We start from the raw sequence: 55,933 nt of genomic DNA, 5'->3' as shown, positions 1-55,933 counted from the left end.
CGGCGCCTCGCGGCCGCCCAGCTGGCCGGCCTCAAGACCATGCACATCCACGTCAACGACGCGCTGTCCGCGTCCGCCGCCGACATCCTCGAATCGGCCCTGATCGCCAACGTCCACCGCGTCGACGTCGCGCCCATGGACCAGGCCCGCGCCCTCCAGGAACTCGTCGACGTCCACGGCTCCCAGGCCCAGGTCGCCAAGCGGCTCGGCAAGACGGCGGCCTGGGTCTCCCAGCGGCTGGCCCTCCTCAACCTGACACCCACCCTCCAGGAGAAGGTCGACACGGGCGAGCTCAAGGTGGAGCCGGCCCGCCGTATCGGCCGACTGCCCCAAGAGGCACAGGCGGCAGCGGCCGAGGAGACCCTCAACGCCGTCAATCCCCCTCGCCAACGCACGCCCGCCAATGCCGTTAACGCCGTCAGTACCGTTAACGCCGTTAACGCCCCGCCCGCCACACCCGCCCCCAAGACCCCCTCCACCCCACTCTCCTCATCCATCACATCAACGCCCACCCCTCCCCCGCACCCCTCCCCCGCGCCCCGCATCACCATCTCCACGCACTCCCCGGAAACCATCGCGGACGCCCTCACCGCCCACCTCACCCCCGACGACCTCAAGGCCGTCACCGAGCTCCTGCTCTCCCGCATCTGAGGCGGGACCCCGATGGGGCGTTAACGCCGTTAACGCCCCACGTGCGTTTCATGTGCGTTTGGAGGTGCGCTTCACATAGCCTTGCCGCGGAGAGACCCATCCGGACGCGGACGCGACCCAGACCGAGAGACCCGACGAGAGCCATGAGCAACGACCCGGAACAGACGACGCTCTTCGCAGCGGTCGACGCCCTGCTCGAAGAGGCAGCCGCGCAGGACTTCCTGCCGCACCCCGACGAGCGAAAGCGCCTGCGCGAAGCCGCCGGACTGAGCCAGGACCAGATCGCCAAGGCCCTCTCCGTCCGCCGCGAAACGGTCACCTCCTGGGAAACCGGCCGCACCGCCCCGCGCCCGCCCAAGCGCGCGGCCTACGCCCGCCTCCTCCAAGGCCTCTCCACCCTCCACACCCCCACCCCTGCGCACCCCCCGACTCCGGAGGCCGCACCCGGCCTCCCGGCCGAGCCGAGCCAGGAGCTCGCCCCCCGAGACGGCGCCGACGGCATTAACGCCGTTAACACCCCGCCCTCCCCCGCCCCTACCGTTAACGCCGTTAATACCCCTCCCCCCGCTCCCCCCGCGCCCACCGTTAACGCCGTTAATACCGCTCCCCCCACCCGCAAAGCGGCCCCCCTCCCTCCCCGCACCACACCCCCCGCCCCCCACCACATCCCCCTCGCCGTCCTCACCGGCACCCCCCGGGCCCACGCCGCCGGCGGCCTCCTCCTCGACCTCCCCCCCAAGGCCGCCACCGACCTGCCCACCCTCATCGCCTGGGCCCTCTCCCCCGACGCCGATCTCCGCTCCCCCCGCCTCCACCGCAACGGCAAGGACGGCGACCCCCTCCTCGTCCTCACCGCCGCCGCCACCGAGGCACTCGGCCTCCCCCTCACCCTCGAAGACCGCCGCGGCCTGCGCCTCCCCGACAACCACCCCACCCTCAAGCTCCTCGCGAAGCACAAGTGGCAGCTCACCCGCCGCGGCTTCGGCCCCTGGCCCCGCGTCTACCGCCCCGCCACGCCCACCACCGGCCGCCAGTGCGTCCAGCTCGCGGTCCTCCCCTGGGGCGCCCTGGACCCCCGCGCCTGGGGCGAGGACACCGCCGACCTCCCCGCCGCCGAACTCGCCGACCTGCTCACCACCTACGCCACCCGCGTCCTCACCCCCCGCGGCTCCACGGCGGTCACCGGCCTCGAACTCATGACGGCCCTGCGGCCGCCCACCCGCGCCGCCCGCAACCCCGTCACCCAGGCGTGGGAGTCCGCCCCCGTCGCCGGCTCCCTCACCCGCCCCGTCGACCCGGCGCCCCCCGAGGCCCCCGACGAACACCCCGTCGTCGCCGCCCTCTACCCCCGCGCCCACCAGCGCACCCCGGACCAGGTCCTGGACGAAGAGGCGTACGACTGGATCCGCGATCCCCAGCTCCTCACCGACGACGAGTGCACCCTCACCCACGCCGTCGGCATCGACGTGAACATGGCCTTCGCCGCGGCCGCGAACCGCCTCACCGTCGGCCTCGGCCCCGCGACCCACACCACCTCGCCCCGCTTCGACCCCAAGACCCCCGGCTGCTGGCTGGCGGACCTCTCCGCCCTCCCCCAGGACCCCCGCCTCCCCAGCCCCTTCACCCCCCACGGCCGGCCTCCGACCGGCCCGGCCTGGTACGCGACCCCGACCCTCGCCTACGCCCAGGAACTCGGCCACGCCGTCCACCCCACCGAGGCCTGGCTCCGCCCCGACAGCGGCCCCTACCTCGACGCCTGGTACACCCGCCTCCGCGACGCCTACATGGCCACCATGGCCGACCTCGGCATCACCCCGGCCCTCACCGAGGCCGAGTTCCTCAAGGCGATGGCGGAGATGGCCACGACGCCCCACCACCCCACCCTCAAGCCGGTCCTGTCAGCCATCAAGTCCACCGTCAAGGGCGGTATCGGCAAACTCCGCGAACGCCCCCAGGGCGCCGGCTACCGCCACGGCGAACCCTGGCCGGCCCTCGAACGCCCCACCTGGCGCCCCGACATCCGCGCCGCCGTCATCTCCACGGCCCGCGTCAACATGCACCGCAAGATGCACAAGCTCGCCACCGCCGCCGGCCAGTACCCCATCGCGGTCCTCTCCGACTGCGCGCTGTACCTTTCCCCCGGCCCCAGCCCCCTCGACTTCCTCCCCCGCACCCCCGAGGGCAAGCCCCTCCCCGGCGGCTTCCGTCTCGGCGTCAGCCCGGGCATGGTCAAGCACGAGGGCACCCAGTCCCTCCTCTGGGCCGTGGAGATGCTCGACTCACAGCTCAACCCCGCACGCCACATCAAGGGCCACGACGCCGCGGCCGACGGAGAGTAAGCGAGAGTAAGAACCCATGCCCCCCTCCGACATCGACGACAGCCTCATCCGCGCCGACGAGCAGAACTTCACCCGCCCCGTCCCCCGGTCCGCGGGCGCCCAGATGCGCTTCCTCGTCAAGCAGCTCAAGTCGACGCGGGAGACGGCCCGCCTGCTCGGCATCTCCCAGCGCACGGTCGAGCGCTACGTGAAGAACCAGATCCGAACACCGAAACCGGACCTGGCGACCCGTCTGGAGACGGAGGTACGCCGCCGCTGGCAGCCGCTGGTACGCAGGCGCGCCCGCGACCGGGCCGCCCGCACCACCGGCCTCGTCATCGAGACCCGCGCCCGCTTCGGCTTCACCGCGGCCCCCGGCACCACCGACGACGGCCGCATGCGGCGCATCACCCAGCACCTGCCGCCGGAGTACGCGAGCCGCCTCTTCACCGCCCAGGAGGCCGGCGCCACCGAAGCCCAGCTCCGCCAGATCACCGCCGAAGCCCTGCAGGAGATCTACTTCAAGGACAACGGTGCCCGCGCCACCGGCCTCCTGGTCGAGTTCACCGACATCGACTACGTCGACCTGGCCTTCTGAGGGACGACCCGCCGGGGGACCGGCTGAGGGACCGAAGGGACTGCCAGGGACCGAAGGGACTGAAATTCGCCATCAAAGTACGGCGCGTTTCAGCCACCCCACGCGCGCGGCCATCCGGTCGGTCAGGCCACGGTGGGGGCGGAGAGCCCTCGCTGCGAGCGTTCGGTCTTCCTGCCGACCTGCCTGGGCTGGATGGTCCGCGGGTCGACGGCCTCACCCGGCGCGCCTTCCCGGTACAGGCCCTCGGGCTGGGCGTCCCGGTCGTGCGGCAGGAGGTAGAAGACACGCCGCTTCTGCAGCCCGCTGTCGGGGTCCGCTTCCGCCGTGTCGCCGAGCTCGGTGAACCCGATCATCCGCCCGTCACGGTGGTAGCGCGGCTTCCCGCGCCGGCGCGGAGTCTTGTCCAGGGCCTGCCGTACGTAGTCGAGTTCTTCGGGATCCTCCAGCCACACCACTTTGACCTCGTGGGCGAGATCGCTTGCTGTCAGTAGCGAGCTCATGGCCTGGACCCTTCCTCGTGCACGTCGGCCCCGCGGGGCCCCTGGTTTCTCCGCGCCGCGAGCGACGCCGATGCCGGTATGCGACGGAGCCCCGTGGGCTCCCGCCGGCTGGTGGATCCGTTCATCATCCTTGTCCATCGTAGGTGTGCCCGCCCCGGGACTGCAGCACGCATCGACCAGTCACGCCGTAGTTGCCCTGTTCGCGTCACGTGGGACCTACTCTTCATCGGCCAGAAGGGCCAGCCCCGGATAAAACTTCTGCCCGTTCGAACGGAGCATCTCATTGGGCGAGGCCACGCCCACCTCGGCGCGGATGCGCGTGGCGAACGCGCGCGTCGTGGCGGGCCTCAGACCCTCCCCATCAAGGCACCAGGCACTGTAGGCGCGGTAGAGGGCTCCCTGTTCGACCTTGAGGTCGCGTGGATCGGGCAGTTCCGCGCCGGTCGTGCAGCATTCCGCGAGGAAGCGCCCGATGTGGTCCTCGGTCGTCGCGTAGGCCTGGGTGGCGGTGCGTACGACGCTGGGCCCCGTCAGGGGTGGTTTGTCGGCGAGGTAGGCCTTGGCTCCCTGGATCATCCAGTGCAGGATGCCCGGACCCTCCTCCTGTACGAGCGCCTCCGCCAGGTTGTCGATCTTCCGGTGGTCGGGGACGACCTTCTCGAAGGGGATGAGGCGGATCCGGCGCCAGAACGCGTGCCCACCGGTGCCCACTTCCGGGCGGTGGTTGCCCAGGAGCCACAGCTTGTGGGTCGGCTCGAAGCTGAAGAAGTCCTGCCGCATCCGCCGTGCCTTGAGCCGGTCGCCGCCCGTGAGGAGCTTGACGCGGGCCTCGTCGAACTTGTCGTGCGGCTTGAGCTCACTGCAGACGAACAGGCGCCGCCCGTGCAGTTCGGTCAGCTCGGTGGAGTGCTCGTTGAACTTGCCGCGCTCCATCAGGAACCCGGGCGGTGCCACGTCCGCGTAGTCACCGAGGATCTTGATCACGACGTCGAGCAGGGCGGACTTGCCGTTCGCGCCCACGCCGTAGAGGAAGGGCAGGACCTGGCCGCCCACATCACCGGTGATGGAGTAGCCGAGCAGGAGATGAAGAAAATTGATCATCTCCTTGCCTTTGTCGTCATCCCCGAATGTCTGCTTGAGGAAGGTGTGGAACCGCGGGGTGGGCATGGCCTCGGGCGCCAGGTGCGTGGCACGGGAATGCAGGTCGCGCGTCGGATTGGGCTTGTGCAGGTCGCCGGTACGCAGATCCACCACACCGGCGGGGGTGCAGAGCGCGTACTTGTCGCCGTCCAGCGTGTCCGGGTCCAACGCCAGTTCGGGCGACGCCTTCGCTTGCGTCAGCATGGCCTTGACGCCCGAGGTGGACATGGTGCGCTTGCGGTGCTGGGCCAGCTCCCGGTCGGTGAACACCCCGCGCGGATCGTGGGCGGGCAGATCCTCCGCCATGTCACCGGCGGCCCAGATCGCCGCCTTCTCCCCGCCGGTGCGCTTCCACCGGTACTCGTCCCAGACGTACCAGCCCAGACCCTCCACGTGCCGGAACCGGTCGTGGTGCAGGTGCGCGAACAGCTTCGCGTTGCCGCGATCGGTCAGGTTGTTCAACAACCCGGCCTGGATGAAGTCCGCGGCCCCGATGGCCGTGGGCGTTCCGCTCTGCTGGGCGGGCAGGCGTCGGCCCTGCGTCGTGGTGTCCGTCGTGAACGCGGCGAGCTGTTCCGCCGCCGCCTGGGCATTGAACCCCGTGCTTCCGGCGCTGCTCATGGGCGCTCCTTGGGGTGGATCGGCCGATCACTGCCGGCGCGCAACCCTGTGTCGACGATGAGGACGTTTCGGCGTGGCTGGTGGGGTCGCGCCTGGTTCGCGGCGTCGAGGAGCAGTTCCCGGGCCTCTGCCCCGGTGAGGTGGCCGGAGGCTGCCAGACCTCCGGCGGTGAAGGCGGCTCGGTTGAGTTTCTCGCTGAACGCCGTTCCCGCGGGACTGGCGCCGCAGGCACGGACTTCGTCCAGGAGCGAGGCCAGGACCCGCCGGCCGGCCTGCCGGGGGCCCTGGGGGCCCCGGGAGTCCCGGGTCTTCGGTCGCGGCATGGTGGGCTCCGCAGGGGCGGGCTGCTCAACTCTGTGGCCGGTGCGTACGAGTTCGGCGGTGAGCCACATCGGCAGGACCGCCGGCAGCCGGGCCCCGCCCAGCGCCTCGTAGACACCTGCGGCCGTGCGCGTCGTCGGCGCCACGATGTAGCCGCCGACGGCGCGGACGTCGACCTGCCAGGCGAGCGCGACCTTGGAGCTCGAACCACTGGAGCACCGCAGGCTCGGCCCGTCCTGGGGCGTGCGGTACCAGATGTGCATGCCCCCGGAGGGCGTGCGGACGCGCAGGGTCGACTCGTCCTCGCAGGGGTTGGGCACACCCCTGTACGCCGCCAGGAGCGCCAACGTGTCGAAGCCGCTGCTGAGTCCGGTCAGGTCGACGCGCTCGTCGATGGGGATCCCGGGCAGCAGCTTCTGCCGGTCCGGCAGCGGTACGGCGTGGGCGTCGACGTCGATGACCACCAGTCCGGCAGGTCCACAGGCGACACCGATCCCGAAGTCGGGGTTGGCCCCCCACCACTGGCGCACCGTTTCGGGGTCGGTGGTCGCCGCGTGGAAACCGTGGCACCAGCGCCCCCGGGCGTGGCACGGGCAGGCGTGGGGAGGGTGCTGCCCTTCCCGGCATTCGGAACAGTTCGGAGCGGGCGTCTTGGTCCCTGGCGCGAGGGGGTGGACAGGGTAGCCGCGCAGCGCCATCCACGTGGCCACGTCCAGTGCGGTCCCGCCATTCACCTCGTGTGGCGGGCTTTCGTAACGCACGGGCACTGGCTCTTCCTTGACGCGGTGTGAGGGGCGGCTGCTCCCAGCCCCTTGCTGCTCCCTTGAGTGGCCTTCCACCTGCAGCTCAGGGACCAGAGGGACTGAAGATTCACTATTGCGGAGGTTACCTCAGAGGTTGCGGCGGCTCAGGTTCAAATAGCCGCTGTATCGCCAGTTCAGTCCCTTCGGTCCCTCACTACGTGAAGGTATGGCCCGGTTCATCCAGGTAGGTTCCTCTTCTTCAACCGGCTGAGACCCGGGCGTGTCGCACTTTCTGGCCGAGAACTGACCATTGGTCCTCCCGCCCTTGAGGCGGGCTCGACCGGGACCCTGGTCCGACCCTGTCCCAGTCCGGTCCCTCACCCCCCGCCCCGGCGGCCGCCGCGGTCCGACGCACCTCAGGGTCTGAAAGCACCCCGACTCCGGTTCAGTCCCTCCCTGTTCAGTCCCTGGAAGAAACCGCAGGTCAGAAGGGCGAGAAGCGACTGACAGGGACTAAAGGGACTGAGAATCAGCTCTTCCACTTCTCACGTGTGCGTGTGTATGCGCGGGCGTAAGGACAGGTACCTAGATGCTTATGCGGCTCATAACTAGAGATTTGAGTCCCTTCGGTCCCTGTCCACCGGGGGGAGGGCCCCTGACCTGCAGGTTTATGCAGTGACTGAACGGACAGGGACCGAAGCCAGTCCACCGGCGTTCAGTACCTTGTCCTGGGGGGAGCGGGTACCGAGGGAGGGGGCCACCCCACCGGCCCCGGCCCCTCCACCCCCGAGCACCCCGGCCACCCCGGCTTTCGGTCCCTGAGCCCCTGCAACGCCCCCCGGGGCCCCAGACCCTGCCCCGGACCGGCCGGGAGCCCCACACCCCCGCCGAAGCCCCGAGGGGGAGCAGGTGACGGCCGCCCTCGATGCCACGCCCGGTCGTCGGCCGCCCCGGACACCATGCGACGATCAGACGCCCTCCGGCGGTCGCGGTGTCCCCGCCTGGCTGTTGGTTGCGTTCACCCCTGCACAAGGAGCTCCACCGCATGTCCATACCACCGCAGCCCCCGCCGCACCCCGAGCCGTACGGACAGCCGGGACCATACGGGCAGCCGGGGCAACCCGGGCCGTACGGCGGCCCGCAGGGCTGGTACGCGCCGCCGCTGCCGCAGCAGCAGACCAACGTGCTGGCCGTCGTCGCGTTCGTCATGTCGATCGTCTGCGCGCTGCCGCTGGTCCCGCTGATCCTGGGCATCGTCGCCCTCTCCCAGATCCGCACCCGCGGGGAGAAGGGCAAGGGCTTCGCCATCGCGGCGATCGTCATCCACGCACTGACCATCGCGTTCTACGCGATCTTCCTCACCCTGGGATTCTCCGGAGCACTGGACGACAGCCCCGCGCCCAAGCGCGACACGGGTGGCCAGGTCACCGGCTCGGGCTCCAGCAAGGTCAACGACCTCCGCATGGGGGACTGCTTCACCACGAACGGCGACCTGGCGCAGTACAAGGACAAGACCGAGGGCCAGGCCGCCTTCTCGGTGCGCGTCGTGCCCTGCAGCCAGCCGCACGAGGGGGAGGCGTACGCCGTCTTCACCCTGGAGAACGGCCCGTACCCGGGCAAGGAGAAGGTCGCCACGCTGGCCGAGGAGAAGTGCGGCGGTACGGACCTCACCGATTACGTGGGCAAGGACGCCAAGGTCTCGGACAAGCTCGAAGTGTTCTACTACTTCCCGCAGTCCACCACCTGGATCCTCGGCGACCGCAAGGTCACCTGCTTCGTGGGCGACACCAGCGGCACCAGCACCGGCTCGGTCCGCACCACCGGCTCCTGACCCCCCGGCCACCCCCGCCGACGCCCCGACGGCGCGACCGGCCCGGACAGCCGCAGGCGGGGGAGTGGCGCCTGCGTCGCGTCGGCCAGCTCCGGAACCAGTTCCGGGAGCCGGCGCTCTCCCCCTCCTTGACCGTGGCGTTGAAGCCGGAGCCGGTGCTGATGAGGGTCCACAGCGCGGTGATGCTGGTGCCGCGCGAGGACCGGGCACCCCGTGCCGGGCGGTGTCGCAGTCGTGCGAGGACCGGGAGGACCCTGTCAGCCCGCTGGCGCGGGCAGAGGTAGGCCAGGCGGCGTGACCTGTGACAGGTGATCTTGACCGTTTGCCCTGTGCGTTTGACCAGGCGAACAGCTCCGCAGCGGGGCTGGCTATTCTCAGCCTCCATGACCGATGACGCTGACGCGCGCAAGCGCCCTTTCCTCGTTCTGCACGACTACGGCATGGGCGGTTCGTGGTGGTGGGTCCAAGCGCGTTCCGAGCGGGAGGTCCTCGAAACGTTCGCCTGGGTTGAGGTGGTCACCGACCCGGACACTGTGGCTCGGTTCCAGGATGAGGGCCTGGAGGAAGTCGACATCGACGGTCCTCGAATGCCTCCAGGACTGGATGGTCTGCGCGCCGAGCGAGACGCCCAGCGTGAGTGCGAAGGCTTCGGTGTGCTTGCGGAGAGGGACGTCGTGTTCCTGCGGCGTCGCTGGGACGAGGAGAACGATGAAGCAGTCGTATATCTGATGGAAGTGGGGTCCGATGGGCGTCGGATTCGCCAAGTGGAACTCGCCGAGGACGGAACCGCCGTGCGAAGTGGCCCTGACGACTGGCCGTTCAACCCACCGATCGTGGACCTCTTTGACCCTGCGCTCTTGAGACAAGAGATCAGCCGGAGAGAGTTCGAGGAGCACTGGGCGACGGCTCGCCAGGCAGATGCCGGGTCGTAGGGGCAGAACCGGTCGGCTCACCCGGTTCATCGGCGCCGTCCGCGATACGCCACGCCCCGAACGTGGCCTCGACTGGTGAGCTGGCGTCTTCGGGTGTGTCCTCTCCATCCCACGTCAAGAGTCACACCACGTCAGGCCTTGGACTGGCCGTTGACGCGGTACTCCTCGGAAGGCATCGAGTCCCATTCAGTATTCGCGCCGTCGCGCGTCACCATGAACAACGGAGGCGATCGGAGGACCTGCCCGACCAGTTGCCCGCGCATCACGACCCCGGAATCATCCGGCGCTGCGTAGCCCTCGGGTGTGTAGCAAAAGTGCACGTCCATTGCCTCGGCATGCGCGATTGCTTCGCTTTCCAGCTCCGACAGGTCTCTCCCGACCAGCGCAAGACCGTCGTACGCGATCTGAGGTCCGTGCACGGCGTCGGCAGCTATGCAGAACAGCCCCACAGCTCGGCTCACATAGGCCGTGACGGCAGGCGATGAAGGAGCCACCCCGCGACGGTGGACTTCGACCTTCCAAGTCGGCGTGAGGATCGCGTGGTCCCGTGCACAATCGCTGACCTTCGTCTGGCCGAGCATCTCAGCAGCCTCGACTACTTCGGCGACGGTCATACCGAACCGGAGCGGTCCGACGCCGACAGCCGGCGAATAGCACCACTCGTCCCGTTCGGCGACTGCGGTCTTGAACCTCACAGCCGCTCCGTGAGAGACACCTGAGACTTGCCGCCGCCCATCATGCCAATCGCCGACCAGCACACTGCCGGGTGCCGGCGGGCTCGCGCAGATCACTCAGCGCGAGCCCCCTCTGGGCTCGGCCGCGAGTATGCGACACCTGAACATGCGAGCTCACCAGTCTCGCCCCCGACGTCCCCCGCACCCGTACCCAGGGACACCGACCGTCTGACCCACTGCGCCCGGGCCCGCCGCGACCCCTCGTCTAATTCCCGGCTCCACACCGGGGGACCACCGCCACGCCACTCGCTCAGCCGCGCGTCGCCGGTCAGCCCCCGCGAGTCTCCTTTCAGCGCGTACAGCCAAGCCAGGCGCACGCCGTGACTGCGAACTCACCCCTGTCGCCAGTGGACGCGCCGACGGGGCTCGACGGCGACCCGTTCACGACGGACCGTTTCCCTCCACACAGCCCTGGTCCTGCCTGCCGCGCGCACGTCGTTGCCACCCCAGGACGGCATCATGGGCCAGGATGCAGGTATGGGTGATATCTCCCCGCTGGTGCAGCACCTCGGACTGGAGCCGCACGCCGAGGGCGGCTGGTTCCGGCAGACCTGGCAGACCGGACCGCAAGCCGTCCCTGACAAGCGCCGCGGGCTCCGCCCCTACGCGACCGGCATCTACTACCTCCTCCACCCCGGCGAAACCTCCCGCTGGCACCGCGTACGTTCGGACGAACTGTGGCTCTGGCACCGGGGCGGCCCCCTCACCCTGTACCTCGGCGGCACCGCAACAACGCCCGACGAGAGGCCCACCGCCGCAATGCTGGGGCCAGACATCGAAAACGGACAGCAGCCGCAACTCCTCGTGCCGGCCGAGGTCTGGCAGACGGCAACACCAGCCGGCCACGAACCGGCCCTGGTGTCCTGCGTCGTCGCTCCCGGCTTCCACCCCCACGACTTGGACACCCTGTGATCCGCTTACACCCTTCCCCGAACGCCGTACGCGCCCAGGTGCCCTGACAGCCTCATACGACCGAGAGGCGGGCCGGGGCGGGCGTGCGACGGTGGCCGATCTATCAGCGCCAAATCGCGGGCGGTTGCCGGGGCACATCCGGGCGCTCGCGGTCCCGTTCCCCTCTACAAGGTCATGGGGAGGAATGGCAGGACGGCACGGCCCTGTTCTCCGTCATGAGGGTGCCGGAGTTCGAGCTCCCCGGCTGGTCGCACTCCGCCTACGAGAACGACATCCTGGTGGTTCTCACCGGTTTCGCCCTGACTATGATCGCCTGCGACCTGATCTTCCTCTGGAGAGCTCTCGACCGTCTCATCGGCCGGGTCCGCAGCCGGCGAGACCGGACTGCCGAGCCGGCCGCCGCGGCTGAGGAAACCAGGGACAAAGGGGCTGTCCATGAAGCGGAACTGGTCTGATGGGGGTGGAGGCGCGTGCTGACGGCCACCTGCCTGCTGGGCGGCCCGGGAATCACCGACCGGACCACCCACGGCCATGACCCGGACCGCTTCGTCCAACTGGGCTCCCTCAGCAAGGTGATGACGGGAACCGTCATGATGCGGCTGAGGGACCAGGGGGTGATCGACCTCGATGCCCCTCTGCAGGACTACCTCGCCGAAGTACCCCGAGGCACCGGGATCACCCTGCGGCACCTCGCCGAGCACACCTCGGGGCTGCCACGCCTTCCACCCGGCGACACCGGCCCTGCCGACGACCCGTACGCCGGTTTCAGTGATGTCGCACTCAACGAGCTGCTGCACGACCTGGACGGGGTGGCGGTGGAGCCGCCGGGCACCGAAACCTACTCCAACCTCGGGTACGCCGTGCTCGGACGGGCACTGACCGAGGTATCGGGCCGTACGTATCAGCAGCTGGTGGACGAGTGCGTTCTGGAGCCCCTCGGGCTGGAGGCGGGCGCCGTCACGGCGCACCCCCCGGCCGACCGGCGACTGGTGGCACGCACCCTCTTCGGCCGCCCCCGCGCCCCGTGGACCCTGACCGGGCCGATCCTGCCCGCCGGCGGCCTGTGGTCCACCCCGCGGACCGTGGCTTCCGTCGTGGTACGCCTCCTGGTCGAGCACAGACTGGGGCCGCCGGCCCCCACCTGGCGCAGCGGGGGGAACTCCTCGCTGCTGTGGCACAACGGAGCCACGCGCGGGGCGTCCGCCATCGCCGTGGCACACGACGACGGACGCTGGCTCCTTCTCCATCGCCTGAGCGGCAACGGTGCGCGTACCGACCGCATGGCCATCAAGGAGTTCGAGGCGTCGGCCCCTTCCAGGACATGACGCTTCTCCTACCGCCCGCTCGGGTCTCGCCGACGGTCAAGGCCCGCAGCGCTCGGTAATCCTCTTCGTCGAGTGGGACGAGGCGATGCCGGTAGGCGCTCGCCTCCCCCTTTGCCGCCGCCTCGTCCCCTCGTCGCGCTCGCCGATCGGCTCGGGGTTGCTGTTCCCGGTGAACCACCAGCCGGTGTGCTTCGCATTCTTCAGGACGCCTACCTAGCACCTATCGAAGAGGAGAACACCTCCTGATCGGCCTGCTACAGACCGCCGCCCCCAACATGCTGCGGCCCACTGGCGACGCGGGGTCAGTGCTCGGCCGTGTCTGTGCCGGTGCCCAGGGGGCGCCGGCCTCGGGAGCGGTGCGCGGCCACGGGTGTCGTGCCCGGCGCCTCGGCGAGCTCGGCGGCGAGGCGCCGGGGCGGCCGACGGCCGGTTGTGCTAGGAGAGTTACGGGGCGCGGGGCGGTGCCCAGGGTGCGGCTTCGGTCATTTGCCTAGTCCGCCCTTGGCCCCGCACTGCGCCAGCTGCCCGACGGCACCGGCTGGCAGCTCCCCTTCCACCTCCAGGACACCGTCGACGCCGCGAGCCTCGTCCACGGCGACCACTGGAAGCAGTGGCTCACCACCGACTGAACTCGTGATCTACGGCCTGCGCATCAGGACCTCCCCGTCGACCACGCCCAGGCCAGTGCTCCCAGCGCCCGGCACGCTCTACCACTCACTGCGAACCGACCACTTCGTTCAGCAGACCGGACCCCGGGGCTGCACCACTACGGACGGCCAGTTCCTCGCGAGCGTCCGAAGACTGCCCCCGCTGCCTACGAGGCGGAGATCAGGGACTGGCTGGTGACCAGTTCCCGGTACGGGGCGCACTCGTCCATGAGGGCGCCGTGTGTCCCCGCATCCACCGCTGTTCCGGCGGCGAGCATGATGACGTGGTCGGCGTTCTGCACGGTCGAGAGCCGATGGGTCACGACCAGGACGGCCCGGGTCGCGGCCATGTCGTCCACGACCTGGCGGAAGCGCTCCTCGTTGATGCTGTCCATCTGGGAAGTGGGCTCGTCCATCAGGACGATCTCGGCGTCGGTGAGCAGGACGCGGGCAAGGGCCAAGCGCTGTCGCTGCCCGCCGGAGAGGTCGTTTTCCCGGCCCAGTACGGTGTCCAGGCCGTCCGGCAGGGCTTCGATGTCCTCTCGCAGTCCCACGGCGGCCAAGGCCTCGGCCAGTTCGGAGTCGGAGGCCGGACGACCGCACCCGAGCTGCAGGTTGTCGCGGACCGAGCCCTCCAGCAGGGTGAACTGCTGGTCCACGTACGCGATGCGGCGGCGCAGGTCGTCGAGGGGCCAGTCCCCGACGGGATGTCCGAGGACGGATATCCGGCCCCCGTCCGCGTGCACGAAGCGGTCGATGAGGTTGAGGGCTGTCGTCTTTCCCGCTCCGGAGGGCCCCACGAAGGCCGTCAGGCCGGTACGCGGCGCGCTGAATCCGAGGCCGGCGAGGGTGGTCGTACCGGTGTAGGAGAACGACACCGAGTCGAAGACGACTGCCGGTGCCCCTGGTACCGGCTCGGGGCGGGGCGTTCCGGGGGACCTGTCGTCCGATTCCTGTGGCAGGGAGAGCAACTCCTCGAAGCGCACCCGGGCGGCGAGCCCCGCCTGCAGGCGGCCGATACCGGTGGCGACCACTGTGACCGGCCCGACCAGTTGCAGGAGGTAGAGCAGGAACGCCGCGAAGTCCGGGGCGGACAGCTTGCCGTCGGCCATTCGGGCGCCACCGCCGATGATCACCGAGACCAGGGCGATCTGCTGTCCCAGCCCCATGACGGGAGAAATGAATGACTGGAGCCGGGCTCCGGCCAGGGAGGTCGAGGTGAGCTGCCGGGCGTCCTCGCCCAACCGGTCGGCCGCCCCGCGCTCGAAGCGGTAGGCCTTGATGGTGGTGAGCGCGGACAGGTAGGTGGTGAAGCGCTGGGCGAGTTCGCCCATGGCGCCCTGCTGTTCGACGACGTTGCGCTTGACGCGCACCAGGACGAACCCGATGGCGATGCCGGCGACGGCGAAAGACGCGATGCTGATGAGCACCAGCGCCCAGTCCAGGAACGCCATGACCGCCAAGGTGGCGACGACCGTCAGGACGGCGAGCGGCAGCTGTACGACTCCCACGTCTATGACGGCCCGCAGCAGGATGGCGTCCGAAGTGATCCGGGCCACGAGGTTGCCGATGCCCTGGACACGGAGGGTGGCCATGGGCAGCCGCAGCGCGTGCGCCATGACACGGCGGCGCAGTCGCAGGATCATGTGCTCGCCGACCCTGGCCAGGAGGTAGCCCGAGACCGCCAGCGTCACCGCTGCGGCGAGCGCCGCACCCGCCATCATCAGAATGGGGCGCACGATGGGTTCGTCCTTGGCGAACGCGTCGATGACCTCCTTGACGATCAGTGGCACGGCCAGGGTGCCGGCCGTCGAGACCAGGGCCAGCAGCAACGCCACGGCGAGCATGCCCCGGCCCGAGGCGAGGATGTCGGCACCGATGCGAACGTTTGCCCGAGGCCGGCTCGTGGACAGCGGCACCTCAGCGCTCCGCCGCGAGCGTGACCAGAGCGACCGCCTCGCCGAGGCCGAGACTCGGAACGGCCTGGCGAAGCTTCTTGATGGTGCGGGCACTGGTGTCGCCGGCGGGGACGCCGGCTTCGTCGAGGTACTGGCGTGCCCAGCGGACCTTGATGTCGGTGTCGCTGTGTCGGTACTCGTCTAGCAGGGACAGGGCGCGGCGCAGCCCGGGGGCTTCGGACGCGTCCGCGGTCGAGGCGGCCTGCTCGATGGCAGCCCGTACGGGGTCGAGGTCGTGGAGGACGACGAGGTTGATGCCGTGGGTTTTCACAGGAGGCTCCTTCGGGAGGTGGGTGACAAGGACAACGGGGCGGGGGGTGGGGTGACGTGCGGGCCGGCCGGCGCCGGCTCAGACACCACCGTCGAGTGCGGCCAGCCCGTCGGTGTCGATGTAGCGGATCGCGGTCCGCGCGTAGAGTTCCAGCTCGGGGTGCCAGCCCACGTACGAGGCGAAGTCATGGGCGTGGGTGAGCATGCGCAAAGTCGCCGCCCGGCCCGCGACGACCGGGTCGACGGGGACGCCGTAGCCGGCGAGCAGTGCCTTGGGCAGCTCGGAGAGGATCGGTCGTGGTACGACGCGATGGACGGCGGTCATCCGCAGTTCCAGCAATTCGCCGAGCATCCATCCGAGATCGAACCCGGACGGACCGAGGGCCAGTTCCTCCCCGGTGAGCAGGGCCCCGGCGGTCGGAGGCGAGGCGCCCCCGTCGGTGAGTCCCTCCTCGTCCGCGGAGGGCCGGGCCGGCTCCGCTGGGAGCACGAGGGAACCGGTGCTCGGCGCACCGTGCAGGAGCGTCGCGTCCGGACCGGGTAGGGCGAGGTCGCGGCACCAGTCGCGGACCGCGGCCCAGCGTGTCGGGCCGACGCCGTCACGCAGCAGGCGGTGCATCCGGGCGGCGGCGCGGGGGCCGTGCCCGCCGTCCATCCAGGCGGCCAAGCGGGCCGGTCCGACAGGGCCTCCGGTGGCACTACCGGGCGGTGCCGGATAGGAGTGCAGCAGCCTGAGCACCTTGCCGACGGACCGGAAGGCCTCGGCCAAGCGCACGCTGTCGGCCTGTGAGGGCTCCGACCACAGCACCTTCGCTGCCGTGGTCGAGCCCGGGACCGCGTAGCGCAGTACGTCCCCGGACACGGTCGGCAGGCTGAGGGTGAGGAGGCCCGGGCGGGCCAGGGACGCCAAATGGCTCCGGGCCGCAGCGGAGGGCGCGGTGAGGGGCGTCGGCCGGTCCAGGCCGGCGCCGCGCGTCCACAGAAACGTGCCGTCGCCGATCCGGTGAATCGTCGTGCGCTGGAATCCGGTCGCGAACATGTCCACGAGGACGGGCTCTGTCACGGGTTCGGCTCCGTCCGCTCGCTCCGCGGCGTGCCTTCCGTGGCGACCGCGCTGTCCGTGGCCCCGCCCGCGGCGGCGGCCCGCAGCCGCTCCGCGGCCAACAGAACCTCGGGAAGCGGCGCGGCGGTCGCCGCATCGGGCTTGCCGGTGGTGATGCTCACCCCGGGATGGGGCGGGACGACGTGGACGTTGGCCCGCCGTTCGAGGGCCGCCATGTGGCACTCCCATGCGGCTGAGGTCAAGGCTCCGGGCGGCAGGGCCGGAGCCAGCACGATGGGGGCGCGCGTGCACTGCAGCGCGAGCAGTACCGGGGTGTCCGCCACTCCGAGCGCCAGGCGGCTGGTGAAGTGGAACGTGGCGGGATGCACGATGACGGTGTCGGCCCACTCGGCCATCTCGACGTGGGCTGCGGACTCCTCGGGTTCCTCAGTCCAGGAGTCGAGCTGCGGAGTATGCCCGGCGAACACCGAGAGCGCTGTCGGCGTGACGAACTTGGTCGCGGACCGGGTGATGACCGTGCGTACGGCCAGTTCGGGGTAGGCGGCGCGGAGCCAGTGCACCCACATGGGCATGAACATCACCCCGAGGGAGCCCGTACCCACGTAGAGCAGCCTGCGGGCGGTGAACGGCGGTGCCGCGGTGGGGTTCTCATGCATGGCGGCCGTCCACCGCGGCGAGGATCTGCTGCATGTCCGTCATGGCCGCCCCCATGCCGAGTGCGGTGTAGACGCCGCAGACATTGAGGATGACCTCGCCCACACCCGCCGCCCGGTACCGGTCGAGGCCGTCCGCGATCTCTGCGGGGGTACCGGAGACAAACGTGCGGGAGGAGACGAGGAGCGCCGCGCCGCCCTTGGTGTCCGCCGGGTCGGCCGGGACGCCGGCTTGGCGCAGCATGTCGGTGTAGTGCGGGCTGCCCAGGTGGGCGTAGGCCGCGGAGTGGGCTATGGCCTCGATGTCGCGGCCCGGGCGTTGCACCGCCACGTGGACGACGGTCGCCACACGGGGAACGGGGCGCTCGGCCTGCGCCGCCCCCTGTTCCAGCGCGGGAACGAGTGCCTCCTCGATGAACCGTGGTGGAGTCAGCCAGGTGATGGCGACATCGGCGACCCGGCCCGCCGCGCGGGCCATGGCTGGGCGCAGGACTCCGAGCCCCAGCTCGACCGGGGGCGCGTTCATGACCGGCAGCGCTCCGTGCGTGCTGTGTTCCAGCCCGTCGGTGTCGGCCCCGCCCCGGCTCTCGATCAGTTCCCGCATCGTGGTGACGTACTGGCTGCTGACGGTGACGGGCTTCGGCATGGGGGCGGGACGGACCATGCGCTGGAACGCCTCCCCGCCCGGGCCGATGCCCGCCACGAACGGCAGCCCGGACAGTTGGGCGACGGAGCGGGCCTGCACCGCCGCGTCGTACGGATGACGTAGACCCGCCAGGGCGACCGAGGTACCGAAGGGGATGCGGATCCCCGCTCCCGCGAGCGCGGCGAAGACGTGGTGCGTTTCGACGCCGAGGGACTGTCCCAGCCACAGACGTCCCGAGCCGCGCCGCTGGAGCAGTTGGGCGAAGGGGAGGACCTGTGCGACCTGAGTGGGCTGGACGGGGAAGACGATGCTCGTGGTGTGCGGGGAGATCACAGGAACGTCTCCGTCTCGAAGGGGGTGGGGGAGTCTCCGAGGACGACGCCGTGGAAGTCGTCGGGATCGAAGAAGCGGCCGGCCGCGGCGGCGACATCGTTCTCGGTCACCGAGGTGAAGTCGTCCAGGATGCGGCTGATGCGTTCGGGCTCCTGCCCGGTGGCCAGGGCGAGCATCAGGCTGCTCGCCCAGCCCTGTTGGGAGGAGGCCGCCAGAGCGGTCATCCCGGTGACGTACCGCCGGGCCGCCTCGATCTCGGCCGAGGTCGGCGGTTCCGTGCGCATACGCCGCAGTTGCGCCCGCAGGTGGTCGAGGGTCCTGCGGCCGTGCTCCGTGGCGGTGTCGGCCTCCACCGCCACGACCAGCTGGTCGAGGTGGTCTCGGAAGACCGACTCGCACCGGTAGGCCAGCCCGTGCCGTTCACGGACCTCCGCGACCAGGCGCGAGGAGAAGTACCCGCCGAAGACGATGTTGGCTAGCGTCAAGGCCGCGAAGCCGGGGTCGGTGCGGGCGAGTCCCGGGCGGACCAGGCGGATCTGGGTCTGCGTCGCCCCCGGTCGGGGCACCCGGGCGATGGTGCGGGCACGCGGCTGCGGCAGCAGAGGGCCTTCCGTCGTCTCCCACGTCGTGCCGGCCGCTTCCCACTCCGCGAAGGCTCGGGTCACCTGCTCTACGGCCAGATCGGGATCGAGATCGCCCACCAGGATCAGCGCCGCCCGGTCAGGCCGTACGCACTGGTGGTGGGCCAGGCGTACCTGTTCGTGGCCGACCGCAGCGAGGTCCGCCTCGCGCGGCACGTCCTGCATCTGCGGCAGCGGCCCGTAGAGGTGTTCCACCAGCGCTTCGGAGGCGATGAGTTGGGGCTGTGCACGCGTGGCGGCGAGTTGCCCCCGGGCGCGCACCATGACCGCGCGGACCACGTCGTCGGTGAAACGGGGGCGTACCAGGGACCGGGCCAGGACATCCAGTTGCAGAGGAAGGAGCGAGCTGGGGCCGGAGCCGGCGACGCCGAGCCAGCGCGCGGAGCGAGTAGCGGACAGGAGGCTTCCGGATGCGGCCAGGTCGTCATCGGCCGGTCCCTGCTCCCCGGCCGCGGTGTGCCCCAGCAGTGATGCGGCCAGCACTTCCTGGACGGCCGCATCGGCGAACGACTCCACGTGGAGCGGGATCGCCAGTCGCAGCTCCGTCATGGGGGTGGAGGCGTGGCGGGCGGCGATGACGCGCAGCCCGCTCTCCAGGCGTACGTCGGCCAGAGGGGGCAGGCCGACCGGGACGGGGGGACCAATTGGGGGGAGCACGCTGCTGCGGTTCACCGGTAAACTCCCGTGGGCGTGATGAGGGACAGCACGGCGCGCCTGCCTCTCGCGAGGTGCGCCGCGGCGGAGCGGACGTCTTCGGCGCTGACGGCCGCGAGTCGTGGGGCCAGGGTGTCGACGAGTTCCGGGGCCCCGAAGAGCAACTCGTAGGTGCCGAGCGCGCGGGTCCGTACGACAAGGTTGTCGAACCCTCGCCACGTTCCGGCGGAGGCCAGTGCCCTACCCTCCTCGAGCTCCAGCCCGGTGGGGCCGTTCGCTGCCAGCTCGGCGATCTCGGTGTCGAGGACGTCGAGGACCGCGTCGACGGGTGTGGTGCGCGGGTGCATGGCCAGCACCACCAGGGTCTCGGGGGACCGGGCGCGCAGCGGGCCGAACAGTCCGCAGCTGCTGCTGACATCCGTCAAGAGCTCGCTCCGGTGAGCCATGTGTCGTTTCAGGCGGGCGGAGTCCCGTCCGGTGAGCATCTGGGTCAGCACCATGTGACTCAGGTACTGGGGCAGCGAAGTCGCCGGATCGGGCAGGCGGTAGCCGAGAGCGGTGGCGGCGAGTACGGCATGCGGGTCACGGTGTTCGCCCCGCAGCTCCCCGGCCGGCTCGGGCTCGTCGAGGAACGGAGGCGCGGGGCGGGGGCGGGCCGGGATGCCGCCGAAGTGACGGTCCGCGAGGTCCAGGGCGTGCCGCGGATCGACGTTCCCGCAGATGGTCAGGACCGCATTGGCCGGGGTGTAGTACGTCTCGTAGAATGCCTGGCACTCCTCCAGCGAGGCGGCCTCCAGGTCCCCGAACGAGCCGTAGCCGTTGTGGGCGTTGCGGAACTCCCTGTAGAGGACCCCGGGCAGCACGGTCCAGGGGAATCCGCCGTAGGGCTTGTCCGTGACCGACTGCCGGATCTCCTCCTTGACCACGGCGATCTGGGTGCGCAGCGTCTCCTCGGTGATGCGCAGGGCCCTCATCCGGTCGGCTTCCAGAAACAGCAGCCGGTCCAGCGCCGATGCGGGCAGCACCTGGTAGAAATCGGTGTAGTCCTGGTGGGTGGAGCCGTTGGCAGTCCCGCCCGAGGCTTGGACGTGGCGGAAATGATCGGCTGGCCCGACGTGCTCGCTGCCCTGGAACATCACGTGCTCGAAGAGGTGCGCGAATCCGCTCCGGCCCGGAAGTTCGGACCGGAATCCGACGTCGTAGTGGACGGCGACGCCTACGGACGGCATGCCGGGCAACGGCTGCACCACGAGGCGCAGGCCGTTGGACAGTGTTGAGCGGATCACTGGGGCGCGGGACATGTCGGCACTCTAGGAATGCGCGACGGGGGCAAAGTAATGTCGTCCGGCGCATTACTTTGCCCAGGGGAAGAACGCGTGGCCGACTGCCGTGCTGCAGGCGAATTGCCGTACGGACATGGCGCCCGCACGGGAAAAGTTACTCTGATACTTTGCCCTTGCCGAGATCCGTGGGAAGTGCCTACCGTGCCGCCGCGTGACAAGAATCCAAGGAGCTCCCAACAAGGAATCCGCGCCGACCCGGTCCCGGTACGCCCCTGCAGATCTCGCCGGAGTCCCGGAGGTCGCGGCGTTGCTCGGCGCGCTCGGCCTGGGTGCGTTCGACCCTGACGACGTGACATCCCGGGTGGGCCGCAACGACAACTGGGCCGGTACGACGACGACGGGCGCACGCGTCTTCGTCAAGCGGCTGAGGGGCCCAGAGCCGGCCGAGGCCCGCAGCCGGTACGACCGCATCCTCGCCTTCGAGGCCTTGGCGGCCCGCCACCCGGGATCAGCCCTTATCGGTCCGTCCCTGCTCGGCTCCGACGCCGACGCGATGCTCGTCGTCTTCGAACTCTTGGAGGACGCCCGTTCAGGGTCTGAGCTCAACGCCGACGACGCGTTCGACGAGGAGTTGAGCCACCAGGCCGGGCGGCTCACGGGCGAGTTGCACGCCCTGCCCGCGGACGCGGGCCTGCTGGACACTACGCCCCACCCGATGCCCCCGCTACATCCGCACAACGCCGTGTCCCTGAGGGGCCTGGTCTCCTCGACGTTCGGCGAACTGGAGACCTGGAGACTGATCCAGTCCGACCGGAAGGTCGTCGACGCCCTGCACCGGTTGCGCGCAGCCGAGGCCGCGGTGCAGGACCGCAGGCCGATCCACGGAGACCTGAGGCTCGACCAGTTCCTTCTGACTCCGCAAAAGCTGCTTCTGACGGACTGGGAGGAGTTCCGTCTCGGGGACCCCGCCCGGGACCTCGGTGCCGTCATCGGCGAGTGGCTCTACACCGCCATCCACGGCATTCCCCGCTCCATCGGAGACACTCCCGGGTTCACCTTCGACCAGCAGACCTCACACGAGGAGATCCTCGAACACGGGGTACGGGAACTTGACCGGCTACGGCCCCGGATGCGTGCCTTCTGGGCCGGATACCGCTCCGTGCGCGGTGCGGCCGCCGACGACGGGCTGCGTATCCGCGCCGCCTTGTACGCCGGGTGGCACATGTTCGACCGCATGCTCGCCACCGCGATGGTCGGTGGACGCGTGATCGCCGCCGATCGGGCCGGCGCGGGCATCGGGCGCAGCATCCTGCTGGCGCCCGAGAGCAGCACCGACATCCTGGGACTGGGAGACGCACTGTGATACCGATGACCACCGATGCCCTCGCTCCCGCCCTCCTACGGACCGCCCGGGACATCTCCGTCTCCTCCGACGGACTGAGCGCGACGGTCGGATCGGAGTCCCTGGAGGCAGACACGCCCGGCAAGCTGGCGGGGAAGCTGTCGCAGACCCTGTATCAGCTAGTGCACACGGGTAAGGACAGGGCGGAGACCACCCGTCCACGGAGCCTGCGCGATCCGGAGTTCGACCGCCTGCTGACCGATGCCATGCCGCACTCCCACACGCTCGCCGACGCGGTCGTCCGCGAACGCACCGATGACGGCATGCTCGTGGCGGAGCTGGGCGGACTGCGCGTCCTCCTTCCCGCGGACACGCTCGTGGGCGAGCCTCCCGCAAAGCTGCCGAGCGCTGCGGCGATACGGTTGCCCGCGGCCCGGCCAGCCCTGTCCACCGGGTTCTTCCTCACCGACGGCTCGGCGGGCACGGGTGTCGGCCGAGGGGCGCAGACCCTTCGTGTGTACGTCCACGTCACCTCGGCCGAGGCGGCACCCCAGGTGTGGAACACGGTGCTGACGTACCTGGAGGAAAGGCGGCTGGTGTACCGGGCGAAGATCACCTCCAGTCCCCAGCTGTTCCCGCGACGCGACGCCCTCGTCGTCTACCTGCCCCCGCAGAGTTGGTCGGCTGTTCGGGGGATCGGGGCGTGCGTGTCCGGTCTCGAAGGGCTGGGTCCGGACACCTCGCCATTCGCCCACCAGGTGGTGCCCGGCGTCGCCGTCGCGTGGGAGCCTCAGGATGCCCGTCCCGGGATGCAGGGCCTGAGTTTCGGTGAACACCGCAGCGGTGCGCTGGCCCAGGCCATGGTCAAGCACCGGGTGCGCCCCGACGGCGTCGGTCTAGAAGACACGATGCGGGAGGTGTTCTGGGACGCCGGGATCGACCCGTTGGCGCCGGCCCGCAACCTGGCCTCGCCGCCGCTGCCCGACCTCGGGCTGCTGTAGGCCGCCGCGTGCTGCGCTGTCCGACCGCGTCGGCAGCCCTGCGGATCCGGGCGGTCATGAGCCTGCTGTCCCGTGCGGAGCCGCGCGATGCGCTCTGTCGGCGGTTGGGCGTGTGCTCCCAGTGTCTGGAGGAGTGGGCCGATGCGTTTTTGACTCATGCCCTCCAGGGCCTGACGTCTCCGGGCGCTCCCGTAGACCGGTACGAGGTGCTTGCCAGGGAGGCGGAGGCCCTGGCCCGAGCGCTCGACGAGACACGGACGGAACTAGAGGTGTGGTCAAGACTAGTCCGCCGCGCGACGAGCAATTGAGGACAACGGCGGATATCGAAGAAAGGGACCCGTGGGCACGGGTCCCTTTTTCGTGTGCGGAATGCCGGTGCCGACGGGTGCAGTGAAAGTAGTGTCGGACGCAATTTGTTGTGGAGTCCCGGAGAACGTGCAGCTCAGGGCTTTGTGGAGAGAACCAAGCCATAAGTTTCCGGCTTCATCTAGAGGGGTCCGTGTGGTCAACTGATTCCGCAAAGCGCATTCCGAAGCACATACGAGAGAGGCCAGACGTGAACGCCAGTCAGCTGATCGCCGGTTACACCGCTTACACCACCGCCGAGGAGTTCGGCGCCACTGCACAGGGTGACGCCCCGGCGACCACGCCGTCGATCCTCAGCTTCATCGACATCTCGAGCGCCGCGTGCGGTGCCGCCGTCAGCGCCGTCAGCGCCGCGTCCGTGGGCGCCACCGCCCACGTCGGCTGCTGATCCACCCACCCCACTCACACCTCAGGAGAAGTTCCATGAACGCCAGTCAGCTGATCGCCGGTTACACCGCTTACACCACCGCCGAGGAGTTCGGCGCCACTGCACAGGGTGACGCCCCGGCGACCACGCCGCTGACGGTCACCACGGTCTCCTCGCCCGAGTGCACCGCGTTCTCCGTCAGCGCCGCGAGCGGCGTCCTGACCAGCGTGTCCATCACGCACGCGGCGGGCTGCTGATCGACTGGGAACGGGGTGGAGCCGCCGAGGGGCATTCGGCGGCTCCACCCCGCCGGTCCTAGACCGTGTTCTCCGGAGCCGTCGTACTTTCCCTGCGAGAGGATCGCGTGGAAAGTGCGGCGGCTCCGGCGCGTCCGGCCCGGGTACCGGGTCCGCGGCTCCCGGCTCAGCCCAGGCTAGCGCCCCGCCCCTTGGCCTGATCGGCGATCTGCTGCAGCGCCGAGAGATGGCCGGCGAGATTGCTTCGGCCAGTACCGGTCAGCGTCAGCCAGGTGCGGGGGCGTTTGCCCACGTACCCCTTCCGTACCGCGACGTACCCGGCGTCCTCCAGGGCCGTCACGATCTTGCTCAGGGCGGAGTCGGACAGGTCCAGCCCGTCGCGTACCGCCTTGAACTCGGCCTCCGTGCAACTGGACAGGAAGGCGACGACCGCGAGTTTGCTGGGGTGTTGGATGACCGCGTCCAACTGCGGCAGCGGATCTGGTCCGGTCATGCCGCGATGCCGTTCCTCAAGCGCACCAGCTGGAACCAGGCAAGTACCCCCAGACCGATCCCGGCGACCGCCAGGCAGCCCACGACGCCGGCGAACAGCGCCCCGAAGCCGCCGGCGATGAACGGCAGCAGTGCAGGTAGCTGACGCAGCGTCCGCTCCCGCGTGGTGCCCGCAGGAGCGGGCACCACGCCACCGGCACGGACCGTGGAGGCGATGGCGAGAAGGAAGAGAACAAGACAGATGGCGGCTGCGACGAGGAAGGCCGGTTCGTCACGATATTTGTACGCGAGGCCGAAATTGACGAACCCTCCGGCGAGCAGCAGGCCAGCCGCCGGGGGAAGCCAGGAGGGCATCGGGCGGGGGCCGCGAGCGGTGCTACTTGCCGAACCGGCCACTGTGAGAGCCGAGTTCGCCTCATCTGGAGTGGGAAGCTTTTCCATGCTTCCATCCTCGCATGCACTTTCCTGCCAGGCAAGTAGTTTCTCAGACGCGCGGTTTGGCAGTCGGGACGGACGCTCCATAGGCTCGACCGTGATCAACGAGGGCGACGACCACCTGCGCACCGGGCACGTCCCGACGCGGGCGCCCGCACTGCGCGATGGGGGATCTTTCATGAACGGGGACTGGAGCCTCGGGGAACCCGCAGGCGAGCACCCCTCGCCGGCACGGGCCGCGCAAGGCCACCCGCTCTCCAGAACGACGGTCGTTCCCGTGCGGGGGACCCGACGGGGTTTCGACCGAACCTGAAATGCGGTGACACCAGACCGCGATGCCCTCTTTCCGATTGGGCGGAGCGGGCTGTTCGCCCTGTCTGAAATCAGGTACTCGCACTGCGGGGCCCCTCTGAATTGTTCCTCAGATCTTCCTCAATGAACTTGCAGGCGCAGGGGGAACGTAAACAAGATGTGTCGCACACGCCTCGTTGTCGGGTCCGCGGCGACCACCAGCGGACAACTCTTTATGACAACGACACAGACCGGGGGAGAGATTTCGACGTGCCCAGACCACCCGTAATACCTCCAGAAGAGAAGGCGAAGCTCGTCCTGACCGTTCTGTCCGGCGACCTGTCCGTGTCGCAGGCAGCCAGCAGTGTCGGGGTCTCGGAACAGGCGGTCGGCAACTGGAAGCGCCAGTTCATCAGCTCCGGAACCCAGGGACTCGAAGGCGGAGTCAGTCAGAGCAGCGAGCGGGAACGCCGCCTGCTCGCCCAGATCACGGAGCTCAAGACGGCGCTCGGCGAGGTGTACATCCAGCTCAGGGCCAGGCGCAACGCAGTGGACCACCATGCGGTCCCTTCCCGGACCTCGACGCCGTACGGAGCGAATGCGGGCTCAGCGTTTCGAGGTTCTGCCAGATCATCGGCATAGCCCGCAGTACCTATACGCAAAGGCGTCTGACCCACGCCAACAGCACATCAGAACGAAAGTTCTCCACGGGGGACAAGTGAAATCCGATCAGGCAGTACTTGAAATAGAAGGAATCTCGAAGCGTTACGGCAGTCGCGTCGCGCTCGACGAAATGGAATTCAGCGTCGGAGCCGGAGAAATATTCGGCTTCGTCGGCGGAAACGGCGCTGGCAAGACCACGACCATGCGCATCATCATCGGGGTGCTGGAAAAGGACGCCGGAGCCGTCCGATGGAGCGGACGTCCCCTCGACGCAAAGACCCGGACCTCATTCGGTTACATGCCGGAAGAACGCGGTCTCTATCCCAGGATGACCGTCGGCAACCACCTCCAATACCTCGCGCGGCTGCACGGTATGGACCGGCACGCCGCTCGCACGGCCATGCATACCTGGACGGAAAGGCTCGACATCGGGCAGCACCGCGACCGCGCGGTCGACTCCCTCAGCCTCGGAAACCAGCAGCGCGTGCAGCTGGCCGCCGCCCTGGTGCACGACCCTCGGTTCCTGCTCCTCGACGAACCGTTCTCCGGCCTCGACCCACTGGCCGTCGACACCATGAGCAGCGTCCTGCGGAGCAAGGCGGACGAAGGGGTCCCCGTGCTCTTTTCCAGCCATCAGCTCGACCTTGTCGAGCGGCTCTGCGACCGCGTCGGCATCGCGAGCAAGGGGACGATGGTCGCCTGCGGCACAGTGGAGGAACTCCGCGCCGGCGCCGACAACAGCGTCTACATCGAGGTCGACGACGCGCCCGACGACTGGCCCGCCTCCATCCCGGGCGCCGATGACCTACCCGCCCACCGACGGGGCGCGGGAATCGTCCTCGGTCTGCCGCACGGCTTCGACGAGAACCGACTCCTGCACCACGCCATGAGGCTGGGACGTGTCGTGGCCTTCCACCGCCAACGACCGTCCCTCACCGAGCTCTTCCGCTCCGCGGTCACCGACGAACCGCAGGAGGCGGCATGAGCCCGGCACAGAAGACGGCGGGCGCGGCATCCGCGGGCACCGCGGTGCGGCTGGTCACCTGGCGGGAGATCCACGCCCGCGTCGGCACCCGTTCCTTCGTGGTGGGAACCCTGGTGAACATCGGAGTTATCCTCGGGCTCCTCTTCGCCTTCGGCTCCTCGGACAGTGAAGACCAGCCCGTCGTCGTGGTCGCAGGCACGCCGGTGGCGGCCTTCGTAACGGGGACGCCGGGCAGGGAAGCTGCACGGTGGGAAAGCGCTGCGGACGCCGCCGACGCCCGCCGGAAGGTCACGGACAAGGAGGCGGACGCCGCCCTCGTCACCGACGGCGACCGAACTCGGCTGATCCTCCGACACAACAGCCCGCCCGCAGCCCGCGAAGCAGCGGCTGCGGCTGCGGAACGCTGGGCCACATCCCGCGCACTCCACCAGCAGAACGTCGATGAGGCACGGATGCGCGCTCTCGTGGCCGAGGCCCTTCCAGCCGCCGAACTCGTCGGTGACCCGGTGCCCGGCGGAGCAGGGCTCGGCGCGGCACTCGGTGTCGTGACCATCTTGTTCTTCCAGCTCTTCGGTTACGGGATGACGGTCGCCCAGGGCGTAGTCGAGGAGAAGTCGACCCGCGTCGTCGAGGTCCTGCTCGCCACGCTCACCCCCTTCCGCCTCATGACGGGCAAGGTGCTCGGCATCGGCGCGGCGGCGCTCCTCCAGACTGCGCTGTTCGGAGCATCAGTGGTCCTCGCGGTCCGCTTCGGGCACGTCCTGCCCGCCACGTTCCCCGCGACGGCGACGATGGCCGCCGCCGTGGCCTGGTTCGTACTGGGGTTCGCCTTCTTCGCCTTCCTCTTCGCCGCCGCCGGCTCCCTGGTCTCGCGTGCGGAGGAGGTCTCGGGAGCCGTGATGCCGGTTCTGATGGCGACACTGGTGCCCTACGGTGTCGCGGTCGCCGCGGCGATGGACCTGACGGCCCCGTGGGTGGGCGTTGTCCAGTACATACCGCCGTTCTCAATGCTGATCATGCCGTTGCAGGTGAGCGCGCACACCGCCGGGTGGACGGCGAACCTGGCCGCAGCGTCCTTGATGGCCGTTGCGGCGGTCGGCCTGGCGGTCGGTGCGGCCCGCGTCTATGAGCGGTCGATCTTGAGGATGGGATCGGCCATCCGCTGGAGCGTCGCCATGCGCGGCCACCGGGAGCCCGTCGCCGACTGACGCGGTGCCGTACTGCCTCGGGCCGCCGGCCCGAGGCAGTACGGTGTCCCCGCTCGCGCGGGAGACAGGTGACCGTCGGGGCCGAATCCAAAGTACCCCCGGCTAGACGTGACGAAGCCGCCTAAGCGGGCTGCTCGCTGCCGTGCCTGTGCTCTGAACTGCGGTTGCCACTCAATCCGGAGGCGAACTCCTCCGATGCTGTGGTTGCCTTTGCCCCAAAGCGTCGTCACCCCTGGCCCCTGAGCATGTCGAGGAGGTCCATGAGGTCCAGGCCGTACTCGCCGATCTGCACGGCACCGACGCAGGGACACACCGATGACGGACAGAAGGGCCGGATTCACAGCCTGTCTATCAACGGCAGGCGTTCGCGGGAGCGCTGGTCCATCAGCGCCCAGTTCTTCCTCGATGCCGCCACCCCTTGCCTGGCCGATTCGCTCGTACAGGCCCCCACGGCCGAACCCAACACCCCGGTGCGCACCACCCCGTACCCCCAGCGCCCGGACGTGAAGGACGACTTCTGGAGCGCGACCGCTCCCGTCCCGTCGGGCAGTCCTACCCCCTGAGGACCACCGGCCGCACCCCGTAGCAGGCAGCTCGTCGGACGCGGACTTGAACACCTGGCCGACTACGTCCGACCAAGCTCAGCCAGCCCTTCACCCGTTGGTCGAGCGTGGTGACGGCCGGGACCAGCGGGCCGCTCCTGACGTCGGTCCAGGGCCATCGTTTCGCAGTAGCCGAGGGCAGTTGCCGTGCAGTGGGGCGGTTCGTGTCGTGGCTGAACTCGAGTCGGACAGTCCAGTTCAAGATCAAGCCGTTGAGCTGGTGTGATCGGGGTGTCGCTCCATGACGGCCCGTCGTCCCATGTGACGGTCAGCGTGCCTCTCTTCCCCGCGACTGGCTGGATCGATGATCAGCGGGCGCGTCTGGAGAAGGGGCGGCGAGCGTTTGCCAGCTGACCGTCCCGACGTCGTCGGTCTCGGCTCGATGTCAGCTGGCGGCTTGCTGGTCGGCGCGTGCGCGAGTGGTGGCTAGTCGGTAGGAGTCGGTGTCGTCGACGCCCGGGAGAACAAAGCTTGGCGGCCTGGCTCAGGGTGCGCCGCGGGATCTTCCGGAACGGAAAGCCGCAGGTTGGACGGCCCACACGGGCGTTCCCAGGGGGCAGTGCCGCGCGCCACTCCTGCCCAGCCCTGCCGAGGAGATAGTTCTAGGGCGTGATCCTCAACTACGGTTCTTACCTGCGACGGGTGCTGACCACTCGCTACGGCTCCTCAGACGACGACTGGCCTCCAAGCGCGAAGAACGTTGTCCCGCTCTTCTCCGCCATCATCGACGTAGTGGACCTGGACCAAGCTGTAGAGCTCTTCGAAGCCGGCATCCGAGCCTGCCGGCGGGAGACCAGTGCGCCCACGGGCGGACGGCGCGACTGGGCGGGATACTTGTCACTTGAACTCCCTGAGCAGAAGTCCCCGCCCTTTGCCGAGATGGCCGCGTGGGGAACGTTCCTCACGATCCAGAGCATCGTGCAGCAGGACGCTGCTGCCGACTTCGAGACATACGTGGAAGCCGCTCTTGAGGCGTGCAAGCGGGACACCGATCGACCCAGGCGCGAGCCCGTCACCGCTGCGGCCATGCAGCCGTGAGTCGATAGCTGGTCCGGGAGCAGCAGGCGCAGGCTGTACCGGGGAGGTCCGCCTTGCTGTAGAAGCAGCAGCGGTGTGCCGCCCCGGTCGTGCGAATGCTGCGCTGCACGCGGCAAATGTCGGACGGCTCCTACCACTGCAGCTACGCCCCCACCTGGGTCGGTGCCAAGCTCCGCTGGAGTCTTACCGAGGTCGGGGCCGAGCGCCAGGCGCTTCCAGGGCTGGCCGAGGACTGCCCCACGACTCAGTCGTCTACGAGAGCGCCCAATGACCCCCTCGGAACAGCCCGAGGCCCGGCTACGCCGTAGCCGGGCCTGCACGAAAAGAAGGATCCCCCATGGTTTGTCGCGCCTGTCGCCACGCCATCCTCGGCGACGAGGTCGTCGCCTACATCCACCGCGAGGTCGACGCCTCGCCGCCGCCTGACGCGGCACTGATCGAGGCACTGAGGCCGATCCTTACCAACCCCGCGTTTCCCGACAGGGGGCCGAGGTGCACCGGGCCGAACGGTCGGGAATGCATTGCCCCCACTGGTAGCTGACGTCCGCCCAAGCCAGTTCGAACTGCTACGTGCCCCGCGTCGAGCGCGGCCCGTCTGCCCTTCGGAGATCGTCTACGGAAGCCCCTCAGTGATCCGGATGGACAGCCTGCACGCCCGTGCCGTCATATACCTCAGGTTCCAGGGTGAGCAGGTAGCGGCCAGCGGGGAAGTCTGCCGACGGCCGGGCCGCGTGGATGGCGTGGGCGGTGGCCCAGGGGTATCCGGCGTGCAGAAGCTCGGTGGCGCACAGCGCGGCGGCGGTGTCGAAGGGCTCAATCTCGATGAACCGCAGCCCGTTGATGTAGGCGAGCAGGCCGGGCGCTCTGGTATCACCCGCGGTCAGGGACAGCACCGGCGCGTAGAGGGTGCCCAGGCCGCCGGAGGCTTGGACGTAGAACGCGGCGACGGCCTCGTTGTACGGGTCCTTGGGGTCGTGAAGGGCGGTAGCGGTCGTGTGGTCCAGGACGACCGCTACCGGCCCCACTACGCGGCCGCCGAGTCCTGGCCAGCGCCGAGGCGCTCCAGAAGTGCACGTGCCTTCGCCTCGGCCTCCTCGCTCGGCACGGTGCCCAGCATAGAGGCGAGCTCGGCACGGGCTTGCTCAGCCCGCTCCGCGTACTCGGCCTGGGTCGGCCGGCCCTCAGCGAGCTCCTCGACGAGCTGCCGGATTGTCGTGCCTTGCTCGGTCGCAAGCGCGGCCAGGCGGTCGCGGGCGGCCGTGCTCACCTTGATGCTCGTTTCGTCTGCCATACGTCGACTCTACTGCGAGTAGAGGGCCTGTGGGGAAGTTCCGGCGCACCGTGCCCGTCCGCAGGCTCGCCCAGCAGGGCGACCATGAGCCGCCCGAGCTCAAGCAGGGCCCAGCTGACCGCGGAACCGGACGCGTGGATGAAGACGCTGGCCCGGATCCCGCTGCGGCCGCAGGAGTGCGCGTCCGCCGCCAATCTTGATCGTCGGCGCACGCCCCGCGGGCGGCCATCGGAGCGGGGCCGTACGGAGGAGCGGCGCCATGCCCTGCCTTTCGGATCATGCCAGCCCGGCGACCCCTAAGGGCTGTCGTCAAAAAAGTGGTCTCGGCTTGCGGATCATGGTGTGCGCCACCGCGCTCTGCCCTGCGGTTGCCACTCCGCCTCAGTCTTTCTCCGGCGCAGCGCCGTACTTGGCCGCCCAGCCGTCCAGCAGGCGCTGGTACGCCTGGCGTCGGGGCGGCCGCGGCTCAGAGCGGCCGGCCTCCCAGTTCTTCACGGACTGCGTCGTGGTTTGCAGCGCCTGTGCGAGGCGGGCTTGGGTGATCCCGGCCGCCTCGCGGAGTCGGGCCCGCTCTGCCGGTGGCGGCATCTCGGGCTCCCCCGCGAGCAGTGCATCCACGGCTTCGAACAGTTCCTCTTCGGTGGGCATAGGTCACCTCCAAGCCCCCATCCTAGCATTCTTTACCTACAGATTTGGCATTTACTTATCCTTAGATTTACCCTTAGTTTTGAGCTGAGGTGGAGGAGGACTGCGGGTGTCAGAGCAGCGCGTGGTGCCGGAGGTTCTGTCGGACGGGGAGGCAGGCCGGGTCCTGACCGATGTCCTGCTGCCGACGTGGACGGCGGGGGCCGTCCCCCAAGGCCGTCCCGTCGTGGTCCTCGTGGCCGGACAGCCCGGCGCCGGCAAGACGGCCATCGCCGATCTCGTCCAAGCAGCCCTGGATCGCCGAGGATCAGCTGTCCGGATCGGACGGGATCTCTATAGGAGCGCCCACCACAGCTACGCGAAGCTGTTGGCCGCCGACGTCCGCACCGCCGGCGCGAAGGTACGCCCGGACACGGCCCGCTGGCAGGCCGCCATCGAGGCTCACGTCCGCGCCCACTCCCTCGACGCGGTCGTCGAGTCTGCTCTCGCCGATCCCGACGAGCTCCGCACCTCCGTGTCCGCCTTCCGAAGGTCCGGACACCGCATCGAAATCGTGGCGGTCGCGACGGCCGAAGCGCTGAGCCAGCTCGGTGTCCTCGACCGCTTTCTGTCCGAGGCTCTCCACGCTGGAGGCCGGTACGTGGCATGGGAGAACCATGACCACTGCGCCCGGCAGTTGCTCCGCACCCTGGCTGTCGCCGAAGACGAGCAGCTCGCCGAGCGCCTCACGGTTGTGCGGCGCGACGGCACGATGCTCTATGACAACGAACTGGCCAACGGCACTTGGCGGCGCAGACCTGCGGCGTGCAAGGCGGTCGCGCGCGAGCGGGCGCGCCCGTGGAGCGCACGGGAGACCGCCAGTTTCCGTACGGCTCTTACCCAAGCCGACCAGCGGCTCCACCGCGACTTGGACTGCGAGGACCGGCGCCTGGCCGTCCAGCGCGACGCCGAACGGGCTGCCGCGCTCGCCGAGCCGGTACGCCGTATTGCCCAGGCTCGGCGTAGTGCCCCGGGCGTGGACTACTACCAGCTGTCCCGCGACGAGCACCGATGGATCTTCGAAGAGCTGATCGTCCCGTCGTACCTGGGCGGCGTCGTTCCCCGTGAGGCTCCCTGCGCGGTGTATGTGCTGGGCCAGCCGGGAGCGGGCAAGTCGGCGACGGCCAGGATGGTCCGTGGGGCCATGCGCCAGGGCACGACCCACCTGGTGGGCGATGACTTCAAGGTGTCCCACCCGGACTACCTGCGCCTGCTGCAAGAGGACCCGCGCAACGCCGGAGCCGCGATCCGCGCCGATTACCGAGCCTGGTTCGCCGAAGCCGAGGAGTACGTCCGCCGACACCGCGGGGACGTCCTTGTCGAAGGTGCCCCCGGCAACGTCACGGAGTTCCTCATCAGTGCGGAGCCATTCCACCGCGCCGGCTACCCGGTCGAACTCGTGGTGCTGGCCGTCCGGGAAGCCGACAGCCGCCTCGCCACCGCCCTGCGCTACGCCCGCGCTCAGAAGCTCGGCATCAACGGACGTTTCACCTCCCGCTCCGGACACAACCGGTGCTTCCACGCTCTCGCCGACATCGCAAGCCTCACCTCAAGCCACCCGGCGATTTCCGCAGTGACCTTGATCCGCCGCGACGGCCAGGCCCTGCTGCGGGCTGAGCACGGCGGCACAGACCTGGCCCAAGCACTCGCCGCGGAGCGGACCCGCCCGTACACCGAAGCTGAGGCCGCAGCGTTCCTTGCGCAGTACCAGGTACTTCGCAAGGCATTGCCACGGCACCGTCGGGAGCTGGACGAGATCGCGGGCCTTGCCCGGCCGCTGATGCCGACCTGGATGCAGCCGGCGCGGATCGGACGCCCCCGGACCGTGGTGTGGCCGCTGCCGTTGCCCGCCGGACGCTACAACTGGTCGGTGAGCCCCCTCAGTCGGGCCGCGTAGTCGGCGGCGACGCGGGCGGCATCGCCAGGGCCTGCGGTGTCCAGGCGCGTCTGGTCGCCGATCGCGGCCTGCCTGGCCGCCTTCAACTGCTCGATGCGTTCCTCGTCGGGCACGGGCGCCCGGCGCTCGTCGAGGATGCGGGCGTTGTAGAAGGCGATGACCTCCCGCACGGCGTCGCGCGCGAGCTGATCCTCGTCGCCGTCCAGGGGTTCGAAGCTGGCAGTGTTCCGGTCTGACACGGGGCACCCTTTCATCTGGGCAGTAAAAGGATCATTCTCCTCCGCCGTCCGTCGCCGCGTCAGCGTTCGCATGACAGCACCCGCCCCCGGGGGCAGCATGCCCGCGGCGACCTCGTCGGGGGCAACCGACGCGCCGCCCCGCTCGGCCAGGCCGCGCCAGAGGGCGGCCCCTCGGCGAATTCCGTGCCGGCTCGGACCTGGCCTCGAGACCTGCATGAACTCGTGTCTGCGGACTGCCCGGACGACAGACTGCAAAAAATCTTGGAATGGGATGACAGATGAGGCCGTGCCGCGGCGTCTCTCTATCAGGACCAGCTTCCTCGGTCTGTCGGACTCGGTCCCTCACTGGGCCGAGGGTCCGAGACGCCCTATCGGTAAAGGAGCCGTCGATGCCGATCGGCGACCCCTTCTATCCGTGCTGCACTGGCGCGGCGCCCGCCCAGGTGACTGTGCTGGCGCCGCGTCGAGCAGCAGGGGGGCAGGTGGGTGCCACTCCCGCCTGCTCGCACCAGCACCACTACGTGCCCTTCCAGCTGTCGTGCGGCCTCGCCTCCGCCTATCAGCCCCGGACGGCCACGGCGCAGGAATTCGAGAAAGAGTTCGTTGACTTTCTCGAGATGAACGTGGAGCGGCTGTTCCGAATTGCCTTCCGGCAAGAGAAGAACTATCACCGGTCGCAGGACGCCCTCCAGCTGGCCACAGAAAAATTGTGGCTCAACTGGAAGCGCATTCGGTGCACGGTCGAGAACACGTCGCGATACGCGAGTTCCTGCGTAATCAGAAGTTACTACGACCTCCTGAGAAGAGAAAGGAGTGAAAATGGAAAATCAGTCAAGTTACGGCTAGAGCGTGAGGTGCTGGATCGGGAATATCTCAAAGTTGTGCAGAGGATGCACCTGGCGGGAATCTTGAAGATCCTGCCGGCTAGGCAGCGGGATATCGTCACGATGCGGTACTTCGAAGAGATGCAAGTCGCGGACATCGCGGCAGAACTGAATATATCCGTGAGTACCGTCGGTCGAGAAGAGAAGAAGGCGATGGCCCTTCTCAGAGAAGCCGAGAAGCAGGAATAGGGAGGGAGGCGGCCATGGACGTTGAACAACGTCTTGAGGCGGCCGTAGATCCCCGATCCGGCGAACGGTTCGACGCGGGAGCGTTCCTGGCGCGGGTCCTGCCCGCGCTCGGAATCGCTTACCGCCCGGATGTCAGCGCGGTCGGCCCCCACGGGGCCGACCCATGGCACGGCGGAGATGAGGGGGATGCCCAGGAGTCGTTTGACCTGCCCAGCAGGGAGGAGCTCCTGGACGAGCTGCACGGGCTCATCCGTGTGGCTAAGGGCGAGGAGACGGGAGGCGTCTACAGGAGAATCGCAGAGATCATCGAGGTCGTCGACGAAGAGGAAGCGGCACACGCGTGGTGGCTCCACGCAGCACAGGCCGGCGACAAAGTGGCGGTCGCAAAAGTCGTAGACCTTTCACTGAACGAAAATGAAGAGCGGCCCAGCGCCCTTCAAGAGGTTGAGTCCCTCTCGCAGCGAATGCACCTGATCGAACAGTCGAGGGACTGGAAGCAGCATCAAGCAACTTCTCGCGAAGTCGGCAACCCGCCGATGTGTCGCGTACCCGGCCGGGCGTATCGCCCGGCATGACCAGAAAGGAAACCGATGATATGTGCCATCAGTCTGAGTGGAGATTGCAGGCCTGAGCTGTGCCGGATGATAGCCCGGAAGGAGGTGGAGTAGAGCGAGCTGGATCCGCTGGTGCGAAAGGGAGGTTAATGGTCCCTCGGGGGAGAGACCGTAACCGTCCCGTTCGTTAGCGAGATCTGACCTCAACTCCGCAGGAGCCTGGTCCCACCACTTGGTGGGACCAGGCTCTTCACACTTATTTTCCCCAACACTGACCGATTCGCGCCCCTCAGGCCGTCTCCTCGACAAACACCTGAGGAGGAGCGGTGAAACCCCAGCACCCAGACGCCGAAACGCCCCACCCGGGGCCACGCGCGCCGAAACGGGCCGACCAGGCCCACCGCACGCTCAGCGCCGAAGAGCACCAGCAGATCTTCGACGAGGACATTGTCCCGGCCTTCCTTACCGGCATCACCTCCCACCAGCGCCCCGTCGTCGTATACGTCCTCGGCCAGCCCGGGTCCGGCAAGTCCCGCACCGCGGACCAGCTCCAACGCGCGCTGTGCGGCCGCGGCGCCATCCGCATCTGCGGCGACGCCTTCAAGGCGATGCACCCCGACTACCACCGCCTTCTTCGCTCGCATCCCCGGACGGCCGGAAGCGAGATCCGCAGTGACTACCGCCTCTGGTGCACAAAGGCCGAGGCCTACGTACGGGCTCGCCACGGCGACCTCATCATCGAGGCCGCCCCCGCTGATGCCGACGACTTCTGGGCCAGCGCCCTGCCCTTTATCGAGGCCGGCTACCGGATCGAGATCGTCGTCCTGGCCGTACGGGCCGCCGACAGCCGACAAGGCACCGCCCACCGCTACATGCTGCTCCAGCAGCACGGGCTGCCCGCCCGTTTCACCTCTGTCGACGGTCACGATGCCTGCTACAGCGCGCTGCCCTCCGTGATCGCCAGTACCCTCGCACACCCGTGCGTTTCCAGTGTCCTGGTGACCCGGCGCGGCCTCACACCGCTCCACCGAGCCGAAGTCTCCAGCGGCCGCGAGACAAAGCAAGCAGTCTTCAACGCGCTGATCACGGAACAGACTCGCCCCTACACGCCGGCCGAGGCCGCCACGTTCCTCACTGTCCAGGACATGCTGGCCCGCGCGCTGCCCGAGCACCAGGCCGAGCTGGCGGCGATCACAGCACTGGCCACACCGCTGATGCAGACCTTCACCGCGCGCGCCATGCTCCCAGCACCGCGACTCTCATACGACGCCACGCCCCCGGCCCACAGCACCGAGTGTGGTTAGGGCAACGTCAGGTCCCGATAGCGGGCCGCGTACGCGGCGAGTATCCCCGCCACCTCCTCTGCCGTGGCCTCGCCCAGCGCACGCTGATCCTCCACGCACCCCCGGCGAGCCTCCAGCAGCGCCTCAAGGAGTACCTGGTCCGGCTCTGCAGCCCGGCGTTGCTTCATGATCTGCTCGGAGTACCAGGCGATCACAAGCCGAATCGACTCCTCCGCCGCCATGTGGCCGATCTCCGGGGCAGGAGTGCACGCGGGAGGCTGCGTAGGGCGCGGAAGTTCGTCGGGCACAGCAGGTCGGCCTTTCAGTCGGACAGTCCCGCCATTGTTCAGCGCCCAGCGCTCAGGGCCAAGGAACCGCACACCATGCGCACCGAGTTGTCGGCAGCAGCATCCACCTAGGCACATGAACCCCGTCGGGCTTCACCAAAGCACCGCGATCCGGAGGATGCCGGCTGTCCTTCCCGGCCTCGCACGAGAGCCGGGCGATCCGCGAGATGCTTTCCCCAAGCGGACTGGTGTGCACGTAGGTTGAACACAGTTGATCAACGAGGTCGGGGGCGTTGTGGCAGGCAGGGATCTCAGGGCGCTGTTCAGCACGAACGACCGCACGGTGGCAACGGCGGAGGCGTTCACAAACCGTCAGACTCAGTGGGAGCTGGTCGCGGCCGCGCTGGCCGAGCACCTGCGACATGTCGCGGATCCTGACTTCGACGTCGAGGACCTGGAACTGCCACGAAACAACGTCATCGTGTTCCACGGGGTCGGCGGAATCGGCAAGACGACCCTGTCGAGGAAGCTGGAGACCGCGCTCGCCGGCACCGACCAGCGCCCGGCGCAGTGGGGCGAGCCCGCCTGGTCTGGTGAACGCATCCTGCCCGTACGCGTCGACCTTTCCCGCTCGGCCGGCTTCTCGTTCGAGGACCTGGTGCTCACCATCCGCGCCGCGCTCGCCGAACTGGGCCGCCCCCTGCCCGCCTTCGACATCGCGCTGCGCCGCTACTGGGAGGCGCAGCACCCCGGCGAGAGCCTGGAGGAGTACCTGAGCCGCGGCGGTCTTGCGGCGAGGTTCGGCAAGGCGATGCCGCAGCAGATGCAGTCCGCGCTCTCCGACGTCGCCCAGGCTCTGCTGCTGCCCGGTACCGTCGGCTCCGCAATCGGTGCGGTTACCGGCTCTCTGGTGCGGGCGTTGCGCGAACGCCGCCAGACAGTCCGGGCACTGGCCGGTTGCGCACGGTTGCAGGACCTGCTGGAGGCCGAGCCGGACCTAAATGCCCTGTCTTTCTACCCGCACCTCCTCGCGTGGGAGCTCGCACAGCTGCCCGCGGACAAGAAGACGGTGCCGGTCGTCCTGCTCGACACCTTCGAGGACGTCGGCGACCGCACCCACCGCGACCTGGAACGCCTGATCCAGCGACTGGTGTGGCTCATGCCCAACGTGTTCTTCATCGTCACCGGCCGCTCGCGCCTCCAGTGGGCCGACCCGGGTCTCCAAGGGCAGCTGGACTACACCGGCCCCACCGCCTGGCCCGGCCTGGCTCTATCCGCAGCCGTCCCGGCCGCCCGCGCCGCCCGACCGCCGCACGACTACGGGCGGCAGGTCCTCGTCGGCGACTTCTCCCCCGAGGACTGCGACGACCACCTCGCCCGTCGGCTCACGCGCGACGGCGCACCGCTCATCAGTGAGGCGATCCGGCAGGTCATCACCAACCGCTCGCACGGACTGCCGCTCTACCTCGATCTGTCGGTGATGCGATTCCTGGAGATCCGCCGCACCGGCCATACCCCGCAGCCCACCGACTTCGACCACGACTTCCCGGCGTTGATCGCCCGCACCCTGTCCGACCTCACCCCTGATGAACGGCACGTCCTGCGCTCGGTCGCCCTCTTGGACGCCTTCGACCTGCCCCTGGCCACCGCGGCCGCCGGTCTCCAGCACGAGGCGCCGGCACTACGGCTGATCGAGCGGCCCTTCGTCCGCGAGAACGTCTTCGGGCTGTGGCCCTATCACCTGCACGGGCTGATCCGCTCCACCGTCCGCGGCGCCGACGACCAGGCAGACGACCGCTGGTCGGCACGCGACTGGGAGCAGGCAGCCAAGCGTGCGCTGGCGGCCCTGGGCGAGCAGTGCAGTGCGCGCACCGGCCGGGACCGGAGGCGGCTGGTCGGCTGCCTACGCCAGGGCCTCGCTCTGGCCCGGGACTTCCAGCTCGACCTGGGCTGGCTTGCCGAGGCAGCCTGGGCCTACGTCAGCGACTCGGTGTGGGAGCCGCTCGCCCCACCTCTTCGAAACGACGGCACCGGGGAGGACAGTATGGCGACGGCGGCCGACGCCCTCGTCGAGCTCCTGGCCACCCTCGCCCGCCGCCAGCACGAACACCGCTCCATCACCGCCTCCCGCCTCGCCGCCGTCACACGAACCCACCTGCTGCCCGCCGACCTGCACGAGATGACCGTCTACTACCTCGCCAAGGCACAGCGCGACCTCGGCGACAGCACAGGCTCGCGTGCCGGGATGCAGCTCGTCGCCGACGGCCAAGGCCGCCTAGCCCCTGCAGCCCGGCGGGGCCTGGCTCACCTCGCCCGCCTCGCGGGAGACTTCCCCACCGCGTACGCCGTGGCGCAGACCCTCGGCTGGGACGGCCGTCAGCACCGCATCGAGGGCGACATCCTGTGGCCGCACGGCGACATGACGCGTGCAGCCACCGCCTACGCCAGCGCCCGCGAGCAAGCCGAGCAGCACGGCATCGCCGGCGAGCGAGCCACCAGCCAGGCCCAGCGCGCTTTGGTGCTCTCCTTCACCGATCTCGATGCCGCCGACGACGAACTGCACCTCGCCGAACAGCTCCTTACCGGCCTCGATCTCCGTGCCACCACCCTTACGGTGAGGATTGCCGCGCTCGTCCGCGACGCCGGTGCCATGCCCGACCTCGAAGCTGCCCGCGCCCTGCGTGCCGAGATCCGTGAAACCGGTATCACCGCTGCCGCAGTCGCCCTCGAACTCGCCCTCGCGTTCCACCACGCCGTTCAAGGCGACCACGACAAGGTCCGTGCCGTCATCGACCGGATCCGCGAACTCGCCCAGACCGGCGACTACGCCTACTGCACCGACCTCGCCCACTTCATGGCCGGTCTTCCCCTGCAAGATTCCTCGCCCACTGTCTGGCTCGACGGCCCGGACGTCGTTCGTGCTCGCTGGCACCACCTGGTAGAGAGCCGCCGCGCCCGGATAGGGCAGAGCGAATGAGGAACCAGGACGAAGCTCAGGAGTTCCGCCGTCGTTTCGAGGAGGGAATGGAGGCCCGGCGCAAGGCTCATCTTGAGGAGCTGAAGCGCGAGCAGGCTGAGCGGGCGGCACAGCAGCGAAAGCGTCAGCGTGCTGACGCCTGGGCATCCTGCGTAAGCGTCCTCGCGGTGCTCGGTCTCATCGTGGGTGGCGCCTGGTGGGGCCTGTCGAGCGTGGCTTCCTGGTGGCAGGCCGACGCGGCAGCAGCAAGAGCCGCACGTGAGCAGGCAGACGTCCCAGCCCCGGGACTGCCGGCACCCAACTGGCACCTGTCACACCCGGGCGATGACGTCGCGAAGAAGACAACGACACTGTGGACCGACATGCACGAGACGGCCAGGCTTTCGCTGCTGCAGCACGAGTCCGCAGAAGACACCCGCAGCACACGCGTCGACGAACTGGACGACTACAAAGGCCTCAGCTCAAACGATGTCGAGCTGACCATCCAGCACGGTCCAGAACACGGCACTCTCACGGTGCAGGACGGCACTGGACTGTACACACCGACCACCGGGTTTCGAGGGTTCGACACCGTCGACTACACGATCAAGCTCCGTGACAAGCCCGAGCTACGCAGGGTGCGGTTCACCGTTGAAGTCGGGCTCAGCTTCGGAGCGCGGTACGACGAGGAACACAAATACGAAAACTGTGCTGCCGCGCGGGCAGCCGGCGTAGCCCCTATCTACCAGGGGCAGGACGGGTACGGACGCCACCTCGACGCCGACCGAGACGGTGTCGCCTGCGAATAACTGCCCGCCCGCTTGCAGCCGCAGTGGTTCCACAACCAATACCCTGGTTCGGTGACACAAGGTGATCCCTGGTGCCGCACCACCCCGGCTGCCTTGCCCGACCGAACCGAAGATCACGTCATTACCCCGGGGCGGACAGTTTGTCGAGCCCCTACTTGCCGCGAGCAAAGTCGATTTGGGACTGCACCTCGTAGTCGACCTGGAACACCGCGTTCGTGATCTTCTCCTCCAGAGGCTCGAAGGAGTCTTCGATTACGGCGTACTCGCTGACCAGGGCGTGCTTGTCCTCGATGGACTCCAGAGCGGCTATCCGGGTTCGCCACTGCTCTAGCTCCGCCTTGGAGTGCGGATATCTTCGCCCTCGGACCTGTTCGAGCGTCGGGTTCGTAGCGAGGTTCGCCTGAACGAGACGCAGGGCGTCCCCGCGCACTAGCGACCGGCCGACGAGGTTGTCCTCGATGAACTCCAAGCCGTCGACCATTCGGTCCAGCCGAGCCCCGAGGTATGCAGCGAGGGCACTTCGTACTTGCGGGAGGTCGAGTCCCACCTCTCGGCGTAGCTGCGCTGCGATCTTCTTCGGGAGGTCTGCCGCCTCGCTGAAACCTGGCCTCCTACCTTCGGTGAACCGACAGATCTCCGAACCGAGGTCGGCTGGGTAAGTGATGATCATCTGCCGGTACGACTCCAGCACTGTGCATGCGGAGTCGAAGTAGATCAGGGTGGCCGGCCTGATGATCTCAGGCCTCTGCTTGTCGCGGTGATACATCTCGTTGCGGTACTTGTGCAGCTTTTTCAGGACGGGACCGAGTGCCTCGTCAAGCAGATTGCGGCGTACCAGCAGACCAACCTTCGCGTCGAAGTTGCGGTCGAGGCCCTTCAGCTCGGCCTCGTCTACAATCTGCGCCTCGATGGAGGCGACCTCTTCGGCGTCGACCGGTATTCCCCAGGCCGCGTTCTGCTGGTAGGCCAACAGCAACCTCTTGAGCATGCGCTGGTGCTGAAGTTCCGTCTAAACGGTTCGGTGGAGGATCAGCTCCGTCACGCTGTCGATGAGTAGGTAAGCCAACCGCAGGTTGGGCACACGCCCCTTCTCGATCATCCCCTTGGCCTCTTCGAGCTGCACGACGATCAGCTCCAGCCGCTCCATGTCGATCCTCCGTCGCGTCAGCCGGTCTGCTGCTCCACATGCTCTCTGGATGGGCGGCCTCCTACACCCGGTTTCTCGTACGACCCGTGTGGGCCCGGCTGACCCCGGACGGGGGAAGCGGCGATGCCCCAGACTGCCTCCGCGAGCACGAAACCGGCTCCGAAGCTGACGAATACGGGACCTACAGGCACTTGTCCGGGCCGCAGATGGAACAGCTGCAGGGCCCCGGTCGCCGTCGCGTCCATCAGGCCGCCGAGTCTGGGCGACAGGGCCCCCTACCAACAACGGCCGTACCGCCGGCGCCTGGCGCTCGAGTCACAGCCGGTTCGTCGCCGAGTTCGGCCGCCGGGGAGCGGCGAAGGCCCACTGCGCCAACACCTACGTCACGCAAGGGCGCGCGACGGGAGCCAGGAGGGAAAGACCAAGGCCCGACACCCGATGAGACGTGATGTAGATCACTCGACGCCCGTACTGTCCTGGGCCCGGTTTCGAGGGCGAAGGCGTGAAGCCGGGATGTGCCGGCACCGTAGAACGGATCACGACCATGAACCCCCTGTTCCTGGCCCTGCTCGGCATCGTCGTCCTGGCAGGCCTCGCCGGGTACGCCCTGTACCGCGCGGCCACCCCGGACGTGCCCACCGTACTCACGACGGCTGCACGCGCGCTTCCCGTGCTCGTCCTGGGTGCCATGGCGCTCGTGCTGGTCGACCCGGCCAACATACCGAGCGTCCTGCGGGCCGTGATGCCGAAGTAGCGGCCCCTCAGGCGGGGCGGCTGATATGCAAGCCGCCCTGTCCGCGCCCAGGCATTCGCATATTGATTCACCCGCAGGTGGCCATCCCCCTTCGACGGGTCCGGCCCCGGCCCTGCAGCAGGCCGGGGGCGTTGTCAGTGCCGCCTGCTATCTCCTGTCCGTCGGATTGGACGCCATATGCGGCGCATCGCACAGGAGATGCGATTTTTATGCCATTCATTGCCCTTCACCCCGAGGCGGGTCGCGTCGACGCCACCCAGCCCGACCTCGGGGCCGGCCTGGACTGGTCCCAGGTCTACAAGGTCACGCCCCGCGTCGCCCTCACCTGCCCTGAGTGCTCGTGGGGTGTGCACGCCAAGCACTCGCCGAACCGTGTGCGGTTCTTCTGCCACGACGCCGGGCGGCCGCCGGAGTGCTCTCTGGCGAATGAGTCCTGGGAGCACCACATGCTCAAACTCGTGATGGCCAGCGCCAACCGCGACGCCGGAATGTTCGCCGAGCTGGAGGTAGCTGCCGAGGACGGCTCCTGGCGGGCCGACGTACTGGCGACCTCGCCCGACGGTACGCAGCGGATCGCGTGGGAGGCGCAGCTCTCCCCGATCACGGTGGAGGACATCAAGGCGCGCACCGACCGGTACGCCGCCGAGGGGATCGCCGTGTGTTGGGTCTCGCCCCACAAGCGGCCGTCGGTGTGGATCGGGGCCGTGCCGTCCATCCGTGTACGGGTGCCTGAAGGGGACGACGAGTCCTGGGTGGTGGACGACGAGCTGGGGGGCTTCGGCTCGGGCAGCTGGTTCTTCCAGGAGGCCGAGCTCTCCCAGTTCGTGAAGTGGGTGGTGCGCGGACAGCTGCGTCCCTGCCGGAGCCTGGCCCCCAACCGCGATGTGACACGGATCATCGGCGAAGAGCACCGCTGGTTCAGGCGCACGCTGTGGTGGACCTCCCGCCAGTCCGCCGAGGCCCAGAACGCGTGGGAGGAGGAACGGATCCGGCGTGCCGAGGCGACACGGCGGCGCGAGGAGGCCGAGCGGCAGCGCGAAGTCCAGAGGTTGGAGCGGAAGTCCGCGGCCCAGGCACGGCGCGATGCTTGGTTGGCAACGCCAGCGGGCCAGCTGGCCCAGCAACGGCGCCGGGAGCTGCAGAGGCTGAAGGATGCGCAGGAGGTCGAGCAGAGAGCGGCCGCCCGTCGGCTCCAGGCGCAGCGCGACGAGGAGCGGGCCCGGCATCGGGCAGAGCTCCGGGAACGGCGTGCCAGGGAGTTCGCGCTGGCGCAGGAGCGTGAGGCGGAGCGGCAGGCACCCGGCAAGAACTGGAGCGGCGTGCCCCGGCCACGGCGGAAGCGTGGTGGGGTCAGCTGTCCCGAGCGCAGGTGAAGGAGCTGTTCACGGCCGTCTTCGACGCGGCCTGGCAGCAGGACGGGATCCGGGTGCGGATCCCCGAGCGCGGCGGTGTCGCGGCGAGCTTCGCCTACGGCGTCCCGGTGCACGCCTTCAACCGCCTGTACGGGATCGTGCGGCCATGCCCGGAGTTGGTTCCCCTCTCCCCGCAGCTGGCCTACCACCAGGTCTTCGCCCGCAATGCGAAGGAGGTCCAGGCCTTGGAGACGGGTGGTCTGCGCACCAGCCGGCTCACTCACTTCGATCTCGCCAACCACGAGCAGATGGCACTGTGCTGAGTGAGGCGGCTACCCGTCCGCGCTGCGCGGACCGGGCTCAGACAGCCGTCCCCCGGGAGACTCCGCCGCCTGCGTCTAGAGAGTGGGTACCGGGGTGGCAACGGGCGCGAGCTGCTCGTTATCCACCCCGGCCGTTCCTGTCAGCGGCGGTGCGTGTGTCCTCGTGTCCGCTCCTGTGTCCCGATTTGCGCTTTCGTGAAGCCGCAGACCAGGGGGCCTTTTGTGGCGAACAGGTGAGGGGTCAGCCGTCCCACGGAGACTCGGGATCGGCTGCCGCGGCTACTTGCGTGTGCGGAGGTTCGCCCAGGAGCCGCCGAGGGCGGTCACCGCACCCCCGATGGTGCCGACGGCGGTTGCCGCCTCGGGGTTGTGCGTCAGCGCCAAGACGACCACCGCCACGATGGAGGCGAGAGCGGTGAGAGCGATCACCCACGCCAGCGGGTTGGAGCTCGGCAAGTCGTTTGGGGTACGGTCAATGGTCGTCAAGGGTTCCGGTCTCCTCACAGTGAGCGGGGACCCGACAGCAGGCGAGTGGGAGATCCCAGCGGAGCTAGGCCGGCAAGCATCGGCTCCGCAAAGGTGGTCTCCCTTCGTCTTTCTGAAGGGCCTTCAGTGCCCAACCACGTTACTGGTGTCTCCGGGGTGTCCTGGGCCTGCGTCGGGGCGTACGGCGCCTCCGCACAGTCCGCCAGGGGCACTTTTCCCCGTCCGCCTACCACGAGGGGCGAGAATTGAGAAGCAAACTATCCACAGGGAAAAACCCTGCTCAGATGCCGTCCCTGTGGATAACCCGCCCGCCAGCCCCTCCCGACATGCGTGTGACGCAGATCACTCTCACTTTGTGGTCTAGGAAGCGCTCAACTCCCCGTCGAGGCGCCCACGTTGTCGAGGCAGGCGCCACCCGCGGCGAAGAGGTCTACGACGGGCAGCGTGGCGCCCGACCTGCCGAGCGACGTCCGGGTCGGTGAGGACCAGCGGTCGTACGCGCAGGAGTCCGTCGGCGCCCGGGTCGGGCCCTCGGCCCGGCCTCCTGGGCAACGCCGTCGACCCACTGTCCGTCAGAGCTGGGGCGTCCTTGCAGCTGGCGGACGCAGCCTGACGGGCATTTATGGTCCGGGCGAGGACCTGCTATCTGCAGGAGCGCTGCAGACCACTCCTGACGTCTCTCCGTCGGCCGCTCATCACATTTGGGTGCCTCCACGGCGACCGTCCAAATTTTTTGCCGGATCAAGGACGGCCGGGGCCGAGAGAGTGAGGAACTCAATCCCGAACCCACACCGGCAAGGAACTTTCATGATCACCCCGCCGTCTCCCCGATCCTGCATCCAGTGCCTGGCCCGGCCCGTCCCTCCCCCGCGCCTGTCGAGCTACGAGATGCAGCTGGTCCACTTCTGGCACCAGGCCCTCGGCTGTACTTTCGCGAGCGCGGCGTTCAGGGCGTTAGGCGAGATTGCAGCAGTCGCTGCCGAACTCGATGTCCCGGTGGACCCCACGTGCGAGATCTGTCAACGCGCCTGGGCAACCCCCTACGCCGGCATCCTGCTGGACCTGGAAGAGAAGCTCCGCCATTGCACGCCCTGGCCGGATCGGTCCGCGCTGCGCGAGGCCCTCTCGGCCCGGAACGCCGCGATCGAAGGTGATTCCGAACGCGTGGATCTCTTCAGCAAGAGCTGGCTGAAGCTGGACCGACCCGCCGCGTGGCGACCGGCGGTGGAGATGGCCCTGCTCGGCGATTGGGTGGGCACATTGCGGAGCCACCAGGGGTGGCTGTCAGCGGGCGCGGATACGGTCCCGGTATGTCGAACTCGTACACGACGCTGTGGACCAACGATCTCTGCCGCGAGCTCGAGCGGTCCGGTTACGCCCGCCAGCGGCTGACGATGCTGTTCGGCGGACCGCACCAGTCACTGCCAAGTTTCCAGCGAGCGGGCGTGCAGCGCGGTGACCGGATCTACCCCGTGCGCGTCCTGCGCACCCGGCTGCACGTGCTGGGCGCAATGGAGGTGTCCGGAATCATCCCCTACGAGGACGCGGGATCGGTGCTTCACGATGACGACTACGCAAAGCTCCTGGACTGGCGGCCGTTGAAGGCCGGCTGTGTCACGGAGGTGGTGACCGGCCCGCCAGGCTCTCCGCTCTCGTTCGGCACAGCCGTGCCGCCGGATCTTCTGGAGCGGTTGACCTATACCTCGCGCCGCGGTGAGCGGACGCTGAAGTATATCGAGGAAGGCCGACTCATCCGTTCGGTAAGCCTTCAGGGCATCTACCGGCTCGCCCCCACCTCTGCCTCCGAACTGCGCCAGCTGGTCCTGGACGCAGAAGACTGCACGATGATCTCAACGAAGCTTGATTGAGACATCCTGCTGGGATTGATGCCGTGGAAGACTTCACCGATTAAAGCTGCGCGATGTGATCGCCGCAGCAAAATCTCCGGCCTCGTCCGTCAGAGCCGCTGCAGGACGCCGTCTGGCAGCGCGTCTCAGATCGAGAGTGTCGCCAGTGTCCTGGGCCGTCTCCTGCTGGACGCTCAGGACACCGGAGTGATCTCGGATACCGCGGTGGCTCTGTTGGCTCGGAGAGATGTGGCCGGCCTACACGTCTTGTGGCGGCTCGTGCAGGGCATCTGACGGGGGAATCGCTGATCGGCTCGCTGGGGAACGTGAGGGTCGCTGCCAAGGACATCTCGCACGCAGACCTGGCGACGGCGATGCACCTGGGGGCCCGGGCGACCGCGCAGTCCCGCGCGGGCTGTCGGGCGCCCACGTCATGGTGACGACGGCGGTCGCGCGTGCGCGGCGGCGTGCTGGGCGAGGACACCGCCGGCGAGGAGGCACTCGTCGTCGGGATGGGCGAACACGCCGAGCTGCCCTCTGGATCCGAACGCCTCAGCGAACTCGGCGTCCGCGAACAACTCGCCCAGCTCGTCACGGACCCGCATCGCCAACGGGTACGGGCCCCGCGCCGCCACCGCCATCTGTGCGGTCAGGTCAGGCACCTTCGGCCACGGCCTCGGCTGCATCGACATTCCATACCCCACCCGCGACCGGGAACGCCAAGACGGCCGCTGCTGTCCTGGCCGACGGCCGTCAGCGCCGCTGGGCACGGAATAAGCCAGCAGGATCGGTGACAGCGTTCTTAACGGAACCCCCGACCCGGCAGCGCCCCCGTCCGCGCGGATGGGGGCCGTCGCCTGTCAACGGAGCCGTGCGGTTGCTCAGGGGGTGAGGGGTATGTACCACAGCTGGTTATTGCCCCCGTTGCAGTGCCAGACACCCACTCGGTTGGCCCCTTCGGACCAGTCCAGGCACGTGCCGCTGGCCTTGTTCCTCAGCTCGTAGGTGACCGCGTCGTGGTCGTCTTGGTTGCTGACGACGTACCAGTCTTGGTTGAGGCCTCCGTTGCAATGCCAGGAGCCGACCCTGGTCGTCTCCACTGACCAGTCGAGGCATGCGCCGCTGGCCTGGTTGCGGAACCGCCACGTGTTCGGCGACGTACGTTCGGCCCCCCAGGCCTGGTTGTCGGCGCCGTAATTGCAGTGCCAGACACCAACAGTGGTTCCACCGGCCCAGTCCAGACACGTTCCTGACTGACCATTGGCGTAGGGGACGGGAAAGGAGGGCGGCGGCTCTGCGGCAGCTGGAGTGATCATGCCCATGGTGATCGCCAGACCGGATATCGCTGTGGTGACAACGCTTTTCGCTCGTAGTCGCGACATGCAGTGCTTCTTCCTGTTCTTCCGCTTCACGAGGTTTTTCTCGTTGAGGACTAGTTGCTGAGGTTCGTCTTGAGTGTCACCTCCATACGGACACCCGCTTGTCGGAAGTCGGTCGGCCTCCCCACTTGGGTCCGGTCCGTCACCGGTCTGGCAGGGCCGCGTGGATACTTCACTTCGCTGACGTTCTCCGAGCGGGGAATGTGACACGCAGCAGCAAGACGTTTCGGGCCCTCCACACCGCAGCGATCGCCCGAAGGCGGGCCACCCCCAAGTCAGCGTGCCGGTGTGGCGTCCTGGGCGAGGGAGTGCTGCCAGAGCAGCACCTCGTCCGGGACCCGCCGGGCGGCCGGGCGCATGGCGTTGCGCTCCAGGCAGTTGTCGGGGTCGGTCGTGAAGCGGAGAGCGACGGCCGGTCGGCCGTGTCGACGGGCCAGCTCCAGGAGGCTCGCGCGGACCCGCGGTTCCACGTTCGTGGAGTCGACCAGCACCGTGCGGCCGGCGGCCAGGTGCTCGTCGAGCAGGCGGTTCTGCCGGCTCACGGCGGCCGGGGTCACCGACTGGTCGCCCGCGTTGCCCCCGCTGATCTCGCGGCGCAGCTCGTCCAGGCACACCACGACGTCCACCGGAAAGAGGGCCGCGACGGTGGACTTGCCCGACGTGGCAGGCCCGACGGCGACGAAGAGCGTGCCGGGCGCCAGCTCGGGCGCGTTGTTCTCCGTGTTCTTCATCCCCGAACCTTTCCGGTGTTGTACGGCTCGGCGGCAGCGCGCTGCCGTACGGGTCGCCCTCGGGGTGCGTGTACCGGATCGGCTTGCCCTTTGCTCGGGCGTAGTCGGTCTCCGAGCGGGTGTAGTGCCCGATGTAGTCGCCGACGAAAGTGCCTGAGTTCGCGAATACTGAGCAGTCGGCGCCCCGAACCTGGGCGTTCGTCGCGTGTCGGTTGGCGATCGTCGTCGTTCTTTCATCCAGCAGGCGGGGCAGATGTGCCGCCCGGCCTCGGCGGTCCGGGCCGGTTCACCGGCGGTAGCGCTGGCTTAACCGCTTTGTTCTGGTGAGCTGAAACAACCAGCCTGGCCCTGCTGGCCAGGGCCAGAGCACTATCACCGCTGATAGCGGCCTGGCCCTACCCGCAGGGCCGGACCTGGAAGACTAGGGATCATGACCGACCGTCGACCGCTCTCGCTGCCCACCTTCTCCGAGCCCGCTTCCGACGCTCCCGTACCCGCCCAGGCGGGTGGGCGCCGGCTGATGCCGGTCGAGCAGGGCGCCGACTTCCGCCAGCCGCCCGGCGAGACCGAAACCGAGCCCGCATCCGCCCCGGCCCGACGTCCGCTCGCCCCCGGCGGCCTCACCTTCTCAGACCCGGACCGCCATATCTGAGCGCTACCACCACGGGTTGCGCCACGTCCAGGAGCAGCTCACCACCTAGCCCCACCGCCCGGTGTGCCAGCGCCTCCAGCTGGACAGTGGTCGTAGCCGGCCCGGCTCCCGCCTCGGATACCGTGTTCTTCTACGGGGTGCCATAACGGATGTGACGCCCCCCACCGGAGGTAGTCAGCGTATGAGTTCAAAGCGCAGCAAGAATCCAGCCCTGCCCGTACTTGACGACGCATTCCGACTCGCGTCGGTCAAGGACGCCGAAGAGTCCACCCGTGACTTGGCCGCGCGGCTGGCCACCACCGAGCTGCGCCGCGTTTCCCACCCGGGCCGGGTCACCTGGGAGCCCACCGATCAGGCCGAGCCCGTACCGGTCCCGCCGACTGTGGTCGACGGTGACGGGGACCTGTGGCTGCGGGACCGGGGCACTGGCACCTGGACCATGCCCGAGTTCAACCCGAAGGAGTTCCCGGCCCGCTGTGGCGAGGTTCTGACGTGGAACCAGCTTGCCCGCGAGTTCGGCCCGCTTACCGCACTGGCCGACGACCGCCGCATCGGCGGCGGCCGGCGCTGACCGCGCAGCCTTCTGGGATGACCGCGCCCCTGGGGGGCCTCCCTGCAGACTCCCCCACCCGTATCCCCGAACGCAGCAACGGCACACCCGGACCAACGACCGGCTGATCCAAACGAAATGGCCTAGCGCATGGCACGGGAGGCCCGCTCTGCTCGGGAGCGGGCCTCGTCACAGCGACTTCGCAGCAGCCTGTCAGGTCTGGGCTTGGGTAGTTCGTCGGCGCCAGGTGCTCACGGCGGCGATGCCAATGAGAACCAAGAACACCGCTATGGCTAGCCCACGGGTCACACTCCAGGTGGTACCTACCAACCCTTCTTGCCTATCCGCTTCGGCGGAGAGACGCATGGTGGTCTCACAGATCACCACGACTGGCACAAGCAGTTGGCAGGGAAGGCGGAAGGGCCCTGTACGGGCACAGTGCCCCGCGAGCCCGCAGATCGGCCCCAGAAGCAAGGCGAACACACACCACAAGGCGAGCATGGAAAGAAAATCGCCCCATGCAAAACTCAGGGTTCCTGAACTCGGGCGGCTGAAATCAGGCTGCCTGAAGTCGCCTTGCATTGCCTTCGTCACGTAATAGGCAAAGACGGTAACCACAAGGGACGCGAACCCCATTATGGCCGCGCGTCTTTTCGAGTTAGCCAGTAGCCCGGAAACAAATGCCACTAGGGCGTATATCCAGCCTGCTACCAGCGTGACACTTGCCGCATGACTCGCATGCCCACCAGTGGATTCCAAAGTCGGGCCGGAGATTCCGACGATCACACCACCAACGAGGGTTAGCGCGACAGCCGATAAAAAAGAACGCACGGGCGGGACCTCGATACATCGGACGAAGGGTGCGCGCAACCTTACCGGGTCCCTGCTCACACCGCTAGGCCGCCAATGAAAGGCCCGAAGGCCTGGCCATCCCGCAAAAGGTACGGTTGGCCAGACCTTCGGAGAAGGCGAAAGTGTGACGCTATGGAGCTTAGTAGAGGCCCCAGTAGGCGTTGCACGTGTACGCTGCGCCGGCGGTGATCCCAGCCGTGGCCCAGATGTCAGCTTCGCTGATGTCCTTGTCGACCCCGCCCGCGAACGCCACGCTGGCCGAGTGCTTCTTGGTCGGGTGGATGTAGTTCGAGTAGCACCTCTTGCCATTCCACTGGGCCGTGGTGCCGTAGTTCCAGGTGCCGCCGCCGACACTTTGGGCGGCTATCCCAGCGACACCCGACTTGGGGGCCGTCGACACGTTGAAAGAGGCCACACCCCACTTGGTCGGCTTCTCACCGTGCGGGCCGATGAGCGCGGCCGGAGGGGTGGCTCCCTCGGCCGCCGTAAACACCTGGAACTGCGGGGCTGCCGGGGTAGCCGCAGTGGCGGGTCCGGCAGAGACAAGAGCTCCAGCAGCAGTCAAAATGGAGACTGCGGCAAGAGTGATCTTCCCGGGCTTCTTCAATTCATTCCCCGTCTACTAGTGATCACGAATTGTCTCCTCGCGCTGTCGCTTGAGTTGACGGGAACATCTTGCATACATGTCGATCTCGCCGAGAAGTCATCTTTGAGACAGGCGCCCACCCGAATTCAGGCATTCCGCATAGGCGTTGGCGAATAGAGTTCTGCCATAGCAGGAAGAGTATGCGACCTTCCATGCAATTAATTATTTCAGCTACCATGGCTGATTATCGACTGGCGCGAACGAGACCAGCTCGCCGGGCGTTGAGTTCATGAACGATGGGTCGATCTCGGCCGACGCGCCGTGCACACCGCCCAAGGGCCAGCGATTGCCCGCTAGGCGGAACTGAGCGATATGGCCGAAAACGACCAGCGCGCTCCCTGTATCTCGTCACCTACAACAACATCGAGCCAATAGCCCACACCAAGAGCTCGTAAAAGGATCTTGGTTCGGCTCGGGACAGACCTGCTGGCGGCGCCTGGAGCGGTGGCAGCAGGCCGAATTCTTCGACCAGCTGCGAGGAGCGCGGCCAGGGGCCGGGCGCCGGAGGTCAGCCAATTGCTCACCGCCTGCATCCGCGCCTGCATCCCCGCCGTGGTGATGATCTGACGGATGGACGCTGGGCGGTGCCCGCGGCACCGGCGCAGGCGAGTTGTAGGAACAGTGCAGCCCCGTCGACGAACCGGACGACTACAAGGGCCTCAGCTCCTTCGGCGTAGCTGGCGACGTAGACGGCCGCTCCGACTGCGTCGCGCAGGAATCCGAGGGTCTCGCCCTCGCCTTCCACCACGCCGTCCGCGGCGAGGACCAGGGCCTGGCCGCCACCACCGACCGGCTGCGCGCGCTGACCGCCACCGGCGACTTCGCCTACTTCACCGACATCGCTCACTTCATGGGCGCCCTGCCCCTGCCGGGGCCGTCGACCATCCGCTGGACCACGAGCGAAGACAATGTCCGCGGCGCGTGGTGCGGCCTCGTCCAGACCCGGCAGGAACACCTGCTCGCCGGAAACTGACCCTGGACGCACGACGGCTCCGACCAGAGTGTCTGGTCGGAGCCGTCGCCATGTACGGGCCGGGCGCCGGGCCCGGAGAGATCAGCCAGCGTCGGGGCGCTGCCCCACGAGCTGGGTGAGCAGCTCGATGATCTGCGCCTGATTCCGGTCGATCTTCTTATCGAGAGCCTCGACCTTCTGGTCCAGGTTGCCGATCTGGAGGCGCACTGCGGTGAGGTCGGACTTGATGATCCCGAACTCGCGGTCGTGCCTCTCCGCGACCTCTTCGAAACGCCGGGTCAGGGCAGCGAGCTCGCTGTGGGCGATGGGATCCTCGGGCACAGGGCACTCCAGCCAGATCAAAACTGCATATACGAGGGCTTCACGATACCGCGCCCGTACCTCGTGCGGCCTAACCCTCTCCCGGCTGCAGAGCTGCTGCGCGCGGCCGACGGGGGCGACCAGCCAACTCGTCGCGGCGCCCCGACATCATCACGCCACCGTAGCGACGCACACAGCAGGCCAAGCGCCCCGGGCTCCGCCCGACACTGGCCCGCGCAGCACCCTCCCACCCCTCCACACATATAAGTCCGGCTACTCACCAGCCGCGAAACATGCTCTGACCAGTCAAAATGCAGGACCCTCGGAAATGCGCCTTCCCCCTAGGCTTCCCCCTAGGCGTACCCCCCAGGTTTCCCCCGGGGCTTCCCCCCAGGCTTCCCCCTCCAGGTTCCTGCCAGTTGACCGAGGCGGAGCCGGCGCCGGGAGACTGGCCGCATGATCGAGCGCGGCCGGGCACCGGCCTTCGCCCCACCACACCCGCCACCGAGCCCCCGGACGGGCGCCGATCCCGACTCGCCGCCGAGGGCACCGACATGCTCCCGGCCGCCCAGGCCGCCACCGACGAGCACCAGGCCATCCTCGGCCGGCGAACCCTCGGCCCCGGTACCACCGCCGCTCCGTGACTGACCCACCGAGCGCGCCTGCCCATCCCGCCTCCTCCAGGCCAGAACCGGGCGCGCAGCTCACCCACCGCCGCGCACCACTCGTCTGTCGCCACTCGTCAGTCACCACTCGCCAAAAGAGTCACCGGACAACTCACCGGTGATCGCCCTTCCAGGTCAGGGCTGCAGTGCCCTGACTGACACGTCTCAGCGAAGAGTCACGAACCGCTGACGAGCGGGCCGGACCTGTTCGTCTCCTCCCGCAGCTATCAAAAAGTCGCCGGGAGGACAATGGGATCAACCATTTGTGGACGGTGTGGAAACGAGCCGAGCTCGTCGGGAAGCCCGCCAAGGCGAGCTGGTGCAGTACTTCCCCCCCGATTGCTTCAAGGGGGTCGGCGGTGGTCGGCCGACCGTCGTCCACGGACCGGATCGGCCAGCTTGAGTGGCCCGATCCGGGCCCGCATCACACCAGTGATCAATAGCGGGACCGGCACACCAGATCAACCGACCAACCCATCAAAGAGACACGCTCTGGGCGGAGGGCCTTACGGAGTGACGGGGCCGGTCTTCACGAACGTCCAGGCTCCGTTCTTCACCGCATACAGGGAGAACTGGGGGCTGGTCGTGTCACCGTACTTGTCGAAGGCGACGTGCCCGGTGACACCGTCGAATGCCAGCCCCGCCACGGCGCCGGACATCCTTGCCCGGGCGGCCGAGGGGAGAGTGCCACCGTTGGCTGCCGCTACGGCCTTCACCGCCTCGATGACGGCCCAGGTCGCGTCGTACGCGTACGCACCGAACGTCTGGGGCTCCTCCGCATACCCCGCCGCCTCGTACTGGGAGAGGAACGCCCGTCCACCGGCCAGGTCCTGGACAGGTGTGCCGATGTCGGTGGCCAGGTCACCTTCAGTCTTGTCGTTGCTCTCGGCGAACTTGGGAGCGAAGATGCCGTCGCTTCCGATCAGCGGGATGGCCGCGCCCGCTTGCTTGATCTGCTGAGAAAGTGGCCCGGCGGCCACATGGTCGCCGCCGTAGTACACGGCGTCGGCGCCGGAAGCCCGCACCTTCGCTGCGAGGGTGGCGAAGGTGCTGCTGGCCCGGTCGACATGGTCTGTGCCGACGATGGTCCCGCCGAGCTTGGTGAATTCGCTCCGGAACCCGATGGTGAGGTCTGTGCCGTAGGAGGAGTTGTCGTCGATGACGAAGAGCTTCGTCTTCTTCGCGTCCTTGCGGAGGTACTGGGCGGCGAAGGTCCCTTGGTCTGTATCGGTGGCGATGGTGCGAAAGTAAGTCTCGTATGGGCGTGACCTGGTGCCTTTGGCCCAGTCGGCCCCCTGCGTCAGCGTCGGGTCGGAGTTGGCTGGCGAGACGGTGACCAGGTTCGCCTGTGCGAGCGGTTCCACCATGGACTGGGCGACGAAGGAGCTGAGTGGTCCGACGACACCGAGCACCTTGTCGTCGGCAATGAACTGGGTGGCGTTCTGCTGGCCCTTGGCGGGCCGCGACTCGTCGTCCAGGGCTTTGAGCTCAAATGTCACGCCGGGGACGTGACCTGTCCGGTTGGCGGTCCTGACCGCCAGGTCGGCGGAGTTTTTGATGCCGAGGCCGAAGTCGGACAGGTCACCGCTGAGCGGCGCGTCTACACCGATCACTACGGTGACGGAGGACGCCGGGGAGCCGCTGCCTCCGTCTCCGCCCTTGTCGCCGGGCAGGTGGTCGCGGGTGAGGGTCCAGGTCAGGACGCCTCCGACGGCAAGTGTCGCAAGGGCCACACTGAGGACGGCGGACCGCCGAGTGAAGGCGCGCCGCCGAGTGGCGTCTCCTTTGCCGCGCCCCTTGTGGTCCGCACCGCCGAGCGAGGCGAGGTCGTCGGAATGGGGCACGGGGACCCGTGGGGGCGGGGTGGCAGGCCGTTCCGGTACTGGGTGGCGGGGGTTCCGGGCAGCGGCAGCGGAGTCAGTGACCACGGGCGTCGGGTGGTCCGGCAGAGCTGGCAGCTCCAGTGGGGTGGGGCCGGATTCCGCTACCGCTCTCGCTTCCGTATCCGGGGCGGGATGGGGAAGTACAGGTTCGGCACCAGCCCCTCCCACTGGCCCTCTTCCCGCGCCTCGCAGAACCGACTCCAGGAGTTCCGCGGCCTCGGCAGCGTTAGCGCGGTGGGCCGGGTCCTTGGTGAGGAGCGCGTCCAGTACAGAGGTCAGCGGGCCGGCCTGCGTCGGTGGCCGTTGAGGGCGGCTGAAGACGGCGATGGCGAGCGCGTGCAGCCCCTCGGCGTCGAACGGTGGGCATCCCTCGACGGCATGGTAAAGGGTGGCGCCGAGGGCCCAGAGGTCGTTGGCCGGTGTTGGACGCTTGCCCTCCAACTGCTCCGGCGGCATGTACTGCGGCGTGCCGATGATCATTCCGCTCTGGCTGAGCTTG

Annotated in this window: 56 protein-coding genes and 3 pseudogenes (2 of these 59 only partly in view); 30 read left to right on the top strand and 29 right to left on the bottom strand. The window is 68.6% G+C overall.

The genetic code is table 11. The features are described 5' to 3' along the window. From OHA81_RS33385 to tpg, 3 genes are all read left to right on the top strand, one after another. On the top strand, positions 1 to 651 hold the 3' portion of the coding sequence (locus OHA81_RS33385; RefSeq protein ID WP_329202965.1) for a ParB/RepB/Spo0J family partition protein. The gene continues 333 nt to the left of window position 1, outside the view; 651 of the gene's 984 nt are visible here — the last part of the coding sequence; its start codon lies off the left edge, out of view; it ends in the stop codon at positions 649 to 651. A 143-nt stretch (positions 652 to 794) separates the two neighbouring features. Next, a complete protein-coding gene (tap, locus tag OHA81_RS33380; protein WP_329202963.1) occupies positions 795 to 2,990 on the top strand; it encodes a telomere-associated protein Tap in 2,196 nt (731 codons plus the stop codon). 16 nt (positions 2,991 to 3,006) lie between these two features. Further along, complete coding sequence (tpg, locus tag OHA81_RS33375) at positions 3,007 to 3,567, top strand: telomere-protecting terminal protein Tpg (protein WP_329202961.1); 561 nt, start codon at positions 3,007 to 3,009, stop codon at positions 3,565 to 3,567. A gap of 122 nt (positions 3,568 to 3,689) precedes the next feature. Here the strand turns inward: tpg and OHA81_RS33370 are convergent, their stop codons facing one another. From OHA81_RS33370 to OHA81_RS33360, 3 genes are all read right to left on the bottom strand, one after another. After that, on the bottom strand, positions 3,690 to 4,067 hold the full coding sequence (locus OHA81_RS33370; protein WP_190187537.1) for a DUF6009 family protein: 378 nt from the start codon (positions 4,065 to 4,067) through the stop codon (positions 3,690 to 3,692). Positions 4,068 to 4,283: 216 nt separating this feature from the next. Beyond that, a complete protein-coding gene (locus OHA81_RS33365; protein ID WP_329202958.1) occupies positions 4,284 to 5,828 on the bottom strand; it encodes a DNA primase family protein in 1,545 nt (514 codons plus the stop codon). Further along, on the bottom strand, positions 5,825 to 6,847 hold the full coding sequence (locus tag OHA81_RS33360; RefSeq protein WP_329203376.1) for a bifunctional DNA primase/polymerase: 1,023 nt from the start codon (positions 6,845 to 6,847) through the stop codon (positions 5,825 to 5,827). The genes OHA81_RS33365 and OHA81_RS33360 overlap by 4 nt, the downstream gene beginning before the upstream one ends. 1,090 nt (positions 6,848 to 7,937) lie before the next feature. Between OHA81_RS33360 and OHA81_RS33355 the strand changes: the two genes are divergently transcribed. Continuing rightward, a complete protein-coding gene (locus tag OHA81_RS33355) occupies positions 7,938 to 8,723 on the top strand; it encodes a DUF4190 domain-containing protein (protein WP_329202956.1) in 786 nt (261 codons plus the stop codon). A 383-nt stretch (positions 8,724 to 9,106) separates the two neighbouring features. After that, the gene (locus OHA81_RS33350; protein ID WP_329202953.1) at positions 9,107 to 9,655 is read left to right on the top strand and encodes a hypothetical protein; all 549 of its coding nucleotides are present in this window, start codon (positions 9,107 to 9,109) and stop codon (positions 9,653 to 9,655) included. Between the two features lie 131 nt (positions 9,656 to 9,786). On the opposite strand, the gene OHA81_RS33345 is transcribed toward OHA81_RS33350, so the two are convergent. Next, positions 9,787 to 10,350, bottom strand: a complete 564-nt coding sequence (locus tag OHA81_RS33345) for a hypothetical protein (protein ID WP_329202951.1) — start codon at positions 10,348 to 10,350, stop codon at positions 9,787 to 9,789. A 516-nt stretch (positions 10,351 to 10,866) separates the two neighbouring features. Here OHA81_RS33345 and OHA81_RS33340 point away from each other — a divergent pair. The 3 genes from OHA81_RS33340 (at position 10,867) to OHA81_RS33330 (ending at position 12,626) form a co-directional block, all read left to right on the top strand. Then, a complete protein-coding gene (locus OHA81_RS33340) occupies positions 10,867 to 11,301 on the top strand; it encodes a cupin domain-containing protein (protein WP_329202949.1) in 435 nt (144 codons plus the stop codon). Between the two features lie 221 nt (positions 11,302 to 11,522). Beyond that, positions 11,523 to 11,756 carry a hypothetical protein gene (locus OHA81_RS33335; protein ID WP_329202947.1) on the top strand — a complete coding sequence of 78 codons (234 nt, stop codon included), beginning with the start codon at positions 11,523 to 11,525 and terminating at the stop codon, positions 11,754 to 11,756. A gap of 15 nt (positions 11,757 to 11,771) precedes the next feature. After that, positions 11,772 to 12,626, top strand: a complete 855-nt coding sequence (locus tag OHA81_RS33330) for a serine hydrolase domain-containing protein (protein WP_329202945.1) — start codon at positions 11,772 to 11,774, stop codon at positions 12,624 to 12,626. Between the two features lie 814 nt (positions 12,627 to 13,440). Here the strand turns inward: OHA81_RS33330 and OHA81_RS33325 are convergent. The 7 genes from OHA81_RS33325 to OHA81_RS33295 form a co-directional block, all read right to left on the bottom strand. Next, the gene (locus OHA81_RS33325) at positions 13,441 to 15,192 is read right to left on the bottom strand and encodes an ABC transporter ATP-binding protein (RefSeq protein ID WP_329202943.1); all 1,752 of its coding nucleotides are present in this window, start codon (positions 15,190 to 15,192) and stop codon (positions 13,441 to 13,443) included. Between the two features lies 1 nt (position 15,193). Beyond that, positions 15,194 to 15,502, bottom strand: a complete 309-nt coding sequence (locus OHA81_RS33320; protein ID WP_329202941.1) for a hypothetical protein — start codon at positions 15,500 to 15,502, stop codon at positions 15,194 to 15,196. 78 nt (positions 15,503 to 15,580) lie between these two features. Next, on the bottom strand, positions 15,581 to 16,564 hold the full coding sequence (locus OHA81_RS33315) for a hypothetical protein (protein WP_329202939.1): 984 nt from the start codon (positions 16,562 to 16,564) through the stop codon (positions 15,581 to 15,583). Next, complete coding sequence (locus tag OHA81_RS33310; RefSeq protein ID WP_329202937.1) at positions 16,561 to 17,220, bottom strand: flavoprotein; 660 nt, start codon at positions 17,218 to 17,220, stop codon at positions 16,561 to 16,563. Before OHA81_RS33310 ends, OHA81_RS33315 begins: the two co-directional genes overlap by 4 nt. Continuing rightward, the gene (locus OHA81_RS33305; RefSeq protein WP_329202936.1) at positions 17,213 to 18,196 is read right to left on the bottom strand and encodes an LLM class flavin-dependent oxidoreductase; all 984 of its coding nucleotides are present in this window, start codon (positions 18,194 to 18,196) and stop codon (positions 17,213 to 17,215) included. The genes OHA81_RS33310 and OHA81_RS33305 overlap by 8 nt, the downstream gene beginning before the upstream one ends. Continuing rightward, entirely contained in the window at positions 18,193 to 19,494 is a 1,302-nt protein-coding gene (locus OHA81_RS33300) for a M16 family metallopeptidase (RefSeq protein WP_329202934.1), read from the bottom strand. Before OHA81_RS33300 ends, OHA81_RS33305 begins: the two co-directional genes overlap by 4 nt. Before the next feature lie 11 nt (positions 19,495 to 19,505). Further along, the gene (locus tag OHA81_RS33295; protein ID WP_329202933.1) at positions 19,506 to 20,792 is read right to left on the bottom strand and encodes a M16 family metallopeptidase; all 1,287 of its coding nucleotides are present in this window, start codon (positions 20,790 to 20,792) and stop codon (positions 19,506 to 19,508) included. Between the two features lie 193 nt (positions 20,793 to 20,985). Here OHA81_RS33295 and lxmK point away from each other — a divergent pair, with 193 nt between their 5' ends. The 4 genes from lxmK (at position 20,986) to OHA81_RS33275 (ending at position 24,107) form a co-directional block, all read left to right on the top strand. Beyond that, positions 20,986 to 22,137 carry a class V lanthionine synthetase subunit LxmK gene (gene lxmK, locus OHA81_RS33290; protein ID WP_329202932.1) on the top strand — a complete coding sequence of 384 codons (1,152 nt, stop codon included), beginning with the start codon at positions 20,986 to 20,988 and terminating at the stop codon, positions 22,135 to 22,137. 5 nt (positions 22,138 to 22,142) lie between these two features. After that, positions 22,143 to 23,117, top strand: coding sequence for a T3SS effector HopA1 family protein (locus tag OHA81_RS33285; RefSeq protein WP_329202931.1), 975 nt, complete (start codon positions 22,143 to 22,145; stop codon positions 23,115 to 23,117). A 556-nt stretch (positions 23,118 to 23,673) separates the two neighbouring features. Continuing rightward, the gene (locus OHA81_RS33280; RefSeq protein WP_329202930.1) at positions 23,674 to 23,871 is read left to right on the top strand and encodes an LxmA leader domain family RiPP; all 198 of its coding nucleotides are present in this window, start codon (positions 23,674 to 23,676) and stop codon (positions 23,869 to 23,871) included. Positions 23,872 to 23,906: 35 nt separating this feature from the next. After that, positions 23,907 to 24,107, top strand: a complete 201-nt coding sequence (locus tag OHA81_RS33275; RefSeq protein WP_329202929.1) for an LxmA leader domain family RiPP — start codon at positions 23,907 to 23,909, stop codon at positions 24,105 to 24,107. Between the two features lie 166 nt (positions 24,108 to 24,273). Here OHA81_RS33275 and OHA81_RS33270 read toward each other — a convergent pair whose 3' ends face one another. Both OHA81_RS33270 and OHA81_RS33265 read right to left on the bottom strand, forming a co-directional pair. Next, positions 24,274 to 24,600, bottom strand: a complete 327-nt coding sequence (locus OHA81_RS33270; RefSeq protein WP_329202928.1) for a winged helix-turn-helix domain-containing protein — start codon at positions 24,598 to 24,600, stop codon at positions 24,274 to 24,276. Beyond that, positions 24,597 to 25,040 carry a hypothetical protein gene (locus OHA81_RS33265; RefSeq protein ID WP_329202927.1) on the bottom strand — a complete coding sequence of 148 codons (444 nt, stop codon included), beginning with the start codon at positions 25,038 to 25,040 and terminating at the stop codon, positions 24,597 to 24,599. The genes OHA81_RS33270 and OHA81_RS33265 overlap by 4 nt, the downstream gene beginning before the upstream one ends. 555 nt (positions 25,041 to 25,595) lie before the next feature. Between OHA81_RS33265 and OHA81_RS33260 the strand changes: the two genes are divergently transcribed. The 6 genes from OHA81_RS33260 (at position 25,596) to OHA81_RS33240 (ending at position 29,821) form a co-directional block, all read left to right on the top strand. After that, entirely contained in the window at positions 25,596 to 25,967 is a 372-nt protein-coding gene (locus tag OHA81_RS33260) for a transposase (protein ID WP_329202926.1), read from the top strand. A 76-nt stretch (positions 25,968 to 26,043) separates the two neighbouring features. Then, positions 26,044 to 26,973: an ABC transporter ATP-binding protein gene (locus OHA81_RS33255; RefSeq protein WP_329202925.1), complete on the top strand. Its 930-nt coding sequence runs from the start codon at positions 26,044 to 26,046 to the stop codon at positions 26,971 to 26,973. Further along, entirely contained in the window at positions 26,970 to 28,181 is a 1,212-nt protein-coding gene (locus OHA81_RS33250; protein ID WP_329202924.1) for an ABC transporter permease, read from the top strand. Before OHA81_RS33255 ends, OHA81_RS33250 begins: the two co-directional genes overlap by 4 nt. Before the next feature lie 260 nt (positions 28,182 to 28,441). Then, positions 28,442 to 28,744 carry a hypothetical protein gene (locus OHA81_RS33245; protein WP_329202923.1) on the top strand — a complete coding sequence of 101 codons (303 nt, stop codon included), beginning with the start codon at positions 28,442 to 28,444 and terminating at the stop codon, positions 28,742 to 28,744. A 261-nt stretch (positions 28,745 to 29,005) separates the two neighbouring features. Beyond that, positions 29,006 to 29,137, top strand: coding sequence for a DUF5959 family protein (locus OHA81_RS34750; protein WP_443056816.1), 132 nt, complete (start codon positions 29,006 to 29,008; stop codon positions 29,135 to 29,137). 255 nt (positions 29,138 to 29,392) lie between these two features. Beyond that, the gene (locus OHA81_RS33240) at positions 29,393 to 29,821 is read left to right on the top strand and encodes a hypothetical protein (protein ID WP_329202922.1); all 429 of its coding nucleotides are present in this window, start codon (positions 29,393 to 29,395) and stop codon (positions 29,819 to 29,821) included. A gap of 626 nt (positions 29,822 to 30,447) precedes the next feature. On the opposite strand, the gene OHA81_RS33235 is transcribed toward OHA81_RS33240, so the two are convergent. From OHA81_RS33235 to OHA81_RS33225, 3 genes and pseudogenes are all read right to left on the bottom strand, one after another. Continuing rightward, positions 30,448 to 30,846: a hypothetical protein gene (locus tag OHA81_RS33235; protein ID WP_329202921.1), complete on the bottom strand. Its 399-nt coding sequence runs from the start codon at positions 30,844 to 30,846 to the stop codon at positions 30,448 to 30,450. Next, positions 30,846 to 31,112 (bottom strand): hypothetical protein, encoded by a 267-nt coding sequence (locus OHA81_RS33230; RefSeq protein ID WP_329202920.1) that lies wholly within the window; start codon positions 31,110 to 31,112, stop codon positions 30,846 to 30,848. Before OHA81_RS33230 ends, OHA81_RS33235 begins: the two co-directional genes overlap by 1 nt. A 399-nt stretch (positions 31,113 to 31,511) precedes the next feature. Beyond that, positions 31,512 to 31,760: pseudogene (locus tag OHA81_RS33225) on the bottom strand (helix-turn-helix domain-containing protein); the annotation flags it as partial. 106 nt (positions 31,761 to 31,866) lie between these two features. On the opposite strand from OHA81_RS33225, the gene OHA81_RS33220 reads away from it, so the two are divergent. Next, positions 31,867 to 33,693 (top strand): zeta toxin family protein, encoded by a 1,827-nt coding sequence (locus OHA81_RS33220; RefSeq protein ID WP_329202919.1) that lies wholly within the window; start codon positions 31,867 to 31,869, stop codon positions 33,691 to 33,693. On the opposite strand, the gene OHA81_RS33215 is transcribed toward OHA81_RS33220, so the two are convergent. Further along, positions 33,654 to 33,932: a hypothetical protein gene (locus OHA81_RS33215; RefSeq protein ID WP_329202918.1), complete on the bottom strand. Its 279-nt coding sequence runs from the start codon at positions 33,930 to 33,932 to the stop codon at positions 33,654 to 33,656. The two genes, OHA81_RS33220 and OHA81_RS33215, sit on opposite strands and share 40 nt — an antisense overlap. A gap of 389 nt (positions 33,933 to 34,321) precedes the next feature. On the opposite strand from OHA81_RS33215, the gene OHA81_RS33210 reads away from it, so the two are divergent. The 3 genes from OHA81_RS33210 (at position 34,322) to OHA81_RS33200 (ending at position 36,863) form a co-directional block, all read left to right on the top strand. After that, positions 34,322 to 35,005 carry an RNA polymerase sigma factor gene (locus tag OHA81_RS33210; protein WP_329202917.1) on the top strand — a complete coding sequence of 228 codons (684 nt, stop codon included), beginning with the start codon at positions 34,322 to 34,324 and terminating at the stop codon, positions 35,003 to 35,005. 14 nt (positions 35,006 to 35,019) lie between these two features. Then, positions 35,020 to 35,580, top strand: a complete 561-nt coding sequence (locus OHA81_RS33205) for a hypothetical protein (RefSeq protein WP_329202916.1) — start codon at positions 35,020 to 35,022, stop codon at positions 35,578 to 35,580. A gap of 305 nt (positions 35,581 to 35,885) precedes the next feature. Next, positions 35,886 to 36,863, top strand: a complete 978-nt coding sequence (locus tag OHA81_RS33200) for a zeta toxin family protein (protein WP_329202915.1) — start codon at positions 35,886 to 35,888, stop codon at positions 36,861 to 36,863. On the opposite strand, the gene OHA81_RS33195 is transcribed toward OHA81_RS33200, so the two are convergent. Next, positions 36,860 to 37,084 (bottom strand): hypothetical protein, encoded by a 225-nt coding sequence (locus tag OHA81_RS33195; RefSeq protein WP_329202914.1) that lies wholly within the window; start codon positions 37,082 to 37,084, stop codon positions 36,860 to 36,862. The genes OHA81_RS33200 and OHA81_RS33195 overlap by 4 nt on opposite strands. A 340-nt stretch (positions 37,085 to 37,424) precedes the next feature. Here OHA81_RS33195 and OHA81_RS33190 point away from each other — a divergent pair, with 340 nt between their 5' ends. Continuing rightward, on the top strand, positions 37,425 to 40,106 hold the full coding sequence (locus OHA81_RS33190; RefSeq protein WP_329202913.1) for an ATP/GTP-binding protein: 2,682 nt from the start codon (positions 37,425 to 37,427) through the stop codon (positions 40,104 to 40,106). After that, entirely contained in the window at positions 40,103 to 40,894 is a 792-nt protein-coding gene (locus OHA81_RS33185; protein ID WP_329202912.1) for an excalibur calcium-binding domain-containing protein, read from the top strand. The genes OHA81_RS33190 and OHA81_RS33185 overlap by 4 nt, the downstream gene beginning before the upstream one ends. A 151-nt stretch (positions 40,895 to 41,045) precedes the next feature. Here the strand turns inward: OHA81_RS33185 and OHA81_RS33180 are convergent, their stop codons facing one another. After that, complete coding sequence (locus tag OHA81_RS33180) at positions 41,046 to 41,882, bottom strand: hypothetical protein (protein WP_329202911.1); 837 nt, start codon at positions 41,880 to 41,882, stop codon at positions 41,046 to 41,048. 21 nt (positions 41,883 to 41,903) lie between these two features. Next, positions 41,904 to 42,041, bottom strand: coding sequence for a hypothetical protein (locus OHA81_RS33175; protein ID WP_329202910.1), 138 nt, complete (start codon positions 42,039 to 42,041; stop codon positions 41,904 to 41,906). Between the two features lie 544 nt (positions 42,042 to 42,585). On the opposite strand from OHA81_RS33175, the gene OHA81_RS33170 reads away from it, so the two are divergent. From OHA81_RS33170 to OHA81_RS33160, 3 genes are all read left to right on the top strand, one after another. Next, positions 42,586 to 42,795 carry a hypothetical protein gene (locus OHA81_RS33170; RefSeq protein WP_329202909.1) on the top strand — a complete coding sequence of 70 codons (210 nt, stop codon included), beginning with the start codon at positions 42,586 to 42,588 and terminating at the stop codon, positions 42,793 to 42,795. Between the two features lie 209 nt (positions 42,796 to 43,004). After that, positions 43,005 to 44,168, top strand: coding sequence for a competence protein CoiA family protein (locus OHA81_RS33165; RefSeq protein ID WP_329202908.1), 1,164 nt, complete (start codon positions 43,005 to 43,007; stop codon positions 44,166 to 44,168). Beyond that, the gene (locus tag OHA81_RS33160) at positions 44,165 to 44,470 is read left to right on the top strand and encodes a hypothetical protein (RefSeq protein ID WP_329202907.1); all 306 of its coding nucleotides are present in this window, start codon (positions 44,165 to 44,167) and stop codon (positions 44,468 to 44,470) included. Before OHA81_RS33165 ends, OHA81_RS33160 begins: the two co-directional genes overlap by 4 nt. 279 nt (positions 44,471 to 44,749) lie before the next feature. Here the strand turns inward: OHA81_RS33160 and OHA81_RS33155 are convergent, their stop codons facing one another. Continuing rightward, entirely contained in the window at positions 44,750 to 44,926 is a 177-nt protein-coding gene (locus OHA81_RS33155) for a hypothetical protein (protein ID WP_329202906.1), read from the bottom strand. A 1,340-nt stretch (positions 44,927 to 46,266) separates the two neighbouring features. Between OHA81_RS33155 and OHA81_RS33150 the strand changes: the two genes are divergently transcribed. Next, entirely contained in the window at positions 46,267 to 46,824 is a 558-nt protein-coding gene (locus tag OHA81_RS33150; protein ID WP_329202905.1) for a hypothetical protein, read from the top strand. Positions 46,825 to 47,211: 387 nt separating this feature from the next. Here the strand turns inward: OHA81_RS33150 and OHA81_RS33145 are convergent. From OHA81_RS33145 to OHA81_RS33135, 3 genes and pseudogenes are all read right to left on the bottom strand, one after another. Then, a pseudogene (locus OHA81_RS33145) lies at positions 47,212 to 47,381 on the bottom strand (PIG-L family deacetylase); the annotation flags it as partial. Positions 47,382 to 47,684: 303 nt separating this feature from the next. Continuing rightward, positions 47,685 to 48,215 (bottom strand): RICIN domain-containing protein, encoded by a 531-nt coding sequence (locus OHA81_RS33140; RefSeq protein ID WP_329202904.1) that lies wholly within the window; start codon positions 48,213 to 48,215, stop codon positions 47,685 to 47,687. 242 nt (positions 48,216 to 48,457) lie between these two features. Beyond that, entirely contained in the window at positions 48,458 to 48,913 is a 456-nt protein-coding gene (locus tag OHA81_RS33135) for an ATP-binding protein (protein ID WP_329202903.1), read from the bottom strand. A gap of 430 nt (positions 48,914 to 49,343) precedes the next feature. Between OHA81_RS33135 and OHA81_RS33130 the strand changes: the two genes are divergently transcribed. Together OHA81_RS33130 and OHA81_RS33125 are read left to right on the top strand one after the other, a co-directional pair. Beyond that, complete coding sequence (locus tag OHA81_RS33130; protein ID WP_329202902.1) at positions 49,344 to 49,565, top strand: hypothetical protein; 222 nt, start codon at positions 49,344 to 49,346, stop codon at positions 49,563 to 49,565. Positions 49,566 to 49,746: 181 nt separating this feature from the next. Then, entirely contained in the window at positions 49,747 to 50,136 is a 390-nt protein-coding gene (locus tag OHA81_RS33125) for a hypothetical protein (RefSeq protein WP_079403197.1), read from the top strand. Between the two features lie 192 nt (positions 50,137 to 50,328). On the opposite strand, the gene OHA81_RS34745 is transcribed toward OHA81_RS33125, so the two are convergent. From OHA81_RS34745 to OHA81_RS33105, 5 genes and pseudogenes are all read right to left on the bottom strand, one after another. After that, positions 50,329 to 50,946: a DUF6518 family protein gene (locus OHA81_RS34745; protein WP_443056825.1), complete on the bottom strand. Its 618-nt coding sequence runs from the start codon at positions 50,944 to 50,946 to the stop codon at positions 50,329 to 50,331. Positions 50,947 to 51,106: 160 nt separating this feature from the next. Beyond that, positions 51,107 to 51,574, bottom strand: coding sequence for a lactococcin 972 family bacteriocin (locus tag OHA81_RS33120; protein WP_329202901.1), 468 nt, complete (start codon positions 51,572 to 51,574; stop codon positions 51,107 to 51,109). Between the two features lie 1,093 nt (positions 51,575 to 52,667). Beyond that, a complete protein-coding gene (locus OHA81_RS33115; protein ID WP_329202900.1) occupies positions 52,668 to 52,907 on the bottom strand; it encodes a hypothetical protein in 240 nt (79 codons plus the stop codon). A 1,150-nt stretch (positions 52,908 to 54,057) separates the two neighbouring features. Continuing rightward, the gene (locus tag OHA81_RS33110) at positions 54,058 to 55,602 is read right to left on the bottom strand and encodes a branched-chain amino acid ABC transporter substrate-binding protein (RefSeq protein ID WP_330262048.1); all 1,545 of its coding nucleotides are present in this window, start codon (positions 55,600 to 55,602) and stop codon (positions 54,058 to 54,060) included. Positions 55,603 to 55,663: 61 nt separating this feature from the next. Next, a pseudogene (locus OHA81_RS33105) lies at positions 55,664 to 55,933 on the bottom strand (serine/threonine-protein kinase) (its annotated part continues 435 nt past the right edge of the window); the annotation flags it as partial.

It is taken from the genome of Streptomyces sp. NBC_00667, from assembly GCF_036226825.1.
Taxonomy (GTDB): Bacteria; Actinomycetota; Actinomycetes; order Streptomycetales; family Streptomycetaceae; genus Streptomyces.
The sequence above is the reverse complement of the archived record's forward strand: the minus strand, read 5'-3'. Positions and strand labels throughout refer to the sequence as shown.

Excerpts from the sequence above, each read along its gene's own strand:
- OHA81_RS33265 (WP_329202927.1), bottom strand. The coding sequence starts at position 25,040 with ATGGAAAAGCTTCCCACTCCAGATGAGGCGAACTCGGCTCTCACAGTG.
- OHA81_RS33205 (WP_329202916.1), top strand. The coding sequence starts at position 35,020 with ATGGACGTTGAACAACGTCTTGAGGCGGCCGTAGATCCCCGATCCGGC.
- OHA81_RS33195 (WP_329202914.1), bottom strand. The coding sequence starts at position 37,084 with ATGGCGGCGGAGGAGTCGATTCGGCTTGTGATCGCCTGGTACTCCGAG.
- OHA81_RS33170 (WP_329202909.1), top strand. The coding sequence starts at position 42,586 with ATGAACCCCCTGTTCCTGGCCCTGCTCGGCATCGTCGTCCTGGCAGGC.
- OHA81_RS33130 (WP_329202902.1), top strand. The coding sequence starts at position 49,344 with ATGACCGACCGTCGACCGCTCTCGCTGCCCACCTTCTCCGAGCCCGCT.
- OHA81_RS33230 (WP_329202920.1), bottom strand. The coding sequence starts at position 31,112 with ATGGCAGACGAAACGAGCATCAAGGTGAGCACGGCCGCCCGCGACCGC.
- OHA81_RS33250 (WP_329202924.1), top strand. The coding sequence starts at position 26,970 with ATGAGCCCGGCACAGAAGACGGCGGGCGCGGCATCCGCGGGCACCGCG.
- OHA81_RS33270 (WP_329202928.1), bottom strand. The coding sequence starts at position 24,600 with ATGACCGGACCAGATCCGCTGCCGCAGTTGGACGCGGTCATCCAACAC.
- OHA81_RS33355 (WP_329202956.1), top strand. The coding sequence starts at position 7,938 with ATGTCCATACCACCGCAGCCCCCGCCGCACCCCGAGCCGTACGGACAG.
- OHA81_RS33135 (WP_329202903.1), bottom strand. The coding sequence starts at position 48,913 with ATGAAGAACACGGAGAACAACGCGCCCGAGCTGGCGCCCGGCACGCTC.
- OHA81_RS33125 (WP_079403197.1), top strand. The coding sequence starts at position 49,747 with ATGAGTTCAAAGCGCAGCAAGAATCCAGCCCTGCCCGTACTTGACGAC.
- OHA81_RS33340 (WP_329202949.1), top strand. The coding sequence starts at position 10,867 with ATGGGTGATATCTCCCCGCTGGTGCAGCACCTCGGACTGGAGCCGCAC.
- OHA81_RS33150 (WP_329202905.1), top strand. The coding sequence starts at position 46,267 with ATGTCGAACTCGTACACGACGCTGTGGACCAACGATCTCTGCCGCGAG.
- tpg (WP_329202961.1), top strand. The coding sequence starts at position 3,007 with ATGCCCCCCTCCGACATCGACGACAGCCTCATCCGCGCCGACGAGCAG.
- OHA81_RS33350 (WP_329202953.1), top strand. The coding sequence starts at position 9,107 with ATGACCGATGACGCTGACGCGCGCAAGCGCCCTTTCCTCGTTCTGCAC.
- OHA81_RS33180 (WP_329202911.1), bottom strand. The coding sequence starts at position 41,882 with ATGCTCAAGAGGTTGCTGTTGGCCTACCAGCAGAACGCGGCCTGGGGA.
- OHA81_RS33360 (WP_329203376.1), bottom strand. The coding sequence starts at position 6,847 with ATGGCGCTGCGCGGCTACCCTGTCCACCCCCTCGCGCCAGGGACCAAG.
- OHA81_RS33310 (WP_329202937.1), bottom strand. The coding sequence starts at position 17,220 with ATGCATGAGAACCCCACCGCGGCACCGCCGTTCACCGCCCGCAGGCTG.
- OHA81_RS33245 (WP_329202923.1), top strand. The coding sequence starts at position 28,442 with ATGAGGTCCAGGCCGTACTCGCCGATCTGCACGGCACCGACGCAGGGA.
- OHA81_RS33275 (WP_329202929.1), top strand. The coding sequence starts at position 23,907 with ATGAACGCCAGTCAGCTGATCGCCGGTTACACCGCTTACACCACCGCC.
- OHA81_RS33295 (WP_329202933.1), bottom strand. The coding sequence starts at position 20,792 with ATGTCCCGCGCCCCAGTGATCCGCTCAACACTGTCCAACGGCCTGCGC.
- OHA81_RS33370 (WP_190187537.1), bottom strand. The coding sequence starts at position 4,067 with ATGAGCTCGCTACTGACAGCAAGCGATCTCGCCCACGAGGTCAAAGTG.
- OHA81_RS33365 (WP_329202958.1), bottom strand. The coding sequence starts at position 5,828 with ATGAGCAGCGCCGGAAGCACGGGGTTCAATGCCCAGGCGGCGGCGGAA.
- OHA81_RS33285 (WP_329202931.1), top strand. The coding sequence starts at position 22,143 with ATGACCACCGATGCCCTCGCTCCCGCCCTCCTACGGACCGCCCGGGAC.
- tap (WP_329202963.1), top strand. The coding sequence starts at position 795 with ATGAGCAACGACCCGGAACAGACGACGCTCTTCGCAGCGGTCGACGCC.
- OHA81_RS33165 (WP_329202908.1), top strand. The coding sequence starts at position 43,005 with ATGCCATTCATTGCCCTTCACCCCGAGGCGGGTCGCGTCGACGCCACC.
- OHA81_RS33175 (WP_329202910.1), bottom strand. The coding sequence starts at position 42,041 with ATGGAGCGGCTGGAGCTGATCGTCGTGCAGCTCGAAGAGGCCAAGGGG.
- OHA81_RS33185 (WP_329202912.1), top strand. The coding sequence starts at position 40,103 with ATGAGGAACCAGGACGAAGCTCAGGAGTTCCGCCGTCGTTTCGAGGAG.
- OHA81_RS33210 (WP_329202917.1), top strand. The coding sequence starts at position 34,322 with ATGCCGATCGGCGACCCCTTCTATCCGTGCTGCACTGGCGCGGCGCCC.